The organism is Shinella sp. 20P9.1.1 (assembly GCF_057798995.1).
In genome coordinates, this window is the sequence record NZ_JBYOLC010000012.1 from 1 (window position 1) to 55471 (window position 55471).

Consider the following 55471-nt stretch of genomic DNA (forward strand, 5'->3'; position numbering starts at 1 on the left):
GCTCCGCCGCCGCATCCCCGCGACGATGAGGTTGGAAAAGGGCGTCGTCGACATACTGACGAAGAACAACGGCGAGGCGGGCGTTCTTGTAAACCTTCACCTGCTCCGCCGACGGTTCCGCTTCCCCAGACAGGTGGAACACAATATCAAAAACGGTTTGCACAAGGTTGCAGGGCTATGAAACACGGTCGAGTAGTCCCTTTGAAATGAACCAAAATTAGTCGACAAGTCCCGACTACTCATTCGTTTTCCGAACGCTAGAGGAACCGAAGAGGGTTTAAGTTCACATCCTGCCTATGCACCGCGAAAGAGCCTAGCTACCGATAACATTCATTATTGGAAGTCAGGCAGGAGGCAGATCACGAGGGGCATTCCAAGGCGGCGGGCCGTCAGTCCCGAGCAGGGTTTCATCCTCGCGGATACACCAAAGCCGTTGCAGCATCGGGTGGCTTCTGGCTGACCGCCGCCAAGGGCATCGGCCTGTCCCCCGACGACTGCGCTGGCGGCCTCCCTGGTCAAGGCTTTTATGGCTCCTGCTACATAACTCCGCGTTTTCGTATCTGAAATGGTGTTCGAACCTACCACTTGAGGTCACGTGGCATTTTTGATTACCTGCTGTCAGACAATCCACATTGATATCCGGCGCGAATATCGCCATATGTATAATAAGATTTGGCGCGGCTTGGGCCGCTTATTGGTGGCGGGCGATGCAGACAGACCTACAGATCACGAGACAAAGCGCGACGCTGCGTGTGAAAGTCGAAGAGACTCTCCGTCAGGCGATCGCAAACGGACGGTTCAAGCCGGGCCAGCGCTTGGTCGAGCGGGAGTTGTGCGAGATGCTCGGCGTCGGCAGGACTTCGGTACGCGAGGCACTGCGCCAGCTCGAAGCCGAGGGCATCATTACGAGCTACCCCCACAAGGGGCCGGTTGTCAGCACAATCACTTATGAAGAAGCTGAACAACTTTACACTGTTCGGGCTCTCCTTGAGGGGTTTGCGGGCCAACAGTTCGCCGAGCACGGCACCGCCGCCGATATCGCCACCCTTCAGGCAGCCGTCGTTGAATTTGAAGCCGCTGCGGCGAGTGGTGTGGGCACACGCTTAATCGACGCCAAGAATGCCTTCTACAACTGTTTGATGGATGGAAGCAAAAACGCCTTCGTCCGGCAGATGCTGACGTCGCTTCATAACCGGATTAATCTTCTCCGGATGACCTCCATGACGCAGCCGGGACGGCTTGCGCACAGCATCGCCGAAATCAAGGACATCGCCGAAGCGATCAAGAATCGCAACGGGCCGTTGGCTGCGGCAGCCTGCAAATTCCATATCGATCAAGCCGCCAAGGTTGCTTTGGAGTACCTGAGAAAGAACGCGGTCAGCGAATCTTAAAGATTTCGATTGACAGATTGTCTGATAATCCGTTTATTGCCTCTCGAAGAAAAGCGGGCGTTTCACTGCTCGTTCGCACTCGGAGGAAGAATTGTCAGCGACAGTCAACGGAACGCGCGTGGCCTTTATAGGGTTGGGCGCGATGGGCCAGCCTATGGCTCAACACCTCATATCTGCCGGCTTCGAGGTCGTCGGTTTCGACCTCTCCCAGGATGCCAGAGCCAAGTTCGTTGATGCGGGTGGCCGCGCTGCCGAAGCGATTTCCGACGCCATGGTCGGAGCCGATTTCGTCATCACCATGTTGCCCAACGGGAAGATCGTGCGGGATGCGCTTTTAAGCGGAAACGCTTATGAAGGTCTCAAGCCGAACGCCGTCGTCATCGACATGAGTTCGTCGGCTCCCAGTGACACCCAGGACCTCGGTGCCGAACTCGCCTCCCGAAATCTCCGGCTTATCGACGCTCCGGTATCCGGAGGCGTAAAACGCGCTGTTTCAGGCACTTTGACGATCATGGTGGGAGGTGCTGACGCAGATATCGACCGGGCCGAATCGCTGTTGAAAGCGGTCGGTCAGCAGGTTTTTCGTACCGGACCGGTCGGGTCTGGCCATGCCATGAAGGCGATCAACAACTTCGTGTCGGGTGCGGGCGTGCTCGCGGCCATAGAGGGCGTTCTTCTCGGCCGCACGTTCGGGCTCGAACCGGACACGATCGTGGACATCCTCAATTCCTCGTCGGGCAAGAACAACGCCACCGAGGTCAAGATGAAGCAATTCATCCTGTCGGAAACGTTTGGATCGGGGTTCGCCCTTGGCCTCATGGCGAAGGACATCCGCATCGCTGCCGACCTAGCGACGACGCTCGGCATGCGCCTCGATGCGCTGGCAAACACGGCAGACGCCTGGGACGCTGCTCAGAAGGCCTTGGGCCCCTCCGAGGATCATACGCGCATTATCCGTTACGTCGAAGAGCACATTTGAACACCAGTTAACGCGATGTCTCACTTCGTGCATCAAGAAAGATTGACAGATTGTCTGAAAATCTGTTGATTGTGATAGAAACCGAGAGTTAGGGAGCGTTGTCGAATGACCGCAACGGAAGCAGCTAAACTGAAAACCAACGGCAAGGAGCGGCCCATCCCTTCGGAACAGTTCGCTCATGGGCTTGCGACCCGACGGGAAGTTATGGGCGACGCATATGTCGACGCGGCCTTGAGCAAGGCGACTGACTTCACCTGGCCCATGCAGGAACTCGTGACTGAGTATTGCTGGGACAATATCTGGAATCGTCCGGGCCTCGACAGACGTTCGCGCTCGATCCTCAACCTCGGAATGATCTCCGTTCTCAACCGTCCGCACGAGCTCAGAGGACACGTCCGGGGTGCAATCAACAACGGCCTCACCAAAGAGGAAGTGCAGGAAATCTTCCTGCAGGTCGCGATTTATGTCGGCGTACCAGCGGGTATCGACAGCTTCCGTCACGCCCAGGAAGTCTTCAACGAAATGGGCATCTGAATCCGCCGCCGCCGGGGAGTGGTGGCTGTTGTCTGAAGGCGCGGAATCGCCGTCGCCGATTAACCAGGGAGGAGCCGAAATTGGCTATCGATCTCGAGAAGTTCGTAAAGCTCGCGCGGGAGGACTTCGAGTTCAAGCGCGAAACCCGTTATCTCAACGGTATCATCAAGTGTGATTTCCCGACCCGCAGCGTCGCCCTTCATTTTGAGGACGGCAAGATGGTGAATGTCGAAGAGGCAGCTTACGACGACGACAAGTGTAAGATCGTCATCCGCGGCACTGCTGAACAGTGGGACGCGCTTCTCCAGAAGAAGCCCCTCCCGTTCTACCAGTGCCTCCAGTCGTCGAACATCAAGCACGGTCTGCACCTCAGCAACAACAATGAAACCTTCGCGTATCTTCCCGCGCTCAACCGTATGACGAACTTGATGCGCGATGCCCGTCCGGAAGGAGTAGCAGCATGACCAAGCATGATCCGATCACCGGCCGTTACGTCTACCTGACGATCGAAGGAATCGAATACCGCGTCTATTACGAAGAGGCAGGGCAGGGCATTCCGCTCCTCGTCGGGCACACGGCGGGCTCCGACGGCCGCCAGTACCGTCACACGCTCTGCGACGCTGAAGTCACGAAGAACTTCCGCGTCATCGCGTTCGATCTGCCGTACCACGGCAAGTCCCTTCCGCCCTACGGCGTTCGCTGGTGGGAGAAGGAATACAACATGACCAAGAAGTTCATGATGGATTTCCAGCTCGAACTATCGAAGGCCCTCGATCTGGACCGTCCGGTCTACATGGGTAGCTCGATGGGCGGGCATCTCGCCATCGACCTAGCCTCGAACTATCCCGACAACTTCCGTGCGACGATCTCGGTCGAAGGCGCTTTGCGCTCGGCGGCGGAGTACGTGGATGTCGGCATGGCGGGCATCCGCAGGGAATTCGACAATCCGAACGTTAACCGCACCTCCATCGGCGCGGCCATGATGCTCAACATCTCCCCCTACTCGCCGGAAGCCAACGTCCGCGAAATCCAGTGGGAATACAGCTGTGGTGGTCCCGGGGTTTTTGCGGGTGACCTCTACTATTATTACTACGACCACAATGTCTCCGCCGAGGAGGCAAGCAAGATCGATACGTCGAAGTGCATGCTGTACTTCCTGACGGGCGAATACGATCCGAACACCTCTCCGGCCGACACCAAGATCGCCGCCGACCTCGTCAAGGGCAGCAAGTTCTGGACGATGGAAAAGCTTGGGCATTTCCCCGTCACGGAAAACTACGATGAGTTCAGAAAATACCTGCTGCCGATCCTCGAAGAAATTCAGCAGGCATCCGAAACCAAGGCGAAGGTCGCCTGAAAAAGGCTCTGGGAGGAGCAATGCAATGCGAGGTATTTTAACAGGAACGTTGGGGGCGTTGATCGCGGTCAGCGCCTTGGCGACCGCAGCTCATGCCGACGGCGTCGACCAGTTGCCCGCCAGCGAGAAGAAAATCTACGAGATCGTCGATCCGCAGGTTCCGCTCGGTGTAAGCGTCTACAAGGACTTTAAGCCCAAGAAGGGGCCGCCATGGAAAATTGGCTACGCAAGTAGCTACGCAGGCAACACATGGCGTGCGGCGGCTCTCGACGCCGTGATGAACGACTTGCTGCCGCGGTCTAAGGAAGCGGGCCTCGTTTCCGACGTCGTCGTCACGCAGTCCGACCTCAAGGACGCCGTCCAGATTCAGCAGATGCGTCAGATGGTGGACGATGGCGTTGATGCTATCATCATCTGCTGCTCGAACGTCACCGCCCTAAACCAGACGATCGAATACGCCTACAAGGCCGGCGTTCCGGTCTTCTCTTTCTCCGGATATGTGACATCGCCCTATGCGATCAACGGTGCCGCGAACCACGCTCAGGGCGGCGGCGAGATGGCGACCTGGCTGGCCGAAAAAATCGGCAAGAAGGGCAATGTGCTTCTCGTGTCGGGTATCCCCGGCTTTGCCTCTTCAGACAGCTTCGACAAGGCCGCCAAGGAAGCGTTGGCCAAATATCCTGACATCACGATCGTCGGAGAAGTGGCGGGCAAGTGGACGGACCAGGTAGCACAGGTCGAGGTGCAGAAATTCCTGGCGACCAACCCGACGCAGATCGACGGAATATTGACGCAGGGCGCACAGGAAAACGGCGTTTTGAACGCCATGCTTCAGTCGGGCCGTGACATGGTGCCGATCACGCTAGGCGGCGAGGCTTCGGCGGCGTGCTACTGGAGACAGAATCCAGAGTGGATCGACGCCAGCTTCCATATCTGGCCACCGCGTCGCGAGATGCAGCAGATGTGGGAGATCATGCTCCGCACGCTTCAGGGCCAGGGCCCCAAGGTCCAGTCCTTTCTGCGTCCCGTGCTTCCGTACACCATCGACGATGTTCGAGCCGCGATCCCCGAGGATTGCGACCTGAATTCGACAGATTTTGTCGAGCCCAAGGCCGATGGCTGGTTCCCGGCCGACATCGCCGACCAGTACTTTGAGCGTCCCGCCGACCCTTGGCAGGCCGTCGCGAAGTAAACTTGTTCTGCCCGGCGACCAATGTCGCCGGGCAGAACTCTTCCCATGATGGGAAACCGCCCTTTGGCGGACGGTTCGGGTGGGAGGCCTGCGATGGGCAGCGAGATAACAATCAGAATGGTTGACGTCGCGAAGGCGTTCGGCGAGACGAAGGCGCTTAAGAAGTGCGACTTCGAAGCCCGCGCCGGAGAGGTTCACGCCATCGTTGGCGAGAACGGCAGCGGCAAGAGTACGATGGCCAAGATCATGTCGGGGGTTCTGCACCCGGACTCGGGAAAAGTGTCTATCCTTGGCGAGAAGGTGGCGTCGCCGATCGACGCCAAACGAGTAGGCCTGACGACAATCTTCCAGGAGGTCCTTGTTGCCGAGGAAGCCAGCGTATTCGAGAACCTTTACGTCGGACGCGACGGTATTTTCCGCTCGCAATCGACTGGTGACGACCGCCGCGCCGAGGCGCGGGAAATCCTGGCCCGTCTTGTCGGAAAACCCGTCGATCTCGATCAAGTCGTCGGCAGCCTGCCGCTTAGCGTTAAACAGTGGATCGTCATCGCGCGCGCAATCTTGCGCAGGCCGCGCGTTTTGATCCTCGACGAATCCTCGGCCGCACTCGATCTTGACTCGACTATCCGCCTCCATGCGGAAATCGATCGCCTTCGTGCCGAGGGCGCGACTGTCCTGATAGTTACGCACCGGATCGCGGAACTCGTCCGCATAGCAGATCGCGCGACAATCCTTCGTGACGGCATTACCGTCGGTACGCTTGAAAGGCACGAGATAACCGAGGAAAATCTGCTGTCCATGATGACACCCGCGGATCGGCGCGCCAGTGACGTGGCGGAGTACGCCTCGAAGAAAAAGGCACTTACCACTCCTTCGATCCTGACCGCGAGAAATCTGGCAGTGCACAAGTCCGCGGGAATCTTCGATTTCAACCTCCCCAAGGGGAGCATCGTTGGCGTGGCCGGACTTGACGGGCAAGGGCAGGATGCTTTCGTCCGTGCTCTTGCCGGGATCGTCCAACCATTCGGTGGCGAAGTGCTAGTTCGCTCGGTCGACACGGACAAGATGGTCCCCCTGCAGTCGCTCGACGACGCGGCGAGCTTCGGTGTTTCCTATGTCTCCGGAGACCGGAAGCGTGAGGGCATCTTCCCGCAGCAGAGCATCTTCGAAAACCTCGCCATCGGGGTTTACCGAAAGAACCTCGGTCCTTTGGGCGTGATACGGAAGCCAGCGCTCAAGCCGATGTTCAAGCGTGAGGTCGATCGGCTCCGCATCAAGATCGGAAGTCCCTCGAACAAGATAACGTCGCTCTCCGGGGGAAACCAGCAAAAGGTGCTTATCGGTCGCGCTTTTGCCAATGATCCTCAGGTCATTGTGCTCAATGACCCCGCGCGCGGTGTCGACCTCGGTACCAAGCGTGATCTGTACCGGGAACTCCGTCTGTTCGCTGAAAAAGGCGGCAGTGTGATCTACCTGTCGAGTGAGATCGAGGAGTTCATCGGGTTCGCGGACCGGGTGGATGTCTTTTTCGCGGGCACCTTGTTCCGATCCCTCGAGGGTGACGAGATCGCCGAGGAGCCGATCCTCGCTTCGATGTTCGGGAAGTCCAAGAACGCTTCAGTCGATTTCGATCTGGAAAGGACCGCATGATGTCAGCGATCGCAATCCGTCAAGTCACGCAGGACCGGTCTTTGTTCGTCCCCGCAGGGCTTTTCCTCGTTCTCCTTCTCGCCGTCGCCTTCCGGGGGCAGGGGCTGTTCACAAACAACGGCTTGTCCGGGGCCATTCTGGTAGCCACACCACTGATCCTGACCGCACTGGCTATCACACCGATCGTGATGGCGGGCAGGGGAGCCGTAGACCTTTCTGTAGGCCCGCTTATGGGCTTCATCAACGTCACGCTGATCACGTGGCTGGTCGGCAACGGCATCACGAATCCTGTTGCCGTCATCGCCTGGGCGGTCGGATTGGGTGCTGCGTTCCAGTTGATTCAGGCACTCGTGATCATCTACGTCCGCGTTGCGCCGATCATCGTCACCCTGTCCGGGTTCCTCGTCCTCTCCGGCGTCAACCTGATGGTGATGTCTCGCCCGGGCGGCGTCGCGCCCGACTGGATGCTGAGCTGGGGCGCTGGAACGAGCATTTTCTCGCCCGTCCTGCTGCTCCTCGTCGCCGCCTTTGCGCTCTGGGGCATCCTGAGGCGAACAATGTTCTATCGGAACCTACGGATGACGGGGGCCGACGAGCGCATGGCCTATACAAGCGGCGTTCCGGTTGATGTCGTGCGCATCATCGCCCATGTCGTCGGTGGCGCATTCGCGGGTCTGGCGGCTCTGAGCTACACCGCGCTGATCTCTTCCGGCGACCCGACACAGGGCAGCACGTACACGTTGCAGGCAGTCACGGCTCTCGTTCTCGGTGGAGCGAGCCTCTCCGGCGGCCGAGGCGGTGCGCTCGGATCGACGCTCGGCGCTATCAACATGTTCCTCATCTCGTACCTCTTATCCACGTTCAACTTCGGCACGGTTTCCGGGTTTGTCACGCAGATGGCCTTTGGCCTGATCCTTGTCGGATCGCTTCTCGTGAACGTCTTCGTCACAAGCCGCCGCGCCGTCGCGTGAGGGAGCAAGGAAAATGGTTTCCACTGTCATGAACACAGAGAGCAGCGCGGCCCGGAGTTCCAACCCTCTCCGTACGCACAAAAGCATTTCGATCGGGTTCGGTCTCCTCGCATGTCTACTCATACTCGGCGCTTTACTCGTTCCCGGTTTCGTGTCGTCGCAGAATGCGCGCTCTATCCTCCTGCTCGCCGCCTTCCTGGGACTTGCATCTGTTGGGCAGACGCTCTGCGCGCTTGTCGGCGCATTAGACCTCTCTATCCCCTACATTATCGGAGGCGCGAACATCCTGCTTCCAAGCCTTATGGTCGCGGGTATTCCCGCTCCCGTGGCTATGCTCGTCGTCCTCGCTCTTGGTGCGCTCGTGGGGGCAGCCAACGGAGCCCTGAGCTTCAGGCTTCAAGGGCAGGCGCTAATAATGTCGCTCGGTGTGGGCTTCGCGGCGGTTGGAGCGGTCCAGATTTATACCTCGCTTGGATCGCAGTTCGGCGGCACGGTCTTCGCGACCGTCCCCGGATGGCTCCGAAACCTTTCAGCGTTTAACGGAAAGTTCTTTGGTCTACCGTTTCCCCCCGTCATCGTCATCTGGGCGGTCGTCGCCATCGGTCTGGGTTGGATCATGTACAACACCTGGTTCGGCCGGAGCCTATATGCCGTCGGCGGGAACCGTACAGCCGCCGCTCGGCTCGGCATCTCTGAATTCAAGGTCTGGACCGTCATCCACAGCGCCAGCGGCGCGATGTCGGCGATCACCGGAATGCTGCTCCTGGGCTTCTCCGGCGGAGGTTTCGTCGGCGTCGGCGACCCCTACCTGTTCACAACGGTGGCGGCGGTCGTCATCGGCGGCACCTCACTGCTAGGCGGAGCCGGGGGATATGGGGCGACCGTCCTCGGCGTTCTCGTCCTCACAGTCCTGACGTCGCTTCTCGTTGGGCTCGGCTTGAGCTTTCCGGCACAACAAGCGGTCGTCGGACTGCTGATCGTCCCCATGGTCGCGATCTACGCCCGCTCACCGCACATTCGCAATCAGATTTGAACGTTGCACTGAAAGGAATACCCATGGCTATCTCCAGCGCGCTTCTTGATCGCTTGAAAGACCGGACTCTGGTACGCGAGGAAATGCTGGTAGGCGGAAACTGGCAAAAAGCGGGCGTAAGCGGCAAGACGATCAAGGTCCAGAACCCGTCCACCGGAGACGTAATCGCGTCGTTGCCGAGCGCGGGACTTGAGGAGGTCCGTGCCGCCATTGATCTCGCCAAGACCGCCCAGAAGAAGTGGGCGGCGCGCTCCGGCAAGGAACGCGCTGGCATCATGCGGAAATTCTTCGACCTCGTGACGGCGAGCATCGAGGACCTCGCGATTATCTTGACGTCGGAAATGGGTAAGCCTTTGGCCGAGGCGCGCGGCGAGGTCGCTTATGGGGCCTCCTACATCGAATGGTTCGGCGAGGAAGCCAAGCGCGTCTACGGTGACACCATTCCGGGGCATCAGGCCGACAAGCGCCTGATCGTGATCAAGCAGCCCGTCGGCGTCGTGGCTGCCATCGCCCCGTGGAACTTCCCTTCGGCTATGGTCTGCCGGAAGATCGCACCGGCGCTTGCGTCCGGCTGCGCCATCATATTCAAGCCAGCTGCCGAAACGCCGCTTTCTGCTCTTGCTCTTGCTATTCTCGCCGAGCGCGCCGGAGTACCGGGCGGTTTGTTCAGCGTATTGCCGACAGATAACGCCCGAATGTTCGGCGAAGAAGTCTGCTCGAATCCGATAGTCAAGAAGCTGACCTTCACCGGGTCGACCGAAGTAGGCCGTATCCTGATGGCGCAGGGCGCGCAGAAGATCATGAAGCTCAGCCTCGAACTCGGCGGCAACGCTCCGTTCATCGTGTTCGACGACGCTGATCTCGACGAGGCCGTTGATGGGGCTATGCTGTCCAAGTTCCGAAACGCTGGCCAGACTTGCGTCTGCGCCAACCGTCTCTACGTCCAGAGCGGCATCTACGACAGGTTCGTCGAGAAGCTTGCTGCGCGGGTTTCTGCGCTCAAGGTCCTGGACGGTTTCGAAGAAGGAGCCACTATCGGTCCGCTGATCAACGACGATGCGGTTACAAAGCTGTACAGCCACATTGATGACGCCGTCGGCAAGGGTGCGAAGGTCGTAGTCGGAGGCGGACGGGACGAACGGGGTGGAACCTTCGTCCAACCCACCCTTCTCTCTGGAGCCACCAAGGATATGAAGGTTGCGCGCGAGGAGACGTTCGCACCGTTGGCCCCGGTCTTCAAGTTCGAGACAACGGAAGAGGTCATCGAACTCGCAAACGATACCGAGTTCGGTTTGGCCGCATACTTCTATGCCAACGACCTGCGGAATGTCTGGAAGGTCGCTGAGTCCCTCGAATACGGGATGGTCGGCATCAATACGGGCCTCATCTCTACTGAGGTGGCACCCTTCGGCGGCGTCAAGCAGTCGGGCTTCGGCCGCGAGGGCTCGAAGTACGGAATGGATGACTTCCTTTCCATGAAGTACCTCTGCATGGGCGGCATTTCGTCCTGATATCGTGTTCGGCTGCGGAGTAATAGTTCGTAGCCGACATGCTTCTGCTTTGTTCATGGAGAGGCGAATGAGAGACTGTGCAGAAAAGGGCGGAACGTCCCAACCCGATCGGACGTTCAACGAACTCGCCCTTCAAAGCCTGTATGGCACAGCGGGCGACAACGACCAGGAATGGGTCGACCTTGCCGCGAAGGCAAGCATCGAGGGTAGGACTATCCCAGCTCGCCGGAACGTGCCGCGGGTGCCGCGTTAGTCTTCCGCCGATCCCCGGCTACAACAAATGGTTCGATTCGAAAGGTGGATCGCCGACGACTTGCGCTTGCCCCCGGGACTAAACAACTAGGCACGATCATCGCAGGTAACATATGCCACCTGCCGAACTCGCAACTTAGGTAAGCCACCCACAATTAAGACGGGCGAGACCGCTGCCACCGCGGTCCCGCCCGTCATCGCCTTGAGAGGACGTTGCTTCTAAACGTAGGACTTCTGGCCCTCGGCGAGCGCAACCTCGATGAGGTAATGTCCGTTTTTCGTCGTCCTGCTCGGATACATCTTCGTCATCCCTGGCTCGTGAGGGGTGAGGACCCTGCCGATATCAAAGTCTACGGTCTTGAGGATTTCGTGCGTCGCGAACACCAAGTTCGTCTGGCTGCCGAAAGCAAGACCGACCGGAAGGTACACGGGGTCTTCGGGATTGCCTCCGTGCATGTTGTCATGCCGATAGACTAGGTCGCCCGTGTAAGTGAAGACGTCATCGCTCGAGGTCTTTCCGTCGTTGCGGATGATGACGTACTGCGAAGCGGCCGTGTGGGTGTCGCGGGCAACTCTGACGTCGATCCCTGGGAACAGGTTGTCGACATTTCCGTCGATGCCTCGCATCCGTCCCTCGCGAGCCAACTGTACCGCGTAGAGCATGTCGCCGGTGTCGGTAGCGGTCAGTAGCCAACGGAACCGGCGGTCGAGCGCCATAATCGACACCCAGGCCGCAAGTTCGTCCTGCTGGATATGGAACGTCGCGTTGGGGAACAACTCGAGCCCCCCCATGTGGTCGAAATGTGCATGGGTCAGGATAACGTCAGTGATCTCCTCGGGAGAGCATCCGACTTCGGCGAGGACGTCCATGGGCGGGAACCAGTTCTGGACGTTGAAGCGGTCCATGAACTCTTTGCCATGGGACGCGTAGTTGACACCGCAATCCAGGAGGATCGTCTTCCCATGCCCCTTGAGTAGCGTATAGCAGTAGGGGAGCTTCTCGGTTCCCATGTTGTGACGGCCATAGACCAGCGAACTGGTGGGCGCGTCGGGCACCCAGGCAAATTCGAGCATCCAGATAGAGTAGTCCGACAAGGTATCCTCCCGATCCCGGTTTAGTTGACAGTTTGATGAAGCGCGCAGCATGAGTGCTCGAAATCGACGACCACGAACCCCGGCAGGCATTTAGATGCGTTCCGGAGTTCTTCCCAGCCTTCCCTGAGCGGGGCGAGTGGATCGCGGGCACTTGCGGACCCTGAAAGCGTCCGGTCGATGTCCTGCATAGCGGTGGCCAACAATCCGTACGCTTTGCCGAGGTGGCCGTGGAAATGCTGCGACCGGGCTGTCGGAACGAGACCACGAAACTCGTCGTTCCCCGCTTTTACAAGCGCGGCCGCGGCTCGATGGACATCCATGTCGAGGACATGGCGGGACTTTGTGATGGCAAGCAGCACCAGCAGACCCGCCATGCGGTTGGCCGCGCCGTGAAGGTTTTCAAAACAAGCCTGTGCCGAGACCGAATATGAGGCCGTTGCGTCGTCCAGGACCTCGACGACCCTCATAGAGTAGGCCCGCGTCTGTTTAGCGGCGGTCCTCATGCTGCGTGTTCCTCGCGGGTCTCTATTGGGGCCACCTTTCTTCCCAGGATAAGATCGGCGGCTTTCTCCGCGATCATCAGCGTCGACGCATTTGTATTCGCCGAAGGCATAGAAGGCATGATCGAGGCATCGCATACCCTAAGGCCTGCCAGTCCGTGTACGCGAAGTTCTGCGTCCACGACGGTTCCAGGCGAGGATCGGGGTCCCATCCGGGCCGTCCCGATCATGTGGTAGACTGTCGTCCCTTTCTGACGCGCGAAGTCGAGTAATTCGTCATCGCTTTCGAGCGCAGGTGCCGGGGAGGTCTCCGCCTCGATGTATCGATCCAGTGCTCGGGACCGGAACAGTCGGCGGGCGAGCCGCATGCCACCTAGCAAGGCCTTCTGGTCGGTCTCGTGCGCGAGATAGTTCGGCTGGATCACCGGAGCTTCGAAGACATTCGACGATTTCACATGACAAGTGCCGAGGCTTTCGGGACGTTCCTGCCAGATGCCGAGGGTAAGTCCCGGATGCTTGTCGAGAAGGCCGACCACGCCTTCACGGAAGCTCGCCGGAGCACATGCGAACTCAAGGTCTGGGCGCGCAAGGGCAGCGTCGGATTTCCAGAAGATGTGGACGAGCGAGGGACTGACGGCGAGGATACTGGGTCTTCCCAAAGCCCAACGCGCGATCTGTCCGAGCAGGGCGGGCCCGTGGGCGACATCGTTTATCGTCTTCGAACCCTTGACCTTCGCCACCATGCGGACGGCATAGTGATCGCGGAGGTTATTTCCGACGCCTGCCAGTTCATGGAAAACACCGATCCCGGCGCGTTGGAGAATGTCGGACGGTCCGACACCTGAAAGCTGTAGAAGTTTTGGCGTGTTCAGCGCGCCTGCTGTCAGGATGACCTCCTTCGCCGCGCGGACTTCCTGCGGGGAGCCGCCCGGCCCGCCCACCAGGTAGTTGATCCCGACCGCCCTCGTGCCTTCGAAGACAATCGATGTCGCCTGGCAGTTCGTGCGGACGTCCACATTGCCTCGCTTGATCGCCTTGCTGAGGAACGCTTTCGCCGAGCTGTGACGGAATCCCTTGTAGATTGTCCGTTGAAAGAATCCCGCGCCGTCCTGCTTCGCGCCGTTGTGGTCGGGGTTGCGCGGAATGCCCAGTTCGACGGCGGCGTCGATCAGCGCGTCGCTCACCGGATGGTGCCAGTCGAGGTCGGTGATCGGCAGTTCGCCGTCACGCCCGCGGTATCGCTCGTCGGCGTCGCCGACACGTCGCTCCGAGCGCTTGAAATACGGAAGGATTTCCCCGTAGCTCCATCCGGGGTTTCCCTCGGCAGCCCAGTTATCGTAGTCGACCGCTTGTCCCCGGACGTAGTTGAGACCGTTGATAGAACTCGATCCCCCGAGCACACGTCCTTGAGGGAGGGAGAAGCTGCGGTTGTTGGTGCTCGGGTTCGGTTCGGACTTGAAGTTCCAGGTGAGCTTCTTGCTGTAGATATTCTTGATGTAGCCCGCGGGGATGTGGATCATCGGATTGATGTCCCTGGGGCCGGCCTCCAGGAGGCATACCTTGAAACCTGCCTCGCTCAGACGGTTCGTGATGACACATCCCGACGTCCCGCCTCCGACGACGACGAAGTCGAACGTCTCCAGTCCATTACGCATGTTTGCCACTACTCCTCCAAGTGCAAAAGCATCCTCAAAGCTGCGACGTCGCCGCGGCCACCACCAATCGTTCGTAGAAAATTGAAGCCTCAGTGCTTCATACGCAGGATCGGCTTGATGACCTTTCCGCTCTCAGAGTCGGCCATCGCCTGGTTGATTTCGTCGAGGTCGTAGAACTGGACAAGTTTGTCGAACGGGAAGCGGCCCTGTTGCCAGTATTCGATCAACTGCGGAACGAATTCCGACGGAATGCTCTGGCCCTCGACGACGCCGACCAGCGTACGGCCGAACAGAAAGCTGCCGATGTCGATGACGCCTTCGGTGCCGAGTGCGGAAGACCCCACAAGGCCGCACGTTCCGGGGGTACCCAGGCAATCCACCGCCTGACGGAACACCTTCGGCGAACTTGTGCACTCAAGGCTGAAGTCTACGCCGGCGGGGACGATCTCCTTGATGGCTTTCACGCTGTCCAGCTTGCGCGCGTTCACGGTGTGCGTCGCGCCTAGTTCGATGGCGAGTTCAAGCCGCTCGTCGTTGAGATCAACGATGATGATGGTGGCGCACCCGGCGATCTTGGCGGCCATGGCCGCGGCCATCCCCACAGCGCCTGCGCCGAAAATCGCGATAGACGAGCCCTTCTGCGGCTTGAGGCAGTTGAGGACCGCGCCTGCGCCTGTTTGGAGGCCGCATCCCAACGGTCCGATGAGCTCGAGCGGGACGTCCTTTGAAATCTTGACGGCGTTCCGCTCGGACGCGATGGCATAGGTAGCAAATGAAGACTGTTCGAAGAAGCAACCGCTGATCTGGGTCCCATGGGAATCATGGATCGGGCAGGAGCCGTCCGGGCGGGTTCCGCGGAAGTTTCTGCCAAAGAAATCCTCGCAATAATACGGAGTGCCACCAAGGCATTTCTCGCATTTTCCGCAGTAGGCATAGCTCAGGGCGACATGGTCGCCGGGGATCAGGTTCTTGACGTCGCTGCCTACGACCTCGACGATTCCCGAACCTTCGTGGCCGAGGACTACGGGCTGTGGGACGTCGTATCCTTGGTCTCGAACAACCATGTCGGTGTGGCAGACACCCGACGCGACGATACGCACGAGGATTTCGTCAGACCTCGGTTCGTCGATGCCGATGCATTCCAGGACAAGAGGTTTCGACTTCTCGCGCGATATCGCGGCATATGCTTGTTTCATGGATAGGTGCTCCTCCGATGCGCCGTGGCGCAAATCGAGCGTGAATCTAGATCATTAACAGACAATCAGTCAATAATTATTGTCGATAAGCTGTATCGAACGACACATGCGTTGTTCAAAATCGCGTTGTGAGTCGTTAATAGTTTTATTAAATATCTGTTTTATTTGAATTATTTGTATGTGCCATATCCTTGGATGTCGCACCAGTCTTTGATTGATTCTGTGCTGTTGTTGACAGATTGACTGACGAAAACTAGCAATCTTCGCTGCGGAGCACCCGTTCCGTCTATTGATATCGGGAGGAAACCATATGTTTAAAGCGCCCAGGGCGTGGTCGAGTCAGTCAATGAAAGCAGCCAAGATCGAAGGAGTTCGAGGGCGCATTTCCGTCGCGGAGGTCCAGGTCCCGGAGCTTGAGCCGGACGATGCTCTTGTTCGTGTCGTTGCGTCTGGGATTTGCAGAAGCGATTGGCATTTGTGGAACGGCGATTGGGAATGGGTCGGGATGAAGCTTCAGCCGGGAGCGGTCCTCGGTCACGAAATAGGAGGCATCGTCGAAGCTGTAGGCTCGAACGTCAGGTCTGTCCGTCCTGGGCAGAAGGTTACCGTGCCCTTCAACCTTGCGTGCGGCCATTGCCACCATTGCTCCCGCGGAGAGCAGAATGTCTGCGACAACGCCGCCGTCCCGCATCTGATTCCAGGATCGGGTGGCTGGGCACAATACATGCGCGCGCCGAACGCCAACCTCAATTGTGTGCCGCTGCCAGACGGCGTCGATGAACTCACGGCGGCAGCGCTGGGGTGCAGATACATGACCGCATGGCGAGCGATCCAGAGCCGGGGAGCCTTGCGCGGCGGCGAGAGCGTGGCCGTGTTCGGCTGCGGCGGGGTCGGCCAGGCGGCGATCGAGATCGCGGCATCCTTGGGCGGCAGGGTTATCGCTATCGATGTCGACGACGCGAAACTCGCGAGGGCCAGGGAGATCGGCGCGCACGACGTCGTGAACGCAAAGGGGCTGTCGCCGGAAAAGACGGGCGAAGCCGTTCGGGCGATCACCGAACGCAACGCGGGGGTCGATCTAGCCGTCGACGCCCTCGGCAGCGTCGCGACCGTGCACGGCGCTCTGCACGCCCTTCGAAAAGGTGGTCGCCTCTCGCAGGTGGGCCTTACATCGCAAGCGGAAAAAGGCGTCGTCGCGGTTCCGATGGACATGATTGTCCTCAAGGAACTCGAGATTCGGGGCAGCCTCGGCAACCCCCAGAGCCAGTATGGCGATCTACTCGGACTGGTGGCTTCGAAGAAGCTCAACCCGACTGCGTTGGTGAGTCGGACGGTGTCATTGCGAGACGTGGAATCCGTTCTGCATGACATGGATAGCTTCAAAACGAGCGGTTACGTGGTCATCACCGACTTCCAGTAGGCGTTGGGAATTCCTCCCCGGGGTCGTTGTCGCTCCCGGGGAGGACGTTTTTTCCGTCAGGGTGAGGTCGCGAGCCAGGGTGTAGATCGTGGGCACGGCAGTCGGAATTTCCAAAGCAAGCATCTCTGTGATCGAGAGGCTTTCGATAACCCGACATATCGTCCTCAAGGAATTTCCGTGGGCGACCAGTAGGACGCTCTCTCCCCTCAGCAGCAGAGGCAGGACTTCGCAGATAAAGAACGGAAGAACCCTGGCGCTGGTGTCGCGAATACTCTCTCCGCGCGGCGGCGGAACGAGATAGGAGCGCCGCCAGATGCGCACCTGATCATGACCCCATTTCGCTCGGACCTCGTCCTTGTTCAGTCCAGTCAGTTCGCCGTAGTCCCGCTCGTTCAGGGCGTCTGTCTGGATTGGTGTGGCGGAATCGCCGTTGGTCTCGGCCAGAATCAGACTGCAGGTATCGACCGATCGGCTGAGGCCTGAACTGAAAGCGTGATCGAAGCGCAATCCGAGCGCGCTCAACCTCACGCCAGCCGCCCGGCTTTCCTCGCGCCCGAAAGAGGTCAGAGGAGCGTCCTGGTGGCCCGTGAATTCGTTTCGTTCGTTGCCCGAACTCTGGCCGTGACGGGCGATAACAAGCGTGGACAAGGCGGTCCTCCTGTGAGGTTGGCGTCGATGCAGGCATTGTCTTATTGACTGATGCCGTTCTTAATATTCATGTATATCTATATAAAACAGCTAGATAAAGCGAATATTGGAGTGTCAATGATTCTAATAGGTTTAGTTTATTGACAGATTGTCTGATGATTTGTATCAATGCGCTTCGCCGTTCTGAGGAGAGTCCGGCAACGGCAGGAGAAGACGGGGCTCTCGCGAAAGCAGACAATGTCCACCGCCCGGAGCGGTTTTGAGGAGGAGAATTCCATGAAGAGACGTACTTTCCTGCAGGCTGGCGGCGCGCTGGCCGTGGCCGGGACTTTTGGAGTGCCGAGCATTCTTCGTGCTCAGGACGCTATCAGCCTTCTTCCCGATACCTGGCCTTCGGAAGGCGACAACCCGATAGTCGAAGCTGGCAAGTTCACCAAGTCTGGCCCGTGGAAAATCGGCCATAGTCACTACGGCCTCGCAGGCTCGACCCATACCTACCAGACCGCCTTCGAAGCTGAGTATGAGATCGGGAAGAACAAGGAGCGCATCGCGGACTACCAGTTCCGCAGCGCCGATCTTAACGCCTCCAAGCAGGTCGCCGACATCGAAGACCTGATCGCGCAGAAGGTGGACGCTATCATCATCGCGCCGCTCACGACCGGCTCCGCCGTCGAGGGCATCCGCAAAGCCAAGGCTGCAGGAATCCCGACCGTCGTTTATCTCGGCCGCGTCGATACGGAAGACTTCACGGTACAGGTCCAGGGCGACGACTTCTATTTCGGTCGCGTGATGGCGCAGTTCCTGGTGGACAAGCTTGGTAACAAGGGCAAGGTGTGGGTGCTGCGCGGCGTCGCTGGACATCCGATCGACGCCGACCGGTATGCTGGCGCTATGGAAGTCTTCAGCAAATCCGGCCTGCAGATCACATCAACGCAGCATGGCAGCTGGTCCTACGAGGACTCCAAGAAGATCGCCGAAAGCCTCTATCTTTCCGACCCGGACGTCGCGGGCGTGTGGACGGACGGCGCGAACATGTCCCTTGGCGTCCTTGATGCTCTCCAGGAAGCGGGGGCTTCCACGATCCCGCCGATCACGGGCGAGGCCCTCAACGGCTGGATGCGCCGTTGGAACGACGAGAAGCTTTCGTCCATCGGGCCGATTTGCCCTCCCGCTCTGTCTACGGCGGCCCTGCGCGCGTCGTTCGCTCTTCTGGAAGGCAAGCCCATCCAGCGCAACTGGACGAACCGTCCCAAGCCAATTGTCGATGAAAACCTCGCGCAGTTCTATCGCGCCGATCTAACCGACGCTTACTGGGCACCGACCGAAATGCCGAACGAGAAACTCCTCGAGTATTTCAAGGCCTGACGCGAGCCGGGCGCGGACATCCCGCGCCCGCATCTCCCCTGACAATGGAAATGATCATGAGCATGCTTGTCGAGATGGTTGGTATCAACAAGTCGTTCGGTGCGACGAAAGTCCTTTCGGACGTGCGGTTCTCGCTCGAGCGCGGCTCCGTGCACGCCCTGATGGGCGAGAATGGAGCGGGTAAATCAACGCTGATGCGTATCCTCGCGGGTGTATACCAGCCCACTGTCGGCAGTGTCCGTCTCAGGGGCGAAGACGTCCATTTCCGTTCGCCCAAGGAGGCCCGCATGGCGGGCGTGTCCACGGTATTCCAGGAATTCACCCTGATACCGAACCTCACTGTCGCCGAGAACATGTTTCTCGGGCATGAACCTCGGCGCGCGGATGGCTCTATCGACAGCGCTGAGGTCGTCCGCCGCTCAAGCGCATTGCTTGCGGACGTCTTTCCGCAACTCGACGCCACCGCGATCGTGGAGACGTTGACCGTCGCTCAACAGCAGGCGGTGGAAATCGCCAAGGGCCTGACGTCGAATGCGGATGTTTTCATTTTCGACGAACCGACCGCAGCGTTGAATTCGACGGATGTGGCCCATCTGTTCAAGGTCATCCGTGACCTCAAGGCCAACGGGAAAGCCGTCGTCTATATCTCGCATCGCATGAACGAGGTTTTCGAACTCTGCGACACAATCACCGTCATGAAGGACGGGGCATGGGTGAAGACCGCGAAGGCGCACGACTTCAATCTGCATTCGCTGGTCACCACCATGGTTGGCCGGGAACTCCAGAGCTTTTTCCCGCCCCGTTCTCGCGAGACTGGCGATCCCATGCTCGAGGTATCCGAGCTCAAGCTCCACGACGACGGCTCGACAGTCGGCTTCGCCGTGCGGAAAGGCGAGATCATCGGACTGGCTGGCCTCGAAGGGCAGGGCCAGCGCGAGATCGTGCGTGCTATCGTCGGGGTCGAGACCGCAAGGACCGTGAAGGTTCGCCGCCGGGGCAGTGATGCCAATATGACCGATGTAAACGTATCGTCTGGCTTCTCGAACGCCATCGCGTCGGGGATCGGCTTCATACCCGAAGACCGGAAGCAGGAGGGCCTTTTCCTGCGGTTGCCGATTTACGACAACATCGCGCTTGGGAAACAGCTCAACCGCAACATGGCGAGCGTCGCCTGGCGGTCCGTTTCGAAGGTTCGCGAAGTCATCAAGTCCCTACGCGTCGCAGCAGCCGATCCGAGCGCTCCCGTCGGGAAGCTCTCAGGCGGCAACCAGCAGAAGGTCCTGCTCGGCCGCTGGCTTCTGTCCGGAGTCGATATTCTGGTCATCGAAGAGCCGACACGTGGCGTTGATGTTGGGGCGAAGGCGGAAATCTATCGACTGCTCCGCGATTTCAGCGACCGCGGTGGTGCTGTGATCGTCTCATCCCGCGAACATGTGGAGCTCATCGGTCTCTGTGACAATATTTTGGTCGTCCACGACCGGAAGATCGTCGGCCAGATGCCCGCTGCGGACGCCACCGAGGAAAGCATCCTTGGAACCGCGCTCGGTTCCAGCTCCGCGGCCGATCCGCGCGCAGCGGTTCATTGAGGAGGAATCCATGAACACAGTCACGAACTTTCTCAAGACCCCGTATCGGGCCGGCGCGATCCGTCTTTCGATCGGCACGTTGCTTGTCATGCTGATCGCATCGGTCATCTTCCTTCCGGGCTTCCTCGCTCCCGAGAACCTTACGAACCTGCTCGCCCAGTCCACCGTTCTTGTCATCTCGGCGCTCGGGCAGACGTTCGTCATCCTGACGGGTGGGCTAGATGTCTCGGTCGGATCGATCATCAGCATCACGACCACGATCATGACACTCGACCTTCCCGACATCGTCCGGGTCCTGCTCTGTATCGCGGTGGCGGCGGCGTTCGGCCTGGCGAACGGGTACGGGGTGGCGCGACTGAACGTCCACCCGATCATCATGACGCTGGCGACGATGGGTATCGGCCAGGGACTGGCCCTCATCATCCTCCCAATTCCCGGAGGCCGCGTTCCCGAATGGTTGTCCGCGTCTGTAGCTGGATCGATCGGCCCGATACCCAATTCGCTTTTCTGGCTGATCGCCGCATCCTGCGCCGCGGCATGGATTCTCTACCGCAGACCGTTCGGTCTCTATCTCTTCGCTTCCGGCGGCAACGACTTCAACGCCCGCATGAACGGCGTTCCCGTGGAGCGCACGGTTATCAAGGCTTATATGCTGTCGGCACTCTTCGCGTGCGCCGCCGGAATGTTCCTTGCGGGGCGACTTGCCTCGGGTGACCCCAAGGGCGGCGCGACGTTCGGCATCGAGTCCGTCACAGCCGCGGCGCTGGGTGGCGTCCATCTCGCAGGGGGTATCGGCAGCATTCTCGGGACCGTCGTTGGAGCGGCCATTCTCGGCATCGTCAACAACGTGATGAACCTCGCCAATGTGTCGGCCTACCTCCAGTCGGTCGTCAAGGGTCTGCTGCTCCTCGTGCTCGTCGTTTCGCAGCGTCGCAAAACAATCGGACTTTGAAAGAGATGGACTTCTCGATGACAACGACAGACACGAAAGCCGGGACGCCATCGCGCACCTTCAACGTCAAGCGTACCATTTCGTGGATACTCGGCCTGCCGCCGGCCTATTACGTCCTCGCGATCCTCATAGCGGTCGCCCCGGCGGTCAGCGCGACGCTCATCAACCCGAACTACTGGTTCGTGATCCTCAAGCAATCCGCTCCATTGGGCATAGCGGTGCTGGCGCAGTCCCTGGTCATGCGCGTGCGTTCGATTGATCTTTCGGTCAGTGGCGTGTTCGCATTCGCGATCTACTTGGCCAGCTCGGGCTTTCTGAACAACTATCCGCCGTATGTGACCGTACTGATGCCGATCGTCGTCGGTCTGGCTGTCGGCCTGATCAATGGCGTTCTCGTCGCGTACATCCGCGCGTCAGCGGTCATCTCGACGCTCAGCGTCTCGGCGATCCTCATCGGTATCGTGCAGTACATGAGTGCGGGGCGTGCGCCGGGATCGACGCCGAACTGGCTTCGCGTGCTGACCAGCGGCAATATCCATGGGCTCTCGTACTCCGTCATTGTCTGGATCGGAATATCCGTGTTTGTTGCGCTGGCGTTCCGATTCCTCATCGTAGGCCGCTATTTCCGCGCCGTCGGCGACAATCCGCGAGCTGCCGAAACCACGGGCATCCCGCTCGCGCGCACGATCTTCGTATCCCACACGCTCGCTGGCACGCTGACCGGCATCGCGGCCCTGGTTCAAGTCTCGGCGCTCGCCGTCGGCACGATCAAGCCCGGCTTCGACACCTTCATGAATGCGCTCGCCGCGACCATCCTCGGCGGCGTCACTTTCGGTGTGGACAGGGGCGGCGTCGCAGGACCGTTCGTCGCCGTGGTCGCGTTCAGCTTCCTGTTCGCCATGCTGACGGTCTTCGGCATTCAGGAGCCCGGAAAGCTCATTGTTCAGGGCGGGATCATCGCGCTTGCCGCGATCATCTACGGATCGCGCACCGGGCGAGTCTGAGTTCGACCGGGTTCGGTCGGTCAAGTCATTCCCGCCGCAGTCGCGGGAGAACGCAGGAGAAGAAAATGGTGAAGATCACTGCGGCGGTTGCCGTCAAGCCAAAGGCCCCGCTGGAGTTTCGCGAACTGGAACTCGCCGATCCGGAAGGCAACGAGATTCTCGTTCGTACTGTCGCGACGGGCATCTGCCACACCGACCTTCTTCTGCGCGATGGCATCTTCGGCCCACCGGCACCGGTCATTCCGGGCCACGAAGGGGTGGGTATCGTTCAAGCGATCGGTACCGATGTTCAGAGCCTCAAGGTCGGCGATCACGTCGCTCTCAGCCAGAGTTCATGTGGCTTCTGTGCCGATTGCCGTCGCTCGCACCCCATGAACTGCCAGAACTACACCCAGTATAATCTCACCGGACTTCGCCCCAACGGGAAGAAGGCGCTGCTTTGCGACGAGGTGGGGATCGGCAGCAATTTCGTCGGCCAGTCATCCTTCGCGACGCATATTTTGGCGACCGAGAACAACGCCGCGCTTCTGCCCAAGGAGAACTTCGATCTCACGAACGCCGCGCCACTGGGCTGCGGCATGGCGACCGGCGCTGGCACGGTCATCAATGCGATGAAGCCGGAGATCGGATCGACGATCGCCGTGTTCGGGGCTGGAGCGGTCGGCATGGCCGCCGTCATGGCTGCGAAGGTCCGCCGTTGCAGCAAGATCATCATCATCGACCTGAACCAGCAACGTCTCGATATGGCCAAGGAGCTTGGTGCTACCCACACGATCAACGGGAAAGACACCAACGTCGTGGAGCAGATTCACGCGCTGACGGGTGGTGGTGCCGACTTCGCCATCGATGCCGTCGGGATTATCCCCGTCATCCTGAACTCAATTAAATGCACTAGGGCCGGTGGCCATGTGGTCCTGCTCGGCCTCGACGCACTTGGCAAGGATATTCCGATTCCCTTGGACCTCATGGTATTCAACCGCAAAATCCAGGGTGCGATCCTTGGCGATCAAATCCCGCAGCTCTTCATTCCGCAGATGGTCGAGCTCAACCAAGCCGGTCTTTTCCCCTTCCAGAAGCTCATCACCAAGTATCCGTTCGAGAAAATCAACGAGGCGATCGCCGACGCTGAAGCGGGACGGGTGATCAAACCAGTTATCGTGTTCAATTAGGAGCCAGTTTGCATGACTTCCAACAAGGCTGAGGAACAACACCTCATCGTCGAATTCAAGACAACGACGCAGAGCCGGGACCGCGTCCAGGAACTTCTTCAAGAGTTCATCGGGCCCGCGCGCGAGGAGGCTGGCTGCCTGTACTACGATCTGTACCAACGCACCGATGATCCGAACTCGTTCTTCATCCTCGACGGCTGGGCAGACGCCGCCGCCGCCGCGGGACACGGCGAGCATCCGAACGTGAAGCGGGTGCTCGAGCCTCTCCTTCCGCTTTTGGTCAGCCCTCCGTCGATCATCGTCAACGGGCGCGTCAGCGACTGAGCTAGCGGATTGTCAGATTCCGAGGAACGCGCTCCGTTTGGAGCGCGTTTTTTTAGAACTTTGGATGAGGGATAGTATGGCTGAGCATCGGGTAGTTATCGTGGGCGGCGGCTTCGCGGGCCTTCAACTGGCCAAGGACCTCAAATGTCCTGATACTTCGATCACGATCATCGACAGGCGTAACCACCATCTGTTCCAGCCGCTGCTCTACCAAGTCGCCACCACTGTTCTCGCAACGTCTGAGATCGCGTGGCCCATTCGGGCGGTGTTCCGCGGTCGAAAGGACGTTTCGACCCTGCTCGGGGAGGTCGTTGGCGTGGATACGGAGGAGCGCTTCGTTTCACTCAAGGATGGGCACCGCATTCCGTATGATACGCTCGTTCTTGCCACCGGAGCACGTCATGCATATTTCGGGCGCGATGAATGGGAGCCTTTCGCTCCGGGACTCAAGGCTCTCGAGGACGCGACAACGATACGGCGACGTCTTCTCTTGGCGTTCGAGAAGGCTGAACTTGAAACGGACCCCGAAATCCGACGGGCCATGCTGACGTTCTGCATTATCGGAGCAGGGCCGACGGGTGTGGAAATGGCCGGTATCATCGCGGAGCTGGCCCACAGAGCCCTTGTCGAGGAATTCAGAAGCATCGACACCAAATCGGCCCGGATTTTGCTCGTCGAGGCAGGCCCGCGTGTCCTCCCGGTTTTCGCGGAAACGCTGTCGGAATACGCCGAGCGTTCTCTTACCAAAATGGGCGTGGAGGTGCGGACGGGGCAACCTGTGACTGCGTGCAATGAGGAGGGCATCTCGATCGGAAACGAATTCGTTCCGAGCCGGATGGTGATCTGGGCTGCGGGGGTTCAGGCCTCCAACGCCGCGACATGGGTGGGTGCGGAGAAAGACAGAGCGGGCAGGGCGATCGTGGAACCGGACCTCACCGTTAAAGGGCACCCGGAAATTTTTGTCGTCGGAGACACGGCTTCCGTCAAAACCGAAGGTGGAACCCCTGTTCCCGGAGTTGCCCCCGCGGCCAAACAGCAGGGTACATACGTAGCCGCCGCTATCAAGGCGCGGCGTCATCAACGCGTCGCGCCGGCTGCGTTTAAGTACAGGCACCTCGGCAATCTGGCTACGATCGGCCCGAGTTCGGCGGTCATCGATTTCGGTAGGGTTCGCCTCAAGGGATGGCTAGCCTGGTGGATATGGGGGCTCGCCCATATCTACTTCCTAATCGGGACGAGGAGTAGAATGGCAGTTGCGCTTAGTTGGTTATGGGCTTTTGTTTCCGGACACCACTCTGCGCGTTTGATCACCCAGAAGGAAACGCTGAAGGACGAGGTTTGAAGCCAGCTCGGCTGCAGCCGCACAGAAGAGAGGAGAAAAGGCCAATCACTTGACCAAACCCTGATCAGAAAACCATACTCAGAGGTGGCTCACTTCTCGGTGGAAAAACCGGCTCAGTTCCGCGTGGAAACGTATGGCCCGCCCTGTTTGCAAGCTGTTTTTTGACTTCCTGTGCAGTCTGCTTCAACGTATTCGGTCTTACGGTCAGGCCGTAGCCAAGATGGATATCCGCACGTCCAGAGCCACGATAACCAACACGGTTTCAATGAACCATTTCCACGCCTGGGCTATCTGAACGCCGATCAACTGTCAGGCCATCTCTATTCCACTCGCAAACATCGTAGGCTGCGCTCCCGGCAGCCAATAACTCAGATTACAGCTATACCATAGGCCCGCTCATAGGGCTGTCCTTTGCGCAACACCACCCAGGCGATACGCGCGAGCTTGTTTGCCAAGGCCACGATCGCGACATTGCGCTGGACGCCTCGGGACAACATCGTCCGGAGCCATTGCCCGATTAGCGTGTCACTTTGACTGAGCGTGTGCATTGCCGCTCGAGCGCCGTGGACCAGCAAGGTTCGCAGGTAGGTGTTGCCGCGCTTTGTTATCCCAAGCAGACGTGCCTTGCCTCCGGTGGTGAACTGTCGTGGCACAAGCCCCAGCCATGCTCCGAGATCTCGGGCATGCTTAAAACTGCCGGCGTCACCAATCGCGGCAACAAGTGCCGTGGCGTTGAGCACGCCGATGCCGGGAATCGATGTCAGGCGGCGCATCGCGCTGTTCTGCCTGGAGAGTGCTACGAACTCTGCGTTCAGCGCCCCGATCTTCTTGTCAAGCATTTCGCCATTCGTCCCGCAATTCGATGACCAGGCTGCGGATACGCGCAGACAGGACCTCATCAGCTTCGGCAAGGAGACCGTCCAGAGCGCTCTCGAACTTCACGCGGCCTGCGGCGAATATGACACCTCTCTCAAGAAGAACGGCACGCAGCTGATTGATCAAGGCCGTTCGCTCCGCAACCAGCCGTGATCGAACCCGATGCAACGTCTGGATATCCAACTGCTCTTGGCTCTTTAGTTCGACAAACCGCATCGTCGGGCGAGATGCCGCCTCGGCAATGCCCTCGGCATCTCTGTCGTCATTCTTCTGCGCCTTTACATACGGACGGGCGTATTCCGGCGACATCAGCCGAACCTCATGACCTCTCACGATAAAGAGCCGGCCAAGATGGTGAGCACCACAGCAGGCCTCCATCGCAATAATGCAGGTTGGTAGCTTCTCGACGAATTCGATCAATGTCTGTCGCCGCATCGTTCGACGGACAACCACTGCGCCGTGGTCATCTACACCAACGACGCTGCAGCTGTTCTTTCCGATGTCGATACCCAGTATGGAAATCTGCATGGCTCGGCTCCTTCCCTTCAAGAGAACGACATCATACTCGATGTCTTCGGAAGGGCGGGCCATCCCATAACCAACAGGCAGAGCTTCGGCTCCGCCATTTTTTGTTGTTTGCTTGGCCCAGGACCACGATCACCTGACAACACAGGGAGGGACATCATGTTTTCACGAATAGCCGCCGCCATTGCGCGGGTGATTGCCGCCATGGGTACCCTTGCCGGATAGGAGTTCCAAGATAGGTTCTTGTCTGAGCGACCTAGATCGGCTTGAAAATGCTTTCGGCCGAATCCGAACGAAGTCGCGCCCAGAACTCGATAGCATATCGATCTGTCATCCCGGCGATGAAGTCGCAGATATGGCGGGCCTTGAGTGCGTCGTCGTCTCCTGCATCCTGCACCTGTCTCCTGACATCGTCAGGCATCAGGAGATGGCCATTCTTCTTCTCGAGCGCGTTGAAGATATCCGTCACCAGTTCTGTGCCTCGATACTCACCGAGCTTGACACGGTTCGAATAAATCGTGGACATGTAGGTGTATTGCTTGAGTACCTCGACCTTGATACGGATTCCCTTCGTCAGAGAAACCTTCGACAATGCTGGAAATTCGTCGTCGACGACGAGCTCGACACCATTGATGAACTCGTGAACGAGTTCCGACGAAAGCCGAGTCCGCTTGGCGCTGTCGGCATTCAGGTCCTGAGAAGCCTGGATTGCGGTGATGAAGTTCGAGATATCGCCTTCTTCCAGACGTCCGTCGGCATCCTTACGTCCTGTCGCGAAAATATCGCTGAAAATTTCGACAAAGGTCGCCCGAACACGCGAGCTATCGATAGTTTCGCCGATGTCGTCCTTGATCTGCTCGTTCACTTCTTTCGCGACGCGATTCAGCAAGTCTTCGTCAGTCGCAAGGATAGTCGCCGGCGTGAGGAACCCAGCTTTGAGGCTGTCTTCCATGTCATAGACTGAATAGGCGATATCGTCAGCGATATCCATGATCGCGCATTCGATGGTCTTGAATTTCGCCTGCGGCGGCATGGTTTTGCCACCAAGGACCTTGCTCTTGATCTCGGCTACGATAGTGGCTTCCGACTTATAGTAACCCTTCACCAGCTTGGCGTCTTTGGCTCGCTTGAGCGGTATTTCCCTGTCGTATTTGAGGATCGCCGCCAGGGTTCGGAAGCACAGATTCAAGCCCGCCCGCAGGTCATCATCGACGGGCCTCTCGTACTTCACCTTCTTCTCGAGACGAGCGAGAATCCGCAAGGTCTGGGCGTTGCCCTCGAAGCCTCCGAAGTCTTTCATTTTAGCGTCGAGCGCTCGTTCGCCGTTATGGCCGAACGGAGGATGCCCGATGTCATGCACTAGGGCCGCCGCAGCGCATAGACGGCTGTCGATAAACCGCTCGTCGAGCTTCTCCTTGAACATGTGATTCAGGCGATCAGCGATCCCCTCGGCTATCTGAGCGACTTCGAGGGAATGCGTCAGCCGATTTCTGAAGAAATCAGACTCATGCCCCGGGAAAACCTGGGTCTTTCCCTGCAGTCGCCTGAAAGAGGCGCTGTGGATGATGCGCCCGTAGTCCCGGATGAACGGTGGCCGCCACGGCTCTTCGTTCTCGATTTCACCGTTCTGTCTCTGGCGGTCTTCCCCGGTATACATCATGGATCGCACTATCAACGACCCTGCGCTTGCGCCTGAGCTTGGGCCTGCTGGGCTTCCTTGCGCGCCTCGGATTCGCGCTTGAGCTCAAGACCCAGACGAACAGCTTCCCGGACACGGTCCTGGTTCACTTCAGCGGCGCGGCGCGCCTCCCGAACGGCTTCATATGCCATAGTATACCTCCTGTGTAAGCGCTGCCGACTACCCTTAACGAGCATGCGCAGAATTGGTTTACGCCCCGTTTTCATGGCCGGACGATTTCAGGCTACCGGGCTCCAAAGCGTGCCGGAACCCCCGCCTTTCGCAACACGTCGGCGAAATGGCTAGTAAGCCCGATTCTACGGTCAAGGATAACCCCGTTACCTGGCTCAAGCCTGGCGAGCAGCGTCCGGAGTGCCTCAAGGCCTGCCGATACTTCAAAATGTACCCACTCTTCCGCTTCGCCCGGAACGATGTAATCCCCATCGGTGACGCTGCCGCCACTGTGCAACTGGACGATCCACACGTCGTTTCCGTCGTGGACCCACTCGAACCTGGTGGGTCCTATGATCGCGCGAACCTCGGCGTGCAAGTCGCCGACCGCGGTTACGACGTGCGCAGGAAGCGCTTCGGCATCGACCTCACCGACCATCAATCGGTCGCCCGTGCCCTTCACGCCTTCGACAATGAGCTCGCCCGAAGCACTTTCGATAGCGGCACCCGACCAGACGGCGGGGACGCCGTTCTGAGCCAGGATAGACGAGATCGCAGTGCCGTCGGGGTCCTCGTCCTGAAGAAGACGGAACGGGTCCCTCCAACCTTGAGCCGTGGTGAACTTGCCCGGAACCTGCTCCCGGGGACTTGTCCTGATCCAGACCTCGTTGTGACCGGTGTCGCGGCCAAAGGAAAACGGCGCGACACGCCTGCCGACTACCGTCGTCCTGGGTACGCGCGTTCCGATGATGTCCGCTACGAGAAGGCCATATGCCTTGTCGCCGATCATCCGGCTGAAGTCGTTGGGCCAGTTCGGCTTGCCGGGCAGGATGGACGGAACCTCGTCGGAGTATTCCCAGAATACGACGTTGTCTTTTTTCCAACCCCGTGGCCTGGGATGCACGCTGAATTCTAGACGGCCAGCGCTCGCCTTGTCGAAATTCACGTCAGCACCGTAGACCATCTTGAACAGACGGACGGCCCATTCCGTCGGAAGGGTCGCGAAACCGGGCTGCTCGACGCCGCGCGGCGTCGTGTCCGGCCGGAACTCGACGACATCGCCCATCACGACGCCTGAAACGCCACCGTCGGAAACATCGATGGTTTCGTTGACGATCGAGAACGCACCCTCCTTCGAGAACCGCTTTATCGCATCGACAGCCTTCTCCACTGTCTCAACGCCGTAGATGAATTCACGGCTCTGCATCTGATGCACACTGAAGCTACGAACGTTCACAGTTCCCTCCGCACTGCGAGCAAACAACGCCTCAACCGCTTCTATCACCGAACCGAAAGGCGCGTTGGCCTCGAGGCCAGCCATACGATTGAACTGGAGCGTCGGGCCTTCCGAACCGGGAGCGAAGCTGACGAACTGGGCGACATTGAATCCGTCGGCCAGACGGTCGAGGGTTTCGTCCTTCCGGAAAACCATCACTTTGGCATCACGAGGTGCATTGTTCGGACCGACCAAAGCCATTTCCTTTACGCTGTAAAACCGCACTTCCCCACGGTCGCAATCCTCCTAGCACCCTACACCGATCCTTCGCCAAGACCAAATAGCGTTGGCGACGGCTGTTTACACTCTCCCCAACTTTAAGGTTACCCGACTTACAACGCCGTCAGCCGGGACGCCGGACATGGAAGCGGCGCAACCGTAGAAAAATTGCCCTCTATGTAGCTTTTCCATAAGAACATATAGTGAACATAAGGGAATTATTCAAGTGTCATATTTGAAGCTCCCCGGAGTTGATTAGGTAGATTTCCTTTCCGCCCGCACATCATAGTTTGGAACGCACCCACTCGAGACGCCAGACCGCTCCATCACCAACGTAGGGCCGAGAAACGCTAGTTTAGTGACATGGGGACGGGGGACCTGCGCAGCGTTTGACTTCGGCCAGTATGGGTCTGCCGAAGCAGCGAAAGATGGGAGTGGGATGTCCAAAAAGTAGCAGTGGCTTACCCGAGCAGCGAGCTGACCACCGCGGGTGGAATCGTGGGTGACCCCTGCTGCCGCATAAGACGATTGCGAAGACTGAAGAATCACTTCAGGTTGCGGTTCATTGCAATCCAGCCAGCGATGAAAGTTTCGACATGGGTAGTACGGGATCAAGCCGCTTCTCCGATTATTCCGGTTCCAAAAACACCGATGGCACAGGAGGCACCAGCGGCAACGACCGATGCCGTCAGGCCTTCTCATGCGATTTGGAAGAAGTCGCCCAGTGCGATTTCTACGCGACCACAGGTGCTGTGCCTGTAGTCAACACGATATTGACGCTGGTGCACGACGTCCGAATTTTCGCGGTGACCGCCGAGGGCGTCCGAGTGGGAGCTTTGCCGACGCCGTATAGCTATCTGGCTGGGTGCATGAAGGACGGCAACGATTACGTCGGCGTCGTCACCGCGTCGACGCTATCGCCGTTTCCCCAGGTGTCCGCAGACTTCACGGCTCGATGAACGTGGGAAGGGTCAACCCGGTCCTCCTGGTCGGCGAACTGATCGTCGACTATACGTCCGCGCAAAGCGGCCTACCGTCCAAACTGCGTCTTGGCGGCGTCGCCCACGCGGCGCGGGGTCTTTGGGCATGCGGAATTCCCTATGCGGTGGCCGCCATTTGCCCCGCCTACCTTGTCGAGGATGCCCGCGCCTTCCTCGCGGAGCATGGCTGCAAGGACCTTGTCTGGCTGGGGGACGTCTTGGGCTCTCCGAATGTCATGATCATCGGCGATGTCACGGAAGTCTCCGATCAGGGCTACGAAGACCTGCTGCGCGACCAAAAGTCCGTAAAACTCTTTGCGATCGGTGACAGCCTCAGGTCCTACGAAGACATTCTGGTTTTTCCGGGCTCCTACGATTTCCGTGAGATCGCCGGCCTCTTCTCCGACAGAGCCCGCTTAAGCTTCGATATCGCCTATGACGCTGAAGATTTTTCCATGCTCGAAGGGCTTGGCGACCGGTTGGGAAGCGTCATCATATCGACGTCGTCACCCTTTTTCATGAAAAGCGGGGCCGAAGACGTCACGCCGATGGTCGATGCCGTTCACAAGATCGGAGCTGAGGCCTTCCTCCTGAAGGAGAACCGCGGCGGGAGCAGACTGTTCAATCTGCGAACCGGGACAATAGAAGCGATCCCTGCCATTCTTTCGACGACGATCAACTCCGTGGGCGTGGGCGACGTCTATTCCGCGGCGATGGTGGGTTTCAGCGATCTCGGCTGGGAGGACGCGGCATGGCGGGGTGCTAGGGCGGCAACCTGCTATTCGCAGACCACGTACCCCGACGACTTCCGGCGGGATGTCGCAAGGGAGCTGAAGCTCTCCACCGACGAGTATAGGGGCCTTGGAGGCACGTTCCTGCCATGGCATGAAAGGCCTCAATTCCAGATATACCTCGCCGCCCCGGACTTCTCGTACATCAGCAAGCCCGAGGTCGACAGGGCGGTCGACGCCCTGAAGTACCATAACTTCAGCGTTCGCCGCCCGGTTCAGGAGAACGGGGAACTTCCTCTAGGAAGCTCGCCTTCTGTACTGCGGCAGACATTCGCGAAAGACGTCGCATTGCTGGACGACTGCGCCGTGGTCTTCGCCGTACCCTTGGAACGCGATCCGGGCACGCTTGTCGAAATCGGAATGGCGATGGCGCTCCGCAAGCCCGTCATCACGTTCGACCCTCGCCAGGAAAACAACAACACCATGGTCGCCGGTGGAAGCACGGGTTACTCTGATGACTTGGACCTCAGCCTGAACGCATTGTTCGAGATCGTTTCCAAACTGTGGGTAGGAAGATCGTGAAAAGCGCTTTGTTGCTCGCCTCCGGCGGCTTGGACTCGACGACGGTCGCCTACGACCTCGATCGGCAGGGGATCGACGTACATCCGGTGTTCTTCGACTACGGCCAGCACTGCGTCGAGATAGAATGGACCCGCGTGAACGAGGTCCTGCCGCCGCAGATGCGCAAACCGGAACGGTTCGACATTTCCGACATCTTCAGAGGCTCGTCGTCGTTGCTCATCAAAGAGGCTAACCTCTGGACGGATGATGTGAAGGATGACGACCTCTACGTTCCATACCGCACCATGCTGTTTTTTGCTGCCGCAGCGGCGCGAGCCCAGACGGTGGGCATCCTCGAGGTGTACACGGGTTTCATCAACAGCAACCACGCCAAGGAAATCGATTGCACCTCCGAGTTCATGAACAAGCTCGTTGGCTTGATCGACAACATCGGCCCCGTACGCTTCACCTCGCCCTTCCGCTACTCGTCGAAGGCCGACGTGGCCGAAGCCGCCATCCGCCTCGGCGTACCGATCGGTAGGACCTACTCCTGTCAGGCCGCGAGCCAATTTCCGTGTGGCGCTTGTCCGAATTGTGTTGAGCGCCTTCATGCGCTAGAGGACGCCGGTCTTTCGCACTCGAGGTCAAAGGTTGGATAATGCAGTCGTCGACGGTACAAATGCTGGTCGCTGCCCGTCGTGTCGCTGATTACGCGAAGGAATTGGGCGCGGATGCCGAAAGGCAGGAAATTCGGCCCGCCTACGACCATATGGGAGCGCTCGTCGCCGACTCGGTTCTACAGGCCGGATTGAACTACAAATCCGTCGTGCTGCCACGGATCAAGGCGATCCTCAATCTTTACCCCGATCTCAATCGGACCTCCTCGGTGTTTGAGCTTGTCGGCATGGGGCAGACGTCCGTTTTCCTGAACTGGAAGCATCCCGAGAAGGTCGGGCGTTTCGACGACCTGGTGACCTTCCTTTTCAACAACTCGGTCGAGCGCATATCGGACCTCAAGGACGCCCTATCCGATGCATTGTTCGTCACCGCGGTACGGGCCGTGCGGGGTGTCGGCCCCAAGACAGTGGACTACATGGGGTGCCTGGTCGGCGCGGATTCGATCGCTGTCGACCGCCACGTTAGGACCTTCGCCAAACGCGTCGGCGTCCTGGAAGACGACTATGACTTCCTCAAATCCGTATTCTGCTGCGCTGCTGATCTACTGTCACTGCCCCGGCGGGAATTCGATGCATGGGTGTGGAAAAGGGAGTCGGCCGCATCGATACCACAGATGACGTTCGCTTTTTGATCGATCAAATGTTTGGAGCGTTCGAGATTCTTGAGCATCCAGTTGGCGTTACCGAAGACGATGAGATCGCTTGGGGTTACACCAAGGCCGCCATCGCCGAAGGTGCCCGCATGAAAGCGAAGATCGGTGCGGATTCGCAGATTCCCCTCGAACTCTGGGTTCGCGATGTCGGTGCAAATTCGCTTCCGCGGGTGCTGTATCTGCCGCAAGTCGAGGTTTCCCCCTCGGGCGAAGTGGCATTCATCGGCGAAGATGATTTCAGCTCAGTCGAGTTCTCGGGTTCCGCTCTCGATACAACTGAAGGGCTGGGCTCCCTGCTTGATTTGGCGGCCTGATCGTCAAACCATTGCGGAGGTCGGTGCGACAGTTGTCAGGCCGAGACCCTTATTCCTTTGTAGGCTTGCAATCCTGCTAAGCCCCTCGTTGACCTCGGCAATGACCTTACTCAGATCATCGTCCCTCGGCACGTTGAACACTGATTTGTCTGCCAGTTCGTCATGATGTCGTGGATATCTGACGAGGAAGGATCGATAGAGACACATCTCAGCGTCTTCCAGTTGCAGCTTCAACCATCCGTCCAGATGCCACGCCCGCACGACTGTGTATGGTTGAAACCTATGCGTCGCATACGCGATCTTCTTTGGCTTCTGTGCACTGTGGTTCGTCAAGCGACCGTATATGCCGGTCTTTCCCCCGCGAATGCCGCCGACGCCAATCCTCACCTTGTCATCTCCAGCCGTCTGAGCGGAGCGAACGATATAGATGCCGCAAGCTGACCTATGTGTTTTCCAATCGTTAGTCGCATCTCTGATGGATTCTGGCATATCGCCTCCCAAGGTTGTTCTTTCGGATAGACACCATACAACTCCTAAACGTGAGGTTGACGCAGGACGATTTCCTCCCGGTCTCACGCGCCGTTCCAATGCTCTCCTGAAATCAGGGCCCGGCACGCGCAGACATCCTGATCAACCTCGCCTGGTTCGCCTACGAGCGCCGCCGCGCGGGGCGACCTACGGGTGAGAAAGGGGCGTCGGCCATGATCACCTGGATCACCTCGACATCGATCGGCAGGACCTTGCTGAAATGGACCGGCATCGCCGCGCTCGCGGTCGCCGGTTATTGGCGCATCTACGCCTCGGGCAAGGCGGCCGCCGAGGCCGAACGTGTCGCCGACGAACTTAACGCCAGGAAGGAGAGGGACCGTATCGATGACAAGGTGCTCAAAATGGGCGACGATGATGTTCGTCGCGAGTTGTCTCGCTGGGTGCGCAACGACTAGCGTCTGCGTGCCGATCAGGCCGACGCAGGAGGATGTCGATACGATGTCCATTGGAACAGTCCGGCAAATTACGGCGCACAACCTGTCCTGCGGGATCAGCCCTGATTTTCACCGGCCGTCTTGTGCGTCGCCGCCGATTGACGCACGATAATCGTAGATCGCACGCCCCTCAGACGTGGTGATCCTCCTTTCTTGGCTTAAACGGCGGGGCTTCGGCTCCGCCGTTTTGTTGTTTGCGCGGTCGACGGCCACGATCTCTTGACAACACAGGGAGGGACAACATGTTTTCACGAATAGCTGCCGCAATCGCTCGGGCAATCGCCACCATGGGCAAGGATTTTTGGTCTTCGTTACCTGCCATCGGCCGTACGATTGACGGCCTGGTCGAATGGCCGTTCAGGCTGCTGTTCGGCGGAGCCGAGCCGCCACCTCACTATGTTCCGACGATCACGAAGCCTGGCGTCATCGAAGAATTCAAACAAGCACGGCATGCTACGGCATCTCTGCATATCGTCGATCCGTCGGGTATAGATACGGTCCGCAAATTCTGCGCAGCACCTCGACATGTTCGCGCTGACATGGATATCAGTGCCGTCCCTTCTAGCGCCAGGGCGATGCTCCTGACGATGGGCGATGACGAACTGCACGCTCTCTCGAAAGCGGGGCCTGGCAAGATCAAGAAGTTCATCGACGGAAAAGACCATGAAATTCTAGGGGTTCCGGTCGTCGGCGTCCACGCGCCAACCCCCGCCTTCGATCGGTCCCCGCGGCCGTCGCTTGATCATCGGAGAACGCAGGCGCTTCTCAAGCGCGACATTGAGAACCGGTTCAAGCTCGGATAACAAGAAGCCCGCCGTGACGGCGGGCTTCTTCATTCTGGTTCGGGCGTCTCGTTTTCGAGGGTGACTTTTGCTTCCTTGTTCTCACGGCACAATCGAGCGAACGTCGTTGCCTGTTCCCTGACCTCGCTCGCTGGCGGTTGCGGCATTTGGAGGCCAGCGCCGCCGAGTGCGACGAGGAGGTCAGCGAAGTCGCGAAGACCGAGTTTTACGCACGCGACACGGGCGGACATGGTTCCCGAAGAGTACTGCTCGAGGATTGCTTTGGCTTTCGTGACTACGTCGTCCAAGTCGGTGCTCTCGCCGCGATCAAGCTCGCCCAGACCGATAATTGCATCCATATCTGCGATGACATCGTCGATATCTTCGACTTCTCCCGCCTCAAATTCCTGAATTCCTCGGATGACGGCGAGGTAGCGCTCATGATTATGCGGCTCCTCGTACGCGAGGTCACCGAAATGCTCCCTGAGGAGCTGCCATTCCTGTTCCGTGATATCGCTCATGCGCGCCCCCGTGCGGCCAGGACGTCGATGACCTCCTGGCGCTGTCGGCATGCTGCACGCAGGGATGCGACCTCTGCCTCAAGTTCGGCGACCATAACAACAGCCGTGCGGGCAATGTCTTCCATGTCGTCAGCCTGTGCCGTGGCGGCAGACAGGGCGTCGCCGTAGGCACGATTGTAGCGAGCCTCGCGGATCGCATCGCATCCCGCATTGATCGCATTCATCAGGCTCACAGCGCCGCCTGCGATGAGCATCATGCCTCCGAGGTTGCCCATCGCCGCCGTGTGAGCCGGGGAGCCGAAATTTGCCATCTGTGCCTCCGTCGTTTGTCTTCGACGGAATACATGCCGGGCTCGATGGACTCCGGCAAGTCGACGGGCTCGGAAATGGCGATCGAAGAATTAACGGAACAGCTGCATTAAATGGTGCTGCTTCAGCGATCCCGAATGAATTCTGGCCCTCTTCGGAGTGCCTTTTGATTCGGACAGGAATGACTGAAACTGGGAGTTTCTGTCAGAGTTTCTGTCGAAATTTCGGAGGAAGGGATGTCGGCGGCATTTCGGAATGCCAGTAAGTCATTGATTTTAATGACTTTTCGCTGGTCGGAGTGAGAGGATTCGAACCTCCGACCCCCACGTCCCGAACGTGGTGCGCTACCAGACTGCGCTACACTCCGTGACCAGCGGCGCCTCTATAGAACAGGGTTTTGCCTTCGACAAGCGCAAAATATCAAAAAAATCCGCGATCTTGGGGAAAGTGCTGGTGCGCCGGGAAATTTTTCTTCTTGGCGGGAACCGGTTTGCCGTTCTGCCGTTTGGAAGCCCATGGAACAGATCGCCGCCGAGCTCTTCGGAAAGACCGAAATTCCCTATCCCGTCATGCTTTTGCGCATGACGGGCGCCATCATTCTGGGGGCTGTCATCGGCGGGGAGCGCGAATATCGCGATCAGGCGGCGGGGCTGCGCACCCATATCCTCGTGGCGCTCGCGGCCTGCGTCTTCGCGCTGCTTTCCATCGAGAGCGTGCACATGGCCGGCTTTGCCGATGAGCAGGTGCGCATCGATCCCCTGCGCGTCATCGAGGCGGTCACGTCGGGCGTGGCGTTTCTCGCCGCCGGCATGATCGTTTTTTCGCGCGGCGAGGTCAGGGGGCTGACGACGGGCGCCGGCATGTGGCTTGCAGGCGCGGTCGGGCTTGCGGTGGGGCTCGGCTATTGGTTCCTCGCGGTCTTTGCAACGCTCGCCTGCTTTATCGTGCTGTTCATTCTCGGAAAAATCCGTTTCGCCAAGCCGAACGACGGTGACAGTTCGGTGCATAAACATGATTAAAATTATCATGTTTTCACGCCGTCAATCGAAATTCTGTTGCTTTACGAATAAATCGCGCCCTATACCGTCTCTCATCAAAGCCGCGCGTTAAACGTGCGCGCGGCTCCGTATCCGGCCGAGGGCGGCGGAGCGGTCGAGGGGCCTTCGCCGCTCGGACAACGGCCGGTTGCCGGCCGAACCTCCGGCGTCGAACTTTAAAGAGATATTCCCATGCGATCATCGGGCAAGTCCGGTGTGGACGAACTCAGAGCCGTGCTGAAGACGAGTGCCGCTGGCTTCCTCGCCATCGGCCTTTTCAGCTTCTTCGTGAACCTGCTCGTCCTGACCGGGCCGCTCTTCATGCTGCAGATCTACGACCGGGTGCTCGCCTCCCGTTCGGAGGCGACGCTGGTGGCGCTGACCGGCCTCATTGTCGGGCTCTATCTCATCATGGGCGTGCTCGACCATCTGCGCAGCCGCATCGCGGCCCGCATCGGCGCGCGCTTCCAGGCCCGCTTCGACAAACGCGTCTTCAACGCCGTGCTCGACCGCGCCACGCTGCACGCGCAGGGTATTTCGACGGTCACCGGCATGCGCGATCTCGATGCCATCCAGAAGGTGCTGTCGTCGCCCGCCGTCTTCACGGCCTTCGACATTCCCTGGACGCCGCTCTTCATCTTCGTCATCTTCACCTTCCACCCCTGGATGGGCATGCTCGGCGTCGTCGGCGGTCTCATCCTCGTGGGGCTCACCTGGCTCAACCAGAACGGCACGAAGGAAGACCAGGAGCGGGCGATGATCGCCGGCCGCCAGTCCGACGAGATGACCCAGACCTTGCAGAAGGAAAGCGACACGGTTCGCGCGCTCGGCATGCGCCGCTCTGTCGCCAGCCGCTGGCAGCTGCTGCGCGACAAGGCGCTGGAAGCCAATATCCATTATTCCGACAGCAACGGCTTCTATTCGATCGCTTCGAAGACCTTCCGCGTCTTCCTTCAGTCGGCCATTCTGGCGCTCGGCGCCTATCTGGTGCTGAAGAACGAAATCACCGCCGGTGCGATGATCGCAAGCTCCATCATCATCGGCCGCGCGCTCGCCCCCATCGAGGGCGCCATCGGCCAGTGGGCGCTCATCCAGCGCGCCGTGCAGGGCTGGCGCCAGCTCTCCGAGCTTCTGGGCCGCGTGCCGGAGGAAGACGCGCGCACCGCGCTGCCGAAGCCGCGCGCCATCCTCGATGTCGAGCAGGTCACGGTCGTGCCGCCGGGCGAGAAGGTCGCGACGGTGCGCATGCTGAGCCTGGAACTGCGCCCCGGCCAGGCGCTGGGCGTTATCGGCCAGAGCGCGTCGGGCAAGTCGACGCTGGCGCGCGTGCTGACCGGCATCTGGCCGCCCGCCGGCGGCAAGGTGCGCCTGGACGGCGCCTCGCTCGAACAATACGGCACGGATGGACTTGCCGACCATGTCGGCTACCTGCCGCAGGATGTCGTGCTGTTCGAAGGCACGATTGCCGAAAACATCGCCCGCATGGCGCTCGATCCCGATCCGATGAAGGTCGTGGAGGCGGCCAAGAAGGCCGGTGCGCATGACATGATCCTGCGCCTGCCCGATGGCTACGACACCAGGCTGCCGGCCATGGGCGGCCGTCTCTCGGGCGGCCAGAAGCAGCGCGTCGGCCTCGCCCGCGCGCTCTATGGCGATCCGGTTCTGCTGGTGCTCGACGAGCCGAATTCCAACCTCGACGCCGAGGGCTCGATGGCGCTCAATCTCGCCATCCGCAACATGAAGGCCGAGGGCAAGTCGATCGTCATCATGGCGCATCGCCCGGCGGCGATCGAGGAATGCGAGCTCATCCTCATCATGGAAAACGGCCAGCGCCTGGCCTTCGGTCCGCGCGACGACGTTCTGCGCGCGCATCTGCGCAACCATACGCAGGTCGTGGCCGGCACGGGCACCGGCGGCAGCAACAAGTAAGGACAGGACCATGGTTCGGGAAACAGGCTCCAGGGACAGAAAGTGGAGCAGCCGCCGCTATGCGATCGCCGGATATACGACGGTCTTCGTGCTGCTCGGCGGCATGGGCGCTTGGGCGGCGCTGACGCGCATCAACGGCGCGGTCGTCGCGGCCGGCATCATCGAGGTCGCCGCCAACCGCCAGGTCGTGCAGCACCTGACGGGCGGCGTGGTGGGCGAGATCCGCGTCAAGGAAGGCGATACGGTCAAGGTCGGCGACGTGCTGATGCGCCTCGACGACACGTTCGACCAGTCGGAACTGACCGTCATCGAAGGCCAGCTCTACAGCCTGCTCGGCACGGCGGCGCGGCTTCAGGCCGAACAGGACGACAAGACGGAGATCACCTTCGATCCCGATCTCCTCAAGGCCGTGGCGACCAATCCGGAAGCCGCCGAGATCGTCACCGGCCAGAAGCGGCTGATGGCGGCACGCGCGGAGACCCGTGACAAGCAGGCCGCGCAGCTTCAGGAAAAGAAGGCGCAGATCGCCAAGCAGAATGAAGGCCTCGAAAGCCGCATCCAGGCGCTGGAAACTCAGGTCAGCCTCATCGGCAAGGAGCTGGATGCGCAGAACAAGCTGCTCGCCCAGTCGCTGACCAATGCCAGCCGCGTTCTCGCCCTTCAGCGCGAGGAGGCGGAAATCCGCGGCACGATCAGCCAGGCCCGCTCCAACATCGCCGAAAACACCGGCCGCGTCGCCGAAATCGAGATAGCCATCCTCAACATCCACTCGACGGTGCGCGAGGAGGCGACGACCTCGCTGCGCGAGATCGAGGCGAAGATCGCCGAGCTCAAGGAGCGCCGCAACGCCAAGCTGGAAACGCTCGGCCGCATGGACATCACGGCCCCCATGTCCGGCGTGGTGCTCGGCATGCAGGTCCATGCGCTGCGCTCGGTCATCCGTCCGGCCGATCCGCTGCTCTACATCATCCCGCAGGAGCAGGACCTCGTCATTTCCACGCAGATCTCGCCGACCCAGATCGACCAGGTCCATGTCGGCCAGATGGCGCATATCCGCTTCGGCGCCTTCGACCATCGCTCGACGCCGGAAATTTTTGGCCATGTCACGAAGGTCGCCGCCGACGTGCTGTCCGACCAGCGCACCGGCGCCACCTTCTACAAGGCGGAAATCAAGCCGGAGGCCGGCGAAATGGCCAAGCTCGGCGACAAGCACGTCATGCCCGGCATGCCGGTCGAAACCTTCATCCAGACCTCGGAACGCTCACCGCTCGAATATCTGGTCAAGCCGCTCGCCGATTACTTCGCCAAGGCATTCCGCGAACGGTAAGTCCGCTCTGCGGAACCAGTCCATCGAAGCTCAAAGGGCGCCACGGCGCCCTTTGTTATGCCTTGCTCAGGGAACAAATTCACCCCTCGGGCATTCCTTTTCCAACAGTCAAAGGGAAAGGAAACTTCAATGGCTCGGGCTTTGATTCTCTGGTTGATGGGCGTTCCGCTCTTCCTCGTCCTGTTGCTCTGGTATTTCTTCTTCTGAGCAAAGACGACAAACAAAAAGGGGCCTTGCGGCCCCTTTTTACGTTCCTGTGGCGGCGATTACTCGTCGAGATCCGCAAGGATTTCCGCAGCCCGGCCGGCGCTGGTGTGGCGCACGTCCACATCGTGGCGGCGGTCGGCGAACAGTTCGGTTGCCATGATCTTTTCGGCGAGATCGGCCGGCAGCGAGAGCAGCACGCGCTGGTCGTCCTTGTGGATGCCGCCGAGTTCCGAGCGGCGGCCCGAGATCATGCCGCCGGCCACCGTGTTGTTGGTGTCGGGATCGATCAGGATGAAGGCGCCGGTCGTGCGGTTCTGCTCGTAGGTGTCGAAGATCGCCTGTTCGTCGAAGGTGAGGTGCACCTTGCCGATGGCGTTCATGCCGAGCTTGTCGGCCGAGGCCCATTTCGAGGTCTTCAGGTCGAGCTGGCTGATCGGATCGACGGTGACGCGCTGGCGGCGCGAGCCGCTCTTCAGCCAGTAGCGCTTGCCGGGCTCGATGCCTTCCGGCTGGAGCGCGACGAGCTGGGCGTCGAAGCCGCGGCCGGTCATCGGCTGGCTGTCGATGGCGACGATCATATCGCCGCGCGACACGTCGACCTGGCGGTCGAGCACCAGCGTGATGGCGTCACCCGCGACGGCGGCGTTGCGCACGAGGTCGAAGGTGACGATCTTGGTGACGTTGGCGACCATGCCCGATGGCAGGATGACGACCGAATCGCCCGGCTTCACCGAGCCGCCGGCAACCGTGCCCTGATAGCCGCGAAAACTTTCGCCCGGACGCGAGACACGCTGCACCGGCAGGCGGAAGCCGACCGTCTGGTTGGAGCGGGTGGTGGCCTTTTCCAGCGTCTCGACCAGCGTCGGGCCTTCATACCAGGGCATGGAGGCGCGGCCGTCATAGACGACGTTTTCACCCTTCAGCGCCGACATCGGGATGGCGGTGATCTGCTTGACGCCGAGTGTCAGCGCGAATTCCTTGAAATCGTGCGTGATCTTTTCGAAGCCGGCGCGATCGTAGTTCGTCAGGTCGATCTTGTTGATGGCCAGCACGAACTGGCGGATGCCCATCAGCGCGGCGATCGTGGCATGGCGGCGGGTCTGTTCGAGAATGCCGGCGCGGGCATCGATCAGCAGAATGGCGAGATCCGCCGTCGAAGCGCCGGTCGCCATGTTGCGGGTATACTGCTCGTGACCGGGCGTATCGGCGACGATGAACGAGCGGCGGTCGGTCGAGAAGTAACGATAGGCGACGTCGATGGTGATGCCCTGTTCGCGCTCTGCCTGGAGGCCGTCGAGCAGCAGCGCGAAATCGGGCAGGCCGAGATCGTTCTGCTTGCCGCTGTCGCGGTGCAGCGTTGCTGCCTGGTCTTCCTTGACGGCCTTGGTGTCCCAAAGCAGGCGGCCGATCAGCGTCGACTTGCCGTCGTCGACCGAGCCGCAGGTGATGAGGCGAAGCGGGCGCGAGTCACGGATTGCTTTAGCCGTTTCGAGGGCCGGTTCTTCCACGGTGAAAACCTCGGCGGTTGCGGTGGCGGAAACGGTCATCTCAGAAATACCCTTCGCGTTTCTTCTTTTCCATGGAGCCGGACTGGTCGCGGTCGATCGCGCGGCCCTGGCGTTCGGAGACAGTGGCAGTCTCCAGCTCGGCGATGACGTCGTCGAGCGTCGTGGCATTGGAGCGGATGGCGCCCGTCAGCGGGAAGCAGCCGAGCGTGCGGAAGCGGATGACGCCTTCCTGCTTCACTTCGCCGGGCAGCAGTTCGAGGCGCGGGTCCTCGGCCAGGATCATCATGCCGTCACGCTCCACGAAGGGGCGTTTTTCCGCGAAATAGAGCGGTACGATTGGGATATCCTCGGCCTGGATGTAGCGCCAGATATCGACCTCGGTCCAGTTGGACAGCGGGAAGGCGCGCACGCTCTCGCCCTGGCGGATCATGCCGTTATAGACGTTCCACAGTTCCGGGCGCTGGTTGCGCGGATCCCAGCGATGGTCCGGCGTGCGGAAGGAGTAGATGCGTTCCTTGGCGCGCGAGGCCTCCTCGTCGCGGCGCGCGCCGCCGAAGGCCGCGTCGTACTTGCCGGCGTCGAGCGCCTGGCGCAGCGACTCGGTCTTCATGATGTCGGTATAGAGCGCCGAACCGTGGCTGAACGGCGTGACGTTTTCGGCTGCACCGCGCGGATTGACGTGCTCGATCAGGTCGAGATCGTATTCCTTCACGATATTGTCGCGGAAGGCGATCATCTCGGCGAACTTCCAGCCCGTGTTGACGTGCAGGAGCGGGAAGGGCACGCGGCCGGGATAGAAGGCCTTGCGGGCAAGATGCAGCAGGACCGAACTATCCTTGCCGATCGAGTAGAGCATCACCGGACGCTCGAATTCGGCGGCGACTTCGCGGAAGATGTGGATGGCTTCGTTTTCCAGCGCCTTCAGATGCGGATCGAGCGGCGGCTTGTGCGGTGCGTTCTGCTTCGCTTCCGCTTCGTGACGGGTATCGGACATGAAAACTCTTACTCCGGATGGGGTGCCTTGGGAGGGCTTGTTCTGGTCAGGCCGCGCTGGGGGCCGGGATGGTTGTGGCGTCGGCGACGTGCAGGCCGCATTCGCGCTTCTCGTCGTTTTCCCACCACCAGCGGCCGGCCCGTTCGGGCTCGCCCGGCTTGATGGCGCGCGTACAGGGTTCGCAGCCGATCGAGGGATAGCCGCGGGCATGCATCGGGTTGATCGGCACGGCATGGTCGGCCACATAGGCCTTGATGCGGTCGATGTCCCAATCCGCCAGCGGATTGATCTTGATCAGGTTGCGCTCGGCGTCGAACTCCGCGAACGGCGTGTCGGCACGGTTGCCGGACTGGCCGCGGCGCAGGCCGGTGATCCAGAAGGATGCCCCTTCGAGTGCGCGCGCAAGCGGCTTCAGCTTGCGCACGCCGCAACAGGCGTGGCGGGCTTCGACGCTGTCGTAGAAGCCGTTGAGACCGTACCGGGCGGCATAGGCGTCGATGTCGTCCTGTGCGGGCACATAGCGGGTGATGCTGATGCCGTACTGGCCCTCGGTGTCGTCGATGAGATCGACGGTCTCCTTGAAGAGGCGGCCCGTCTCCAGCGTCACGACGTCGATGCCGAGGCGATCGGTGCCGATGGCGGCGGTGATCACCTGGTCCTCGATGCCGAGGCTGGTGGTGAACACGGCGCGCCCGCCGAGCTCGGCCACGAGCGAAAGACGCCCTGCGAGGTCGAGATTGGCGAGCTTGTCATTGAGGGCCTGCGCGGTGCCGTTTCCGGTGAGAGCAGTCATTCTAATCCATAGCCTTTGCGAGAAGTTGCCGGATTATCGCAGGCCGGTCTCCCTGAAGACAGCAAAACGGATTTCCAAAGTTTCAGCGGAGGAGCAAATATCTCTCTTTCCGGCGCTTCCGGCAGAAATCCTGACGCCTCGGCATGGCCGCAAAACTTCCCGAAAAAACTCAGCAAAGAAACTTGACAAAAAAATTCAGATTTAATAGCTGAGTTTTGTATTCAAGTTTATAGCGGGCATCGGGCCCGCAGGGAAGGACTGGGGACCATGGCCATCACGATTACCGCCAACGACGCCAACAAGGACGGCAAGGGCATCGACTTTTCCGCCTATCTTTCGAATTTCAACAAGACCTTCACACGCGCAGGCTACGGCGGCTTCAACAGCTCCGACCCGATGGCGATGAGCGGCACGCAGTACTATTCGAACGACGCCAGCAAGTACGGCGTTGTGCTGACGTCGGGCAAGACGGCGTGGAACTACAACATGTCGACGCACAAGATCACCGGTTCGCTGAACACGGTGGAGTTCGGCAATTCGATCGCCCTCGACAGCAAGACCAATACGTTCAAGATGACTTCCGACGTGAAGATCACCGGCCTCGGCGTGACCGATACGACGCTCGGCGGCCAACTTCTCAGCGACATCATGGGCGGCAAGTCGACGACCGCGGGCGCAACGACCAGCCTCGTGAATATCCTTAAAGCCAACTCGATCGATTTCCACGGCAGCACGGGTGCTGACAGCTTCGCCGGTTACAACAAAGATGATACGCTCTCGGGCGGCAACGGCAATGACAAGCTCTATGGCAATGGTGGCAGCGATACTCTGCGCGGGGGCAATGGCAACGATACGCTGTACGGAGATTCCGGCAAGGACAAGCTCTACGGTGACGCCGGCAATGACAAACTCTATGGTGGCACCGGTAACGATACCCTTTCGGGCGGCGACGGCAATGATACGCTGACCGGCGGCACTGGCGCGGATACGCTACGTGGCGGCAATGATGACGACTTCCTGTTCGGTTATTCCGGCGATGACAAGCTATACGGCGATGCCGGCAACGACACGCTTTCGGGTGGAGCCGGCAAAGACACGCTCGATGGCGGCCTCGGCAACGACATCCTGTCCGGCGGCGTCGGTGCCGATACCTTCATCATCAAGTCGGGCCAGGGCCTCGACCGGATCACCGATTTCGAAGCTGGCAAGTCCGGCCTGGATGTCGTTCAGCTCGACAAGGCCGTGCTGAAGAACTTTGCCGACGTTCTCAGCCATGCCACGGAAACGCGTGCGGGCGATCTGGTCATCAAGTATGGCGCAGGCTCGATCACTCTCGAGGGCATCGCCAAGGCCGACCTGCTCACGAGCGACTTCCTGTTCGCATAAGCCGCCCAGACCTCCGGGTGCTTCAGAAAGCCGGGCGCAAGCCCGGCTTTTTGCTGTCAGGGACTGTGGTCGGGGTGCAGGACGAGATCGCCCCAGCGCGTGTGCCACAGATCATCCTTATCGACGATGACAAGCTTGCGCCGGTGGATATCGCTCGCAACCATCTGCCGGGCGCTGGCGAGCGCGTCCTCGACGGGCAACGGAATGGTGTCCCGCGCCTGCACGGGATCCGTGATGAAGGCGCAGGGACCGGCAATGCCGTCGATCAGCGTGATGACGAGATCGGTTTCAGCGCTCACATGGTGGCGTGAAACCTTGTGGTAGATGAGCATGGGCTTCCTCCGGAAATGCCGGCCTAAACCCACGCCAATCCCAATCGTTCCAAAGATTTAGCGGTCGCTGACCGCCGCGCGCGGATTGACCCACGGCTCCTGGTTGGAGCGGGCGAGCGGTTGCCTGCCCAGGATGTGGTCCGCTGCCTTCTCGCCGGTCATGATCGATGGCGCGTTGAGGTTGCCATAGGTCACATGCGGGAAGATCGAACTGTCGGCGACCCGCAGTCCGTCGACGCCGATGACGCGGGTTTCCGGATCGACCACCGCCATCGGGTCGCTTGCCGCGCCCATGCGGCAGGTGCCGGAGGGGTGATAGGCGCTTTCCAGATGCTCGCGCAGGAAGGCATCGATCTGGTCGTCCGTCTGCACCGTCTCGCCCGGCTGGATTTCCGGCCCGCGGAAATCGTCGAAAGCCTTCTGGCCGAAGATTTCGCGGGTGAGGCGCACGCAGTGGCGGAATTTGATCCAGTCTTCCTCGTGGCTCATATAGTTGAACTTGATGACCGGATCGGCCATCGGATCGGCGGAGCGCAGGGTCACGTTACCGCGCGACTTCGACAGATTGTAGCCGACATGCACCTGGAAGCCATGGCTCTTCGCCGCCGCCTTGCCGTCATAGGAAATGGCGACGGGCAGGAAGTGATACTGGATATCCGGCTGCTTCAGCCCCGGTGCGGAGCGCAGGAAGGCGCAGGCCTCGAACTGGTTGGAGGCGCCAAGCCCGCCCTTGGAGAGCAGCCATTGCGCGCCTGCCACGCCCTGCCAGAACCACGGCAGCCAGGAATAGAGCGAGACCGGCTTGGTGGAGACCTGCTGGAAGTAGAATTCCATATGGTCCTGCAGGTTGGCGCCGACGCCGGGACGGTCCACCTTCACCTCGATCCCCATGTCCTGCAGGTGCTGCGCGGGGCCGATGCCCGAGAGCATCAGCAGCTTCGGCGAGTTGAAGGAGGAGGCCGAGACGATGACCTCCTTGTTGGCCCTCACCACCTCGATCTTGCCGCCGCGCTCGATCTCGACGCCGACGGCCCGGCCGTTCTCGATGACGATTTTCCGCGCGAAGCAGCGCACCAGCGAGACGTTCGGCCGCTTCAGGGCGGGGCGCAGATAGGCGTTCGCCGCAGACCAGCGCCGGCCGTTGTAGATCGTCTGCTCCATCAGGCCGAAACCTTCCTGCTTGGAGCCGTTGTAATCCTCCGTCGTCTCGAAACCGGCCTGCTGGCCCGCCTGAATGAAGGCGTGGAAGAGCGGGTTCGTTACCGGCCCACGGCGCACATGCAGCGGCCCGTCGGTGCCGCGCCAGCCGGCCTCACCGCCCAGTGATGTCTCCAGCCGCTTGTAATAGGGCAGCACGTCCGCATAGGCCCAGCCTTGTGCGCCAAGCTCTTCCCAGCGATTGAAGTCTTCCGCATGGCCGCGCACATAGACGAGACCGTTGATGGAGGACGACCCGCCGATCACTTTCCCGCGCGGTGCGGTGATGCGCCGGCTGTTGAGGTTCGGCTCGGGCTCGGAGAGGTAGCCCCAGTTATAGCGCTTCATGCTCATCGGCCAGGCGAGTGCTGCCGGCATCTGGATGAACGGCCCGATATCCGAGCCGCCATATTCGAGCACCATGACCCTATGCTTGCCATCCTCCGAGAGGCGATAGGCAATGGCCGAGCCGGCCGAGCCGGAGCCGATGATGATGTAGTCTGCGTTCTGCATGGCGTCAGTGCCTCGTGCGGCGGTCGTGATCATAGTCAATCGCGATGTCGCTATTGATAGGAATATCGCTAATTGCTATGATGCGTTGATGAAGGAAATTCGCTTCCGAAGGGCTGCCGATCAGGCGCTGCAGCGTATGCAGCCCAAGAGGAGGGCCGCAATCCTCGATAAGCTTCGCGCTTATGCGCGGGGTGAGGTCGTCGATATCAAGAAAATGAAAGGCCAGCCGTTCTTTCGTATCCGCGTCGGCAGTGATCGCGTCATCATCGATGACGAGGGAACCGTTGTTATGGTGATCGATGCGGGACCGCGTGGCAGTATCTACAAGGAGTAAAACCGGATGGGCGATATCCAGAGGTTGACCATTGATGGCAAGTCCTACGTCCTCCTCAGTGAGGAGGATTACGAAGACCTCATCGACGGACTGCGTGCGGAAGCCGTCATGGCCGGCGTTCGTGCCGGCGAGGAAACGTGGCCGCTGGAGCTTGTCGAAGCCAAGTCCAACGGCGAAAATCCCGTCCGTCTCTACAGGACGTATCGCAAGATGACGATAACCGAACTCGCCGACGCAGCCGGCATCTCCCAGCCCTATCTTTCCGAGATAGAGGCTGGCAAGAAGACCGGCTCCGTCGACGTTCTGAGACGTATCTGCAAGGTGCTTCGCATCGACCTCGAAGACCTTTTCGTCAACATGACGGACGACTGAGGCGCCCATCTCAATACGGCGCCTCGACCTTGCCCATCGACACGTAAACCGTCTTCAGCTCCGAATAGTGCTCCAGCGCCGCCAGCGAGTTTTCGCGACCGAAGCCGGATTGCTTGGAGCCGCCGAAGGGGATTTCCACGGGGGCGAGGTTGTAGGCGTTGATCCACAGCGTGCCTGCTTCCAGCTGATCGACGACGCGGTGGGCGCGGGTGATGTCGGAGGTGAAGACGCCGCCGGAGAGGCCGAATTCGGTGGCGTTGCCGCGCTCAATCACCTCGTCCTCGTGATCGAAATCGAGCACGCACATGACGGGGCCGAAGATTTCCTCGCGCGCGATGATCATGTTGTCGGTGACATCGGCAAAGACCGTCGGCTGGATGTAATAGCCTTCGGCCGAAACGTCGTTCGGAATGCCGCCGCCGGTCAGCAGCGTCGCGCCCTCTGCCTTGCCCTTCTCGATATAGTCCATGACCTTGTCGCGCTGGGCCTTGGAGACCATCGGGCCGAGCTGGGTCGCCTCGTCCATCGGGTCGCCGATGACGATTTTCTCCGTACGTTCTTTCAGACGAGACAGGAACCTGTCCTTGATGCCCTTCTGTACGAAGACGCGGGTGCCGTTCGAGCAGACCTGGCCGGTCGAATAGAAGTTGCCGAGCATTGCGCCACCGATGGCGCTTTCGAGATCGGCGTCGTCGAAGACGATGAGCGGCGACTTGCCGCCGAGTTCCATCGTGACGTGCTTGAGATCGGAAGCAGCAGCGCCCGCCACCTTCTTGCCCGTCGGCACGGAGCCCGTCAGCGAGACCTTGGCGACATCCTTGTGATTGACGAGCAGCGGCCCGGTCGAGCGGTCGCCCTGAATGACGTTGTAGAGGCCCTTCGGCAGGCCGGCCTCGATCAGGATCTCTGCGATCTTGAGCGCGCCGAGCGGGGTGTTTTCCGAGGGTTTGAAGACCATGGCATTGCCGCAGATCAGTGCCGGCGCGCCCTTCCAGCAGGCGATCTGCTGCGGATAGTTCCAGGCGCCGATGCCGACGCAGACACCGAGCGGTACGCGCTTGGTGAAGGCGAAGTCCTGGCCGAGCGGGATGTAGTCGCCGTTGAGGCCGGCAGCCGCGATGCCGCCGAAGAATTCGAAGGCATCGGCGCCCGAGGTCGGGTCGGCGACGATGGTTTCCTGGATGGGTTTGCCGGTATCGAGCGTTTCGAGTTCGGACAGCTCGCGATTGCGCTCGCGCATGATCTCGGCGGCGCGTTTGAGGATGCGGCCGCGCGCCGTCGGGCTCATCGCGGCCCATTCCTTCTGGGCGCGCTTGGCGGATGCGATCGCATTTTCGACGATCGCGGGCGTTGCCGCATGGAGCTTGGCGATCACCTCGCCGGTGGCGGGGTAGAGGCTTTCGAAGGGCGTGCCGGCTGTGTCTTCGACATAGTCGCCGTCAATGAAATGCGAGGCTTTGGGTTGGGCTCTCATCTTATTCTCCCCGCGGATAGCGTTTGGATTCCTCGAGATTGTCGAGGTTCATGTGGTTGCGCATGTAGCGTTCGGATGCCTTTTGCAGCGGCTGGTGGTCCCAGGGGTAATAGGCGCCGTTCCTCAGCGCCTCATAGACCACCCAGCGCCGCGCCTGGCTTTCGCGCACGGCGGCGTCGAATTCTGCCATGTCCCAGCGCGCCTCGCGCATCTGCCGGAAGGCGGCGAGCGTCGCCTGGATGACCGGATTGTCCGAGCCCGCGAGATTGGTGAGCTCCTGCGGATCGGCCTCGAGGTCGTAAAGCTGCTCGGGGTCGAGGTCACAATGAATGTATTTCCACTTGCCTTCGCGGATGCCGACCAGCGGCGCATAGGAGGCTTCCGCCGCATATTCCATCAGCACCGGCGAGATGCGCTCCGCGCCGTTGATGATCGGCAGCAGGCTTTCGCCATCCGTCCAGGGCATCACCTCGTCCATGGAAATGCCGGCGAGATCGCAGAGCGTCGGCGTCACATCGAGATTGGAGGAGGGGGCAAGATGCAGGCCGGGTGTTACGCCGGGGCCGGCGACCATCAGGGGCACGCGGGCAGAACCCTCGAAGAAGTTCATTTTGAACCACAGGCCGCGCTCGCCGAGCATGTCGCCATGGTCCGAGCAGAAGAAGATCAGCGTGTTGTCGAGCATGCGCGTGCGCGTCAGCGTGTCGACAAGCTCGCCGACCTTCTCGTCGAGATAGGAGATATTGGCGAAATAGGCCTGGCGCGAGCGGCGCACATGCTCGCCGTTGATCGCGAACTTGGCATAGTCGCAGGAATGCAGGATGCGGGCCGAATGCGGATCCTGCTCGTCCAGCATGCCGACATCGGGCAAGAGGTGCTCGCAGTCCTCATACAGGTCCCAGAATTTTTTGCGTGCGACATAGGGATCGTGCGGGTGGGTGAAGGAGACGGTCACGCACCAGGGGCGGCGGTATTGGTCGTCGTTCTCGCGCGAGAGCTGGTAGAGCTTCTGGTTGGCGAGGAAGGCGACCTCGTCGTCATATTCCATCTGGTTGGTGATCTCGGCGACACCCGCGCCCGTCACCGAACCCATATTGTGATACCACCAGTCAATGCGTTCGCCCGGCTTGCGATAATCCGGCGTCCAGCCGAAATCGGCCGGGTAGATATCGGTGGTCAGCCGCTCCTCGAAACCATGCAGCTGGTCCGGCCCGACGAAGTGCATCTTGCCCGACAACGCCGTGTAATAGCCGGCGCGGCGCAGGTGGTGCGCGAAGGTCGGGATGGAGGAGACGTATTCGGCCGCATTGTCATAGACCCGCGTGCGGCTCGGCAGCTGGCCGGCCATGAAGGAGGCGCGGGCCGGCGCGCAGAGCGGCGAGGACGTGTAGTTGTTGCGGAAGCGCGCCGAGCGGGCGGCGAGCGCCTTCATATGCGGCGCATAAAGCCAGTCCGCCGGCCCATCGGGGAAAAACGTCCCGTTGAGCTGGTCGACCATGATGATCAGGATATTCGGCTTGCTGGCGGTCACGGACAGGTCCTTGGAAAATGAAATCAGAATTAGCGTTTCTCTGTGACGGGCGCTCGCCGGCCCGCGGCGGCGTCGACACCGCCCGCGACAGCGGCAAGCTGTGCATCCACGTAGCTCTCGGTTAGCGCGATCGAGGTGGCGATGCTGACCGGTGCGGAGCGCAAGCCCTGTCGCAGGTATAGCCCGTCGATCATCGCGGCGGCGCCATCGGCGATTTGTGCCGCGTCCTCGGCCGGGCAGAGCTGCTTGAGGCTGGAGAGCAGGCTGGAATTCAGCCGCCGCGCATAGACGACGAGCAGCCGACGAACCGCCTCGGAACGCTGTGCCTCGGAATAGAAGGCAAGCCAGGCCGCCACCGTCTCCGGTGCAAACTGATGCGCCTGGAAATTCACGCGGATAACAGCCGAAAGCCGCTCCCGCGGCGTCTCCGCCTCCCGCAGCGCCGCCACGGCATCGGCGCGCAGCTGGCGCAGCAGGCTGCGGATCGTCTCGATGACCAGCTGTTCCTTGGAGCCGAAATAGTGATGGGCAAGCGCCGGCGACACGCCGGCATGGCGGGCGATTTCCGACATGGTCACGGTCAGCGAGCCGTGATCGCCGACCGCTCTCAGCGTCGCGTCCACCAGCGCCTTGCGGCGCACCGGCTCCATCCCAACCTTCGGCATGTCATTCCCCTGATTTTTATCAAGCGTATTTTTAATTGATCGATCAATCAATAAAAATCTTCGGCGTCGGCAGGAGTTCAATCAGATGTCGCAAAGGCGCATTATTTCGTGTTAGGCTGGTTTTGTTTTCATTCAATTTTCGAGGTGCGTCATGGTCCTCTCTCCCGGAATGAACCCATTCTCCGACGTCCGCGCCAAATGGGGCTGGTTCGTCGCCCTCGGCGTCGTCCTGCTCGTTTTCGGCGGCATCGCGGCAGCCAATCTCTTCATCGCGACGGTCGCCTCGGTCTACTATGTCGGCATGTTGATGATCGTCGGCGGCGCCGTGCATCTTGCCCATGCCTTCCAGGTCAAAGCCTGGCGCGAGACGATCGCTTGGGCGCTGAGCGCGCTGCTTTATCTGGCAGCCGGCGTGCTCGCCTTCGTCAATCCGGTACTGACCTCGGCCGTGCTCACCCTGCTGATGGCCGCCGCCCTGCTCGTCGCCGGCGTCTTCCGTATCTTCGCGGCCTGGCGTGTACGCCCGGACAAGGGTTGGGGCTGGCTGATGGCGGGCGGCATTGTCACCGCGCTTGCGGGTCTCGTCTTCCTGCTCGGTTGGCCGGTCAACAGCCTGTGGCTGCTCGGCCTTTTCCTTGCCTTCGATCTCGCCATGCAGGGCTGGGCGCTCATCGGTTTCGGCCTTGCGCTGCGCAAATAGGCGGCGCCCTTTACCTCCCGCCGCCATCGGCCCATCATGCCAGCGGGAGGATTCTTCATGGACGTTTCCATCATCGGCTGGGCGCATACGCGCTTCGGCAAGCTCGAAGGCGAGACGGTCGAGAGCCTGATCGTCACCGTCGCGCGCGAGGCGATCGCCCATGCGGGGCTTGCGGCCGGCGATATCGACGAGATCGTGCTCGGACATTTCAACGCCGGCTTCTCGCCGCAGGATTTTACCGCGAGCCTCGTGCTGCAGGCCGATGACGCACTGCGCTTCAAGCCGGCGACGCGGGTGGAAAATGCCTGCGCCACGGGCTCGGCCGCCGTGCATCAGGGCATCCGCGCCATCCGGGCCGGTGCCGCACGCCATGTGCTGGTCGTCGGCGTCGAGCAGATGACGAAAACGCCAGCCGCCGAGATCGGTGCGAACCTGTTGAAAGCCTCCTATCTACCCGAGGACGGCGACACGCCGGCCGGCTTTGCCGGCGTCTTCGGGCGCATCGCGTCCGCCTATTTCCAGCGCCACGGCGACCAGTCCGATGCGCTTGCCGCCATCGCCGCCAAGAACCATAAAAACGGCGTCGCCAATCCCTATGCCCAGATGCAGAAGGACCTCGGCTTCGATTTCTGCCGCACCGAAAGCGAGAAGAACCCCGTCGTCGCCGGGCCGCTGAAACGCACCGATTGCTCGTTGGTCTCCGACGGCGCCGCCGCCTTGGTGCTAGCCTCTTCCGATGCCGTCGCCAGCGCGCCGCGGGCCATCAGCTTCCGCGCCGCCGCCCATGTGCAGGATTTCCTGCCGATGTCGAAGCGCGACATCCTGACATTCGAGGGCTGCACGGAAGCCTGGCGGCAGGCGCTGGCGCAGGCCGGCGCCACGCTCGGCGATCTCTCCTTCGTCGAAACCCATGACTGCTTCACCATCGCCGAGCTGATCGAATATGAGGCGATGGGCCTCGCCAGGCCGGGCGAGGGCGGCCGCCTGGCCCTCTCGGGCGAAACGGCCAGGGATGGCCGCCTGCCGATCAATCCCTCCGGCGGTCTCAAATCCAAGGGCCACCCGATCGGCGCGACCGGCGTCTCCATGCACGTCCTGACAGCCATGCAGCTTGCCGGCGAGGCGGGCGGCATCCAGGTGCCGGGCGCCACGCTTGGCGGCCTCTTCAACATGGGCGGGGCGGCCGTCGCGAACTATGTCTCCATCCTCGAACGGAAGCACTGAGCCAAAGGCGGCCTATGCGACCACCTTCGCCACGAGGTCAGGGTGCTGCCCGATCACCCGCACATAAGCGACGGCGAAATCCGGAGCGGTCGCGCGGGCCTGCTCCCAGTCGCGCAAGGTCCCGACCGGCACGCGGAAGCGATCCGCGAATTCGGTCTGGGACAAGCCGAGCGCGGTTCTGGTCCTGCGGATCAGCCGTGCTCGCTGACCGCGATCCATCGCCTCGGCCGTCACGTCGAAGTCCTCCGGATCCGCCGGATCAGAAGGAAGAATGATAGGCTCTTTCTTCATCCTTGTTGCTCCTTCTCACCGAAATGAAGCGGGGTAGATCGTCCCGCCAGACAAAAATACCGGTAAACAGTCTCTCTTCCACGCTACCGATCACCTTGAATCGTTCTTCGCCGTCTTCCTGGCGAAGAGAGGGAAGGATCAGATGATTGCCATCCTCGAAGAGCCCATCGCCGAAGCCCAGGGAAACTCCGTGCTTCTCTCGGTTGACGGCGTCCTTTGCGGGATCGAACCTGTTCGACATAAGGGAATCATACTGGAATTCCGTAGGGATTCAAATGGAAATACGGGATTCCCGTAGTGTGCCGGAATGTGGGGACAATCGACATGAACTATCTGATCGTCTTTTTGGGTGCAGGCATGGGCGGGGCCGGCCGGCATGGGGTGAATGTGCTGGCGGCAAAGCTGTTCGGTACGCATTTTCCCATGGGCACCTTGATCATCAACGTGTTGGGCTGCTTGCTGATGGGCCTGATCGCCGGCGTCTTCGCCTTTAAGGTCAGCCTGCCGCAGGAGGCGCGGCTGTTTTTGACGACGGGCATCCTCGGCGGCTTCACCACCTTCTCCGCCTTTTCGCTCGATGCGGCCCTGCTCTGGGAGCGCGGCGAGATGGGGCTGGCAGCACTTTATGTCGGCGCGTCGGTTTTTGTTTCGCTGCTGGCGGTCGCCGCCGGACTTGCTCTGACGCGGTTTCTACTCGCGGGAGGTGCAGTGTGAAGGCCTTTCTGACCTCCTGGCAGGTCTGGGCGCTCGGCTCGGCAGTCTTCGCCGCCCTCACGGCGATTTTCGCCAAGATCGGCATATCAGACGTCAATTCCGACTTCGCCACCTTCGTGCGCACCGTGGTCATCCTGCTGGCCATCGCCGTCATGCTGACGCTCGCCGGCAACTGGCAGGCGCCCGGCACGGTGCCGGTGAAGAGCTGGATTTTCCTCATTCTCTCGGGTCTGGCGACCGGCGCCTCCTGGCTCTGCTATTTCCGCGCGCTACAGATCGGCAAGGCCGCGCAGGTCGCACCGGTCGACAAGCTCTCCGTCGTGCTCGTTGCCGTTTTCGCTGTCCTTTTCCTCGGCGAGCAGCTTTCGACCACGCACTGGATCGCGGTTGCAATGATTGGCGGTGGCGCACTGCTGCTTGCCTTGCCCATATGAGAAGTTTCTTTTTCAACTCCTTGTAGTCGTTGCAGTTTCATCGAATTGTCACACTAAAGAAACGGATTTTTCAGGGATCGGAGGAGAGACTTCGCGGCATTGTAAAAGCCTCGGAGCGTCCCATGTC

At 60.3% G+C, this 55471-nt stretch carries 57 protein-coding genes, 1 tRNA gene and 2 pseudogenes (1 of these 60 cut by a window edge); 37 read left to right on the forward strand and 23 right to left on the reverse strand.

Translation table 11 applies throughout. The features are described 5' to 3' along the window. The 11 genes from AC27VQ_RS19545 to AC27VQ_RS19595 form a co-directional block, all read left to right on the forward strand. Positions 1 to 181 (forward strand): hypothetical protein (locus AC27VQ_RS19545; RefSeq protein ID WP_488717595.1); only part of this gene is annotated, 181 nt, incomplete at its 5' end. Positions 182 to 707: 526 nt separating this feature from the next. Then, positions 708 to 1391 (forward strand): GntR family transcriptional regulator, encoded by a 684-nt coding sequence (locus AC27VQ_RS19550; protein WP_488717596.1) that lies wholly within the window; start codon positions 708 to 710, stop codon positions 1389 to 1391. Between the two features lie 91 nt (positions 1392 to 1482). Then, on the forward strand, positions 1483 to 2370 hold the full coding sequence (locus AC27VQ_RS19555) for an NAD(P)-dependent oxidoreductase (RefSeq protein ID WP_488717597.1): 888 nt from the start codon (positions 1483 to 1485) through the stop codon (positions 2368 to 2370). 105 nt (positions 2371 to 2475) lie between these two features. Continuing rightward, entirely contained in the window at positions 2476 to 2904 is a 429-nt protein-coding gene (locus tag AC27VQ_RS19560; protein WP_488717598.1) for a carboxymuconolactone decarboxylase family protein, read from the forward strand. Between the two features lie 80 nt (positions 2905 to 2984). Beyond that, positions 2985 to 3368, forward strand: a complete 384-nt coding sequence (locus AC27VQ_RS19565; RefSeq protein WP_488717599.1) for a hypothetical protein — start codon at positions 2985 to 2987, stop codon at positions 3366 to 3368. Then, complete coding sequence (locus AC27VQ_RS19570) at positions 3365 to 4261, forward strand: alpha/beta fold hydrolase (RefSeq protein ID WP_488717600.1); 897 nt, start codon at positions 3365 to 3367, stop codon at positions 4259 to 4261. Before AC27VQ_RS19565 ends, AC27VQ_RS19570 begins: the two co-directional genes overlap by 4 nt. 25 nt (positions 4262 to 4286) lie before the next feature. Next, positions 4287 to 5453, forward strand: coding sequence for an ABC transporter substrate-binding protein (locus tag AC27VQ_RS19575; RefSeq protein ID WP_488717601.1), 1167 nt, complete (start codon positions 4287 to 4289; stop codon positions 5451 to 5453). A 93-nt stretch (positions 5454 to 5546) separates the two neighbouring features. After that, on the forward strand, positions 5547 to 7103 hold the full coding sequence (locus tag AC27VQ_RS19580; RefSeq protein ID WP_488717602.1) for a sugar ABC transporter ATP-binding protein: 1557 nt from the start codon (positions 5547 to 5549) through the stop codon (positions 7101 to 7103). Further along, entirely contained in the window at positions 7100 to 8074 is a 975-nt protein-coding gene (locus tag AC27VQ_RS19585) for an ABC transporter permease (RefSeq protein ID WP_488717603.1), read from the forward strand. Before AC27VQ_RS19580 ends, AC27VQ_RS19585 begins: the two co-directional genes overlap by 4 nt. A gap of 13 nt (positions 8075 to 8087) precedes the next feature. Next, a complete protein-coding gene (locus tag AC27VQ_RS19590; protein ID WP_488717604.1) occupies positions 8088 to 9107 on the forward strand; it encodes an ABC transporter permease in 1020 nt (339 codons plus the stop codon). Positions 9108 to 9130: 23 nt separating this feature from the next. Next, positions 9131 to 10618 (forward strand): NAD-dependent succinate-semialdehyde dehydrogenase, encoded by a 1488-nt coding sequence (locus tag AC27VQ_RS19595; protein WP_488717605.1) that lies wholly within the window; start codon positions 9131 to 9133, stop codon positions 10616 to 10618. Positions 10619 to 11089: 471 nt separating this feature from the next. Here AC27VQ_RS19595 and AC27VQ_RS19600 read toward each other — a convergent pair whose 3' ends face one another. The 4 genes from AC27VQ_RS19600 to AC27VQ_RS19615 all read right to left on the reverse strand — a co-directional run bounded on the left by AC27VQ_RS19600 (position 11090) and on the right by AC27VQ_RS19615 (position 15316). Further along, positions 11090 to 11965 (reverse strand): N-acyl homoserine lactonase family protein, encoded by an 876-nt coding sequence (locus AC27VQ_RS19600; protein WP_488717606.1) that lies wholly within the window; start codon positions 11963 to 11965, stop codon positions 11090 to 11092. Positions 11966 to 11985: 20 nt separating this feature from the next. Continuing rightward, on the reverse strand, positions 11986 to 12468 hold the full coding sequence (locus AC27VQ_RS19605; protein ID WP_488717607.1) for a hypothetical protein: 483 nt from the start codon (positions 12466 to 12468) through the stop codon (positions 11986 to 11988). Next, on the reverse strand, positions 12465 to 14108 hold the full coding sequence (locus tag AC27VQ_RS19610; RefSeq protein WP_488717757.1) for a GMC family oxidoreductase: 1644 nt from the start codon (positions 14106 to 14108) through the stop codon (positions 12465 to 12467). The genes AC27VQ_RS19605 and AC27VQ_RS19610 overlap by 4 nt, the downstream gene beginning before the upstream one ends. A 101-nt stretch (positions 14109 to 14209) precedes the next feature. Continuing rightward, complete coding sequence (locus AC27VQ_RS19615) at positions 14210 to 15316, reverse strand: NAD(P)-dependent alcohol dehydrogenase (protein ID WP_488717608.1); 1107 nt, start codon at positions 15314 to 15316, stop codon at positions 14210 to 14212. Positions 15317 to 15662: 346 nt separating this feature from the next. Here AC27VQ_RS19615 and AC27VQ_RS19620 point away from each other — a divergent pair, with 346 nt between their 5' ends. Next, positions 15663 to 16736: an alcohol dehydrogenase catalytic domain-containing protein gene (locus tag AC27VQ_RS19620; RefSeq protein WP_488717609.1), complete on the forward strand. Its 1074-nt coding sequence runs from the start codon at positions 15663 to 15665 to the stop codon at positions 16734 to 16736. 48 nt (positions 16737 to 16784) lie between these two features. Here AC27VQ_RS19620 and AC27VQ_RS19625 read toward each other — a convergent pair. Next, a pseudogene (locus AC27VQ_RS19625) lies at positions 16785 to 17384 on the reverse strand (2,3-bisphosphoglycerate-dependent phosphoglycerate mutase); the annotation flags it as partial. Between the two features lie 276 nt (positions 17385 to 17660). Here AC27VQ_RS19625 and AC27VQ_RS19630 point away from each other — a divergent pair. The 7 genes from AC27VQ_RS19630 (at position 17661) to AC27VQ_RS19660 (ending at position 25126) form a co-directional block, all read left to right on the forward strand. After that, the gene (locus AC27VQ_RS19630) at positions 17661 to 18749 is read left to right on the forward strand and encodes an ABC transporter substrate-binding protein (protein WP_488717758.1); all 1089 of its coding nucleotides are present in this window, start codon (positions 17661 to 17663) and stop codon (positions 18747 to 18749) included. 56 nt (positions 18750 to 18805) lie between these two features. Continuing rightward, entirely contained in the window at positions 18806 to 20335 is a 1530-nt protein-coding gene (locus AC27VQ_RS19635; protein WP_488717610.1) for a sugar ABC transporter ATP-binding protein, read from the forward strand. A 10-nt stretch (positions 20336 to 20345) separates the two neighbouring features. Further along, the gene (locus tag AC27VQ_RS19640; protein ID WP_488717611.1) at positions 20346 to 21287 is read left to right on the forward strand and encodes an ABC transporter permease; all 942 of its coding nucleotides are present in this window, start codon (positions 20346 to 20348) and stop codon (positions 21285 to 21287) included. Between the two features lie 5 nt (positions 21288 to 21292). After that, a complete protein-coding gene (locus tag AC27VQ_RS19645) occupies positions 21293 to 22291 on the forward strand; it encodes an ABC transporter permease (RefSeq protein WP_488717612.1) in 999 nt (332 codons plus the stop codon). Between the two features lie 65 nt (positions 22292 to 22356). Then, positions 22357 to 23460, forward strand: coding sequence for an NAD(P)-dependent alcohol dehydrogenase (locus tag AC27VQ_RS19650; protein WP_488717613.1), 1104 nt, complete (start codon positions 22357 to 22359; stop codon positions 23458 to 23460). Positions 23461 to 23472: 12 nt separating this feature from the next. Then, complete coding sequence (locus AC27VQ_RS19655) at positions 23473 to 23784, forward strand: putative quinol monooxygenase (protein WP_488717614.1); 312 nt, start codon at positions 23473 to 23475, stop codon at positions 23782 to 23784. A 76-nt stretch (positions 23785 to 23860) separates the two neighbouring features. Then, positions 23861 to 25126, forward strand: coding sequence for an NAD(P)/FAD-dependent oxidoreductase (locus AC27VQ_RS19660; RefSeq protein ID WP_488717615.1), 1266 nt, complete (start codon positions 23861 to 23863; stop codon positions 25124 to 25126). 368 nt (positions 25127 to 25494) lie between these two features. Here AC27VQ_RS19660 and AC27VQ_RS19665 read toward each other — a convergent pair. From AC27VQ_RS19665 to AC27VQ_RS19680, 4 genes and pseudogenes are all read right to left on the reverse strand, one after another. Continuing rightward, positions 25495 to 26530 (reverse strand): annotated as a pseudogene (locus AC27VQ_RS19665) (IS110 family RNA-guided transposase). 253 nt (positions 26531 to 26783) lie between these two features. Beyond that, positions 26784 to 28187, reverse strand: coding sequence for an anti-phage deoxyguanosine triphosphatase (locus AC27VQ_RS19670; RefSeq protein WP_488717616.1), 1404 nt, complete (start codon positions 28185 to 28187; stop codon positions 26784 to 26786). An 11-nt stretch (positions 28188 to 28198) separates the two neighbouring features. Next, on the reverse strand, positions 28199 to 28357 hold the full coding sequence (locus tag AC27VQ_RS19675) for a hypothetical protein (protein ID WP_488717617.1): 159 nt from the start codon (positions 28355 to 28357) through the stop codon (positions 28199 to 28201). 92 nt (positions 28358 to 28449) lie between these two features. Beyond that, a complete protein-coding gene (locus AC27VQ_RS19680) occupies positions 28450 to 29847 on the reverse strand; it encodes a hypothetical protein (protein ID WP_488717618.1) in 1398 nt (465 codons plus the stop codon). 620 nt (positions 29848 to 30467) lie between these two features. Here AC27VQ_RS19680 and AC27VQ_RS19685 point away from each other — a divergent pair. From AC27VQ_RS19685 to AC27VQ_RS19705, 5 genes are read left to right on the forward strand one after another with little or no spacing between them, the layout of a single operon-like run. Next, the gene (locus tag AC27VQ_RS19685) at positions 30468 to 30830 is read left to right on the forward strand and encodes a hypothetical protein (protein ID WP_488717619.1); all 363 of its coding nucleotides are present in this window, start codon (positions 30468 to 30470) and stop codon (positions 30828 to 30830) included. Continuing rightward, the gene (locus tag AC27VQ_RS19690; RefSeq protein ID WP_488717620.1) at positions 30827 to 32164 is read left to right on the forward strand and encodes a nucleoside 2-deoxyribosyltransferase; all 1338 of its coding nucleotides are present in this window, start codon (positions 30827 to 30829) and stop codon (positions 32162 to 32164) included. Before AC27VQ_RS19685 ends, AC27VQ_RS19690 begins: the two co-directional genes overlap by 4 nt. Next, the gene (locus AC27VQ_RS19695) at positions 32161 to 32802 is read left to right on the forward strand and encodes a 7-cyano-7-deazaguanine synthase (RefSeq protein WP_488717621.1); all 642 of its coding nucleotides are present in this window, start codon (positions 32161 to 32163) and stop codon (positions 32800 to 32802) included. The genes AC27VQ_RS19690 and AC27VQ_RS19695 overlap by 4 nt, the downstream gene beginning before the upstream one ends. Then, entirely contained in the window at positions 32802 to 33452 is a 651-nt protein-coding gene (locus tag AC27VQ_RS19700; RefSeq protein ID WP_488717622.1) for a hypothetical protein, read from the forward strand. The genes AC27VQ_RS19695 and AC27VQ_RS19700 overlap by 1 nt, the downstream gene beginning before the upstream one ends. Then, on the forward strand, positions 33395 to 33787 hold the full coding sequence (locus tag AC27VQ_RS19705) for a hypothetical protein (RefSeq protein ID WP_488717623.1): 393 nt from the start codon (positions 33395 to 33397) through the stop codon (positions 33785 to 33787). The genes AC27VQ_RS19700 and AC27VQ_RS19705 overlap by 58 nt, the downstream gene beginning before the upstream one ends. Before the next feature lie 3 nt (positions 33788 to 33790). Here AC27VQ_RS19705 and AC27VQ_RS19710 read toward each other — a convergent pair whose 3' ends face one another. Beyond that, positions 33791 to 34276 (reverse strand): hypothetical protein, encoded by a 486-nt coding sequence (locus tag AC27VQ_RS19710; protein WP_488717624.1) that lies wholly within the window; start codon positions 34274 to 34276, stop codon positions 33791 to 33793. 212 nt (positions 34277 to 34488) lie between these two features. Between AC27VQ_RS19710 and AC27VQ_RS19715 the strand changes: the two genes are divergently transcribed. Then, entirely contained in the window at positions 34489 to 34731 is a 243-nt protein-coding gene (locus tag AC27VQ_RS19715; protein ID WP_488717625.1) for a hypothetical protein, read from the forward strand. A 281-nt stretch (positions 34732 to 35012) separates the two neighbouring features. Then, positions 35013 to 35573, forward strand: a complete 561-nt coding sequence (locus AC27VQ_RS19720; protein ID WP_488717626.1) for a hypothetical protein — start codon at positions 35013 to 35015, stop codon at positions 35571 to 35573. Between the two features lie 29 nt (positions 35574 to 35602). Here the strand turns inward: AC27VQ_RS19720 and AC27VQ_RS19725 are convergent, their stop codons facing one another. The 3 genes from AC27VQ_RS19725 to AC27VQ_RS19735 form a co-directional block, all read right to left on the reverse strand. Further along, complete coding sequence (locus AC27VQ_RS19725; RefSeq protein ID WP_488717627.1) at positions 35603 to 36073, reverse strand: hypothetical protein; 471 nt, start codon at positions 36071 to 36073, stop codon at positions 35603 to 35605. After that, complete coding sequence (locus tag AC27VQ_RS19730) at positions 36070 to 36384, reverse strand: hypothetical protein (protein ID WP_488717628.1); 315 nt, start codon at positions 36382 to 36384, stop codon at positions 36070 to 36072. The genes AC27VQ_RS19725 and AC27VQ_RS19730 overlap by 4 nt, the downstream gene beginning before the upstream one ends. 288 nt (positions 36385 to 36672) lie before the next feature. Further along, a tRNA-Pro gene (locus AC27VQ_RS19735) sits at positions 36673 to 36749 on the reverse strand. A gap of 148 nt (positions 36750 to 36897) precedes the next feature. Between AC27VQ_RS19735 and AC27VQ_RS19740 the strand changes: the two genes are divergently transcribed. The 3 genes from AC27VQ_RS19740 to AC27VQ_RS19750 all read left to right on the forward strand — a co-directional run bounded on the left by AC27VQ_RS19740 (position 36898) and on the right by AC27VQ_RS19750 (position 40675). Continuing rightward, a complete protein-coding gene (locus tag AC27VQ_RS19740; protein WP_421591524.1) occupies positions 36898 to 37401 on the forward strand; it encodes an MgtC/SapB family protein in 504 nt (167 codons plus the stop codon). A gap of 210 nt (positions 37402 to 37611) precedes the next feature. Beyond that, positions 37612 to 39348, forward strand: coding sequence for a type I secretion system permease/ATPase (locus AC27VQ_RS19745; RefSeq protein ID WP_488717629.1), 1737 nt, complete (start codon positions 37612 to 37614; stop codon positions 39346 to 39348). Between the two features lie 10 nt (positions 39349 to 39358). Further along, positions 39359 to 40675, forward strand: coding sequence for an HlyD family type I secretion periplasmic adaptor subunit (locus AC27VQ_RS19750; protein ID WP_313529024.1), 1317 nt, complete (start codon positions 39359 to 39361; stop codon positions 40673 to 40675). A gap of 266 nt (positions 40676 to 40941) precedes the next feature. On the opposite strand, the gene cysN is transcribed toward AC27VQ_RS19750, so the two are convergent. Genes cysN through AC27VQ_RS19765 form a run of 3 tightly spaced genes read right to left on the reverse strand, consistent with a single transcriptional unit; the run spans position 40942 to position 44177 of the window. Next, positions 40942 to 42429, reverse strand: coding sequence for a sulfate adenylyltransferase subunit CysN (gene cysN, locus AC27VQ_RS19755; RefSeq protein WP_488717630.1), 1488 nt, complete (start codon positions 42427 to 42429; stop codon positions 40942 to 40944). 1 nt (position 42430) lies between these two features. After that, complete coding sequence (gene cysD, locus AC27VQ_RS19760; protein WP_313529030.1) at positions 42431 to 43384, reverse strand: sulfate adenylyltransferase subunit CysD; 954 nt, start codon at positions 43382 to 43384, stop codon at positions 42431 to 42433. 46 nt (positions 43385 to 43430) lie between these two features. Further along, a complete protein-coding gene (locus AC27VQ_RS19765) occupies positions 43431 to 44177 on the reverse strand; it encodes a phosphoadenylyl-sulfate reductase (RefSeq protein WP_488717631.1) in 747 nt (248 codons plus the stop codon). Positions 44178 to 44444: 267 nt separating this feature from the next. Here AC27VQ_RS19765 and AC27VQ_RS19770 point away from each other — a divergent pair, with 267 nt between their 5' ends. Beyond that, positions 44445 to 45563, forward strand: a complete 1119-nt coding sequence (locus tag AC27VQ_RS19770) for a calcium-binding protein (RefSeq protein ID WP_488717632.1) — start codon at positions 44445 to 44447, stop codon at positions 45561 to 45563. A 56-nt stretch (positions 45564 to 45619) separates the two neighbouring features. Here AC27VQ_RS19770 and AC27VQ_RS19775 read toward each other — a convergent pair whose 3' ends face one another. Both AC27VQ_RS19775 and betA read right to left on the reverse strand, forming a co-directional pair. Further along, positions 45620 to 45895: a hypothetical protein gene (locus tag AC27VQ_RS19775; RefSeq protein WP_488717633.1), complete on the reverse strand. Its 276-nt coding sequence runs from the start codon at positions 45893 to 45895 to the stop codon at positions 45620 to 45622. Positions 45896 to 45952: 57 nt separating this feature from the next. Next, a complete protein-coding gene (gene betA / locus AC27VQ_RS19780) occupies positions 45953 to 47605 on the reverse strand; it encodes a choline dehydrogenase (RefSeq protein WP_488717634.1) in 1653 nt (550 codons plus the stop codon). 88 nt (positions 47606 to 47693) lie between these two features. Between betA and AC27VQ_RS19785 the strand changes: the two genes are divergently transcribed. Together AC27VQ_RS19785 and AC27VQ_RS19790 are read left to right on the forward strand one after the other, a co-directional pair. Continuing rightward, positions 47694 to 47939, forward strand: coding sequence for a type II toxin-antitoxin system RelE family toxin (locus tag AC27VQ_RS19785; RefSeq protein WP_488717635.1), 246 nt, complete (start codon positions 47694 to 47696; stop codon positions 47937 to 47939). A gap of 6 nt (positions 47940 to 47945) precedes the next feature. Beyond that, entirely contained in the window at positions 47946 to 48311 is a 366-nt protein-coding gene (locus AC27VQ_RS19790; RefSeq protein WP_488717636.1) for a helix-turn-helix transcriptional regulator, read from the forward strand. A 10-nt stretch (positions 48312 to 48321) separates the two neighbouring features. On the opposite strand, the gene betB is transcribed toward AC27VQ_RS19790, so the two are convergent. From betB to betI, 3 genes are read right to left on the reverse strand one after another with little or no spacing between them, the layout of a single operon-like run. Further along, complete coding sequence (gene betB, locus AC27VQ_RS19795) at positions 48322 to 49785, reverse strand: betaine-aldehyde dehydrogenase (RefSeq protein ID WP_488717637.1); 1464 nt, start codon at positions 49783 to 49785, stop codon at positions 48322 to 48324. Position 49786: 1 nt separating this feature from the next. Beyond that, positions 49787 to 51316 (reverse strand): choline-sulfatase, encoded by a 1530-nt coding sequence (betC, locus tag AC27VQ_RS19800; protein WP_488717638.1) that lies wholly within the window; start codon positions 51314 to 51316, stop codon positions 49787 to 49789. Positions 51317 to 51345: 29 nt separating this feature from the next. After that, positions 51346 to 51981: a transcriptional regulator BetI gene (betI, locus tag AC27VQ_RS19805; protein ID WP_488717639.1), complete on the reverse strand. Its 636-nt coding sequence runs from the start codon at positions 51979 to 51981 to the stop codon at positions 51346 to 51348. 151 nt (positions 51982 to 52132) lie between these two features. Here betI and AC27VQ_RS19810 point away from each other — a divergent pair, with 151 nt between their 5' ends. Together AC27VQ_RS19810 and AC27VQ_RS19815 are read left to right on the forward strand one after the other, a co-directional pair. Continuing rightward, on the forward strand, positions 52133 to 52681 hold the full coding sequence (locus tag AC27VQ_RS19810) for an HdeD family acid-resistance protein (protein WP_488717640.1): 549 nt from the start codon (positions 52133 to 52135) through the stop codon (positions 52679 to 52681). Positions 52682 to 52738: 57 nt separating this feature from the next. Continuing rightward, a complete protein-coding gene (locus AC27VQ_RS19815; protein ID WP_488717641.1) occupies positions 52739 to 53905 on the forward strand; it encodes an acetyl-CoA acetyltransferase in 1167 nt (388 codons plus the stop codon). A 12-nt stretch (positions 53906 to 53917) separates the two neighbouring features. On the opposite strand, the gene AC27VQ_RS19820 is transcribed toward AC27VQ_RS19815, so the two are convergent. Then, positions 53918 to 54196 carry a helix-turn-helix domain-containing protein gene (locus tag AC27VQ_RS19820; RefSeq protein ID WP_488717642.1) on the reverse strand — a complete coding sequence of 93 codons (279 nt, stop codon included), beginning with the start codon at positions 54194 to 54196 and terminating at the stop codon, positions 53918 to 53920. Next, on the reverse strand, positions 54165 to 54437 hold the full coding sequence (locus AC27VQ_RS19825) for a BrnT family toxin (protein ID WP_488717643.1): 273 nt from the start codon (positions 54435 to 54437) through the stop codon (positions 54165 to 54167). Before AC27VQ_RS19825 ends, AC27VQ_RS19820 begins: the two co-directional genes overlap by 32 nt. 83 nt (positions 54438 to 54520) lie before the next feature. Here AC27VQ_RS19825 and crcB point away from each other — a divergent pair, with 83 nt between their 5' ends. The 3 genes from crcB to AC27VQ_RS19840 form a co-directional block, all read left to right on the forward strand. Continuing rightward, a complete protein-coding gene (gene crcB, locus AC27VQ_RS19830) occupies positions 54521 to 54910 on the forward strand; it encodes a fluoride efflux transporter CrcB (RefSeq protein WP_488717644.1) in 390 nt (129 codons plus the stop codon). Then, the gene (locus tag AC27VQ_RS19835; RefSeq protein WP_421591539.1) at positions 54907 to 55344 is read left to right on the forward strand and encodes an EamA family transporter; all 438 of its coding nucleotides are present in this window, start codon (positions 54907 to 54909) and stop codon (positions 55342 to 55344) included. Before crcB ends, AC27VQ_RS19835 begins: the two co-directional genes overlap by 4 nt. A 122-nt stretch (positions 55345 to 55466) precedes the next feature. Further along, positions 55467 to 55471, forward strand: the beginning of a protein-coding gene (locus tag AC27VQ_RS19840; protein WP_488717645.1) for an EAL domain-containing protein. It continues 1822 nt past the right edge of the window; 5 of the gene's 1827 nt are visible here — the first part of the coding sequence; the start codon lies at positions 55467 to 55469; its stop codon lies beyond the right edge, outside the window.

Coding starts and splice junctions, on each gene's coding strand:
- AC27VQ_RS19580 (WP_488717602.1), top strand. CDS start 5,547: ATGGGCAGCGAGATAACAATCAGAATGGTTGACGTCGCGAAGGCGTTC.
- AC27VQ_RS19690 (WP_488717620.1), top strand. CDS start 30,827: ATGAACGTGGGAAGGGTCAACCCGGTCCTCCTGGTCGGCGAACTGATC.
- AC27VQ_RS19615 (WP_488717608.1), bottom strand. CDS start 15,316: ATGAAACAAGCATATGCCGCGATATCGCGCGAGAAGTCGAAACCTCTT.
- AC27VQ_RS19570 (WP_488717600.1), top strand. CDS start 3,365: ATGACCAAGCATGATCCGATCACCGGCCGTTACGTCTACCTGACGATC.
- AC27VQ_RS19675 (WP_488717617.1), bottom strand. CDS start 28,357: ATGGCATATGAAGCCGTTCGGGAGGCGCGCCGCGCCGCTGAAGTGAAC.
- AC27VQ_RS19720 (WP_488717626.1), top strand. CDS start 35,013: ATGTTTTCACGAATAGCTGCCGCAATCGCTCGGGCAATCGCCACCATG.
- AC27VQ_RS19630 (WP_488717758.1), top strand. CDS start 17,661: ATGAAGAGACGTACTTTCCTGCAGGCTGGCGGCGCGCTGGCCGTGGCC.
- betB (WP_488717637.1), bottom strand. CDS start 49,785: ATGAGAGCCCAACCCAAAGCCTCGCATTTCATTGACGGCGACTATGTC.
- AC27VQ_RS19635 (WP_488717610.1), top strand. CDS start 18,806: ATGAGCATGCTTGTCGAGATGGTTGGTATCAACAAGTCGTTCGGTGCG.
- AC27VQ_RS19710 (WP_488717624.1), bottom strand. CDS start 34,276: ATGCCAGAATCCATCAGAGATGCGACTAACGATTGGAAAACACATAGG.
- AC27VQ_RS19815 (WP_488717641.1), top strand. CDS start 52,739: ATGGACGTTTCCATCATCGGCTGGGCGCATACGCGCTTCGGCAAGCTC.
- AC27VQ_RS19585 (WP_488717603.1), top strand. CDS start 7,100: ATGATGTCAGCGATCGCAATCCGTCAAGTCACGCAGGACCGGTCTTTG.
- AC27VQ_RS19685 (WP_488717619.1), top strand. CDS start 30,468: ATGGGTAGTACGGGATCAAGCCGCTTCTCCGATTATTCCGGTTCCAAA.
- AC27VQ_RS19595 (WP_488717605.1), top strand. CDS start 9,131: ATGGCTATCTCCAGCGCGCTTCTTGATCGCTTGAAAGACCGGACTCTG.
- AC27VQ_RS19605 (WP_488717607.1), bottom strand. CDS start 12,468: ATGAGGACCGCCGCTAAACAGACGCGGGCCTACTCTATGAGGGTCGTC.
- AC27VQ_RS19705 (WP_488717623.1), top strand. CDS start 33,395: ATGGGTGTGGAAAAGGGAGTCGGCCGCATCGATACCACAGATGACGTT.
- AC27VQ_RS19550 (WP_488717596.1), top strand. CDS start 708: ATGCAGACAGACCTACAGATCACGAGACAAAGCGCGACGCTGCGTGTG.
- AC27VQ_RS19775 (WP_488717633.1), bottom strand. CDS start 45,895: ATGCTCATCTACCACAAGGTTTCACGCCACCATGTGAGCGCTGAAACC.
- AC27VQ_RS19700 (WP_488717622.1), top strand. CDS start 32,802: ATGCAGTCGTCGACGGTACAAATGCTGGTCGCTGCCCGTCGTGTCGCT.
- AC27VQ_RS19810 (WP_488717640.1), top strand. CDS start 52,133: ATGGTCCTCTCTCCCGGAATGAACCCATTCTCCGACGTCCGCGCCAAA.
- cysD (WP_313529030.1), bottom strand. CDS start 43,384: ATGTCCGATACCCGTCACGAAGCGGAAGCGAAGCAGAACGCACCGCAC.
- betA (WP_488717634.1), bottom strand. CDS start 47,605: ATGCAGAACGCAGACTACATCATCATCGGCTCCGGCTCGGCCGGCTCG.
- AC27VQ_RS19740 (WP_421591524.1), top strand. CDS start 36,898: ATGGAACAGATCGCCGCCGAGCTCTTCGGAAAGACCGAAATTCCCTAT.
- AC27VQ_RS19715 (WP_488717625.1), top strand. CDS start 34,489: ATGATCACCTGGATCACCTCGACATCGATCGGCAGGACCTTGCTGAAA.
- crcB (WP_488717644.1), top strand. CDS start 54,521: ATGAACTATCTGATCGTCTTTTTGGGTGCAGGCATGGGCGGGGCCGGC.
- AC27VQ_RS19590 (WP_488717604.1), top strand. CDS start 8,088: ATGGTTTCCACTGTCATGAACACAGAGAGCAGCGCGGCCCGGAGTTCC.
- AC27VQ_RS19790 (WP_488717636.1), top strand. CDS start 47,946: ATGGGCGATATCCAGAGGTTGACCATTGATGGCAAGTCCTACGTCCTC.
- AC27VQ_RS19825 (WP_488717643.1), bottom strand. CDS start 54,437: ATGTCGAACAGGTTCGATCCCGCAAAGGACGCCGTCAACCGAGAGAAG.
- AC27VQ_RS19650 (WP_488717613.1), top strand. CDS start 22,357: ATGGTGAAGATCACTGCGGCGGTTGCCGTCAAGCCAAAGGCCCCGCTG.
- AC27VQ_RS19745 (WP_488717629.1), top strand. CDS start 37,612: ATGCGATCATCGGGCAAGTCCGGTGTGGACGAACTCAGAGCCGTGCTG.
- AC27VQ_RS19820 (WP_488717642.1), bottom strand. CDS start 54,196: ATGAAGAAAGAGCCTATCATTCTTCCTTCTGATCCGGCGGATCCGGAG.
- AC27VQ_RS19730 (WP_488717628.1), bottom strand. CDS start 36,384: ATGGCAAATTTCGGCTCCCCGGCTCACACGGCGGCGATGGGCAACCTC.
- AC27VQ_RS19785 (WP_488717635.1), top strand. CDS start 47,694: ATGAAGGAAATTCGCTTCCGAAGGGCTGCCGATCAGGCGCTGCAGCGT.
- AC27VQ_RS19765 (WP_488717631.1), bottom strand. CDS start 44,177: ATGACTGCTCTCACCGGAAACGGCACCGCGCAGGCCCTCAATGACAAG.
- AC27VQ_RS19770 (WP_488717632.1), top strand. CDS start 44,445: ATGGCCATCACGATTACCGCCAACGACGCCAACAAGGACGGCAAGGGC.
- AC27VQ_RS19560 (WP_488717598.1), top strand. CDS start 2,476: ATGACCGCAACGGAAGCAGCTAAACTGAAAACCAACGGCAAGGAGCGG.
- AC27VQ_RS19645 (WP_488717612.1), top strand. CDS start 21,293: ATGGACTTCTCGATGACAACGACAGACACGAAAGCCGGGACGCCATCG.
- AC27VQ_RS19640 (WP_488717611.1), top strand. CDS start 20,346: ATGAACACAGTCACGAACTTTCTCAAGACCCCGTATCGGGCCGGCGCG.
- AC27VQ_RS19575 (WP_488717601.1), top strand. CDS start 4,287: ATGCGAGGTATTTTAACAGGAACGTTGGGGGCGTTGATCGCGGTCAGC.
- AC27VQ_RS19725 (WP_488717627.1), bottom strand. CDS start 36,073: ATGAGCGATATCACGGAACAGGAATGGCAGCTCCTCAGGGAGCATTTC.
- AC27VQ_RS19620 (WP_488717609.1), top strand. CDS start 15,663: ATGAAAGCAGCCAAGATCGAAGGAGTTCGAGGGCGCATTTCCGTCGCG.
- cysN (WP_488717630.1), bottom strand. CDS start 42,429: ATGACCGTTTCCGCCACCGCAACCGCCGAGGTTTTCACCGTGGAAGAA.
- AC27VQ_RS19655 (WP_488717614.1), top strand. CDS start 23,473: ATGACTTCCAACAAGGCTGAGGAACAACACCTCATCGTCGAATTCAAG.
- AC27VQ_RS19750 (WP_313529024.1), top strand. CDS start 39,359: ATGGTTCGGGAAACAGGCTCCAGGGACAGAAAGTGGAGCAGCCGCCGC.
- AC27VQ_RS19670 (WP_488717616.1), bottom strand. CDS start 28,187: ATGATGTATACCGGGGAAGACCGCCAGAGACAGAACGGTGAAATCGAG.
- betI (WP_488717639.1), bottom strand. CDS start 51,981: ATGCCGAAGGTTGGGATGGAGCCGGTGCGCCGCAAGGCGCTGGTGGAC.
- AC27VQ_RS19660 (WP_488717615.1), top strand. CDS start 23,861: ATGGCTGAGCATCGGGTAGTTATCGTGGGCGGCGGCTTCGCGGGCCTT.